General features: G+C 64.6%; 45 protein-coding genes. 26 read left to right on the top strand and 19 right to left on the bottom strand.

All coding sequences use genetic code 11. The features are described from left to right. Positions 1-59: 59 nt before the first annotated feature. Positions 60-1241 carry a 5-demethoxyubiquinol-8 5-hydroxylase UbiM gene (ubiM, locus tag AC1RQ9_RS13355; protein ID WP_485987372.1) on the bottom strand — a complete coding sequence of 394 codons (1182 nt, stop codon included), beginning with the start codon at positions 1239-1241 and terminating at the stop codon, positions 60-62. A gap of 33 nt (positions 1242-1274) precedes the next feature. Beyond that, entirely contained in the window at positions 1275-1862 is a 588-nt protein-coding gene (locus AC1RQ9_RS13350) for a nitroreductase family protein (RefSeq protein WP_485987371.1), read from the bottom strand. Positions 1863-2037: 175 nt separating this feature from the next. On the opposite strand from AC1RQ9_RS13350, the gene hisB reads away from it, so the two are divergent. The 7 genes from hisB to AC1RQ9_RS13315 are packed head-to-tail and all read left to right on the top strand — an operon-like array spanning position 2038 to position 6653. After that, positions 2038-2634 carry an imidazoleglycerol-phosphate dehydratase HisB gene (hisB, locus tag AC1RQ9_RS13345; RefSeq protein WP_193732674.1) on the top strand — a complete coding sequence of 199 codons (597 nt, stop codon included), beginning with the start codon at positions 2038-2040 and terminating at the stop codon, positions 2632-2634. Then, positions 2631-3011, top strand: a complete 381-nt coding sequence (locus AC1RQ9_RS13340; RefSeq protein WP_485987370.1) for a hypothetical protein — start codon at positions 2631-2633, stop codon at positions 3009-3011. Before hisB ends, AC1RQ9_RS13340 begins: the two co-directional genes overlap by 4 nt. Positions 3012-3019: 8 nt before the next feature. Beyond that, a complete protein-coding gene (hisH, locus tag AC1RQ9_RS13335; RefSeq protein ID WP_485987369.1) occupies positions 3020-3694 on the top strand; it encodes an imidazole glycerol phosphate synthase subunit HisH in 675 nt (224 codons plus the stop codon). Next, positions 3691-5043, top strand: coding sequence for a 1-(5-phosphoribosyl)-5-[(5-phosphoribosylamino)methylideneamino]imidazole-4-carboxamide isomerase (gene hisA, locus AC1RQ9_RS13330; RefSeq protein ID WP_485987368.1), 1353 nt, complete (start codon positions 3691-3693; stop codon positions 5041-5043). Before hisH ends, hisA begins: the two co-directional genes overlap by 4 nt. Then, complete coding sequence (gene hisF, locus AC1RQ9_RS13325) at positions 5043-5804, top strand: imidazole glycerol phosphate synthase subunit HisF (protein ID WP_485987367.1); 762 nt, start codon at positions 5043-5045, stop codon at positions 5802-5804. Before hisA ends, hisF begins: the two co-directional genes overlap by 1 nt. Before the next feature lie 32 nt (positions 5805-5836). Next, entirely contained in the window at positions 5837-6250 is a 414-nt protein-coding gene (locus AC1RQ9_RS13320; RefSeq protein ID WP_193732680.1) for a phosphoribosyl-ATP diphosphatase, read from the top strand. Between the two features lie 25 nt (positions 6251-6275). Next, positions 6276-6653 carry a histidine triad nucleotide-binding protein gene (locus tag AC1RQ9_RS13315; protein WP_193732681.1) on the top strand — a complete coding sequence of 126 codons (378 nt, stop codon included), beginning with the start codon at positions 6276-6278 and terminating at the stop codon, positions 6651-6653. 117 nt (positions 6654-6770) lie between these two features. On the opposite strand, the gene AC1RQ9_RS13310 is transcribed toward AC1RQ9_RS13315, so the two are convergent. Beyond that, a complete protein-coding gene (locus AC1RQ9_RS13310; protein WP_485987366.1) occupies positions 6771-8648 on the bottom strand; it encodes an ABC transporter ATP-binding protein in 1878 nt (625 codons plus the stop codon). A gap of 97 nt (positions 8649-8745) precedes the next feature. On the opposite strand from AC1RQ9_RS13310, the gene nth reads away from it, so the two are divergent. Then, complete coding sequence (gene nth, locus AC1RQ9_RS13305) at positions 8746-9441, top strand: endonuclease III (protein WP_485987365.1); 696 nt, start codon at positions 8746-8748, stop codon at positions 9439-9441. 46 nt (positions 9442-9487) lie between these two features. Here nth and AC1RQ9_RS13300 read toward each other — a convergent pair whose 3' ends face one another. Together AC1RQ9_RS13300 and AC1RQ9_RS13295 are read right to left on the bottom strand one after the other, a co-directional pair. After that, complete coding sequence (locus tag AC1RQ9_RS13300; protein ID WP_485987364.1) at positions 9488-9649, bottom strand: hypothetical protein; 162 nt, start codon at positions 9647-9649, stop codon at positions 9488-9490. 35 nt (positions 9650-9684) lie between these two features. Next, on the bottom strand, positions 9685-11880 hold the full coding sequence (locus AC1RQ9_RS13295) for a ComEC/Rec2 family competence protein (RefSeq protein WP_485987363.1): 2196 nt from the start codon (positions 11878-11880) through the stop codon (positions 9685-9687). Positions 11881-11995: 115 nt separating this feature from the next. Between AC1RQ9_RS13295 and gltX the strand changes: the two genes are divergently transcribed. The 10 genes from gltX to AC1RQ9_RS13245 all read left to right on the top strand — a co-directional run bounded on the left by gltX (position 11996) and on the right by AC1RQ9_RS13245 (position 25995). Continuing rightward, complete coding sequence (gene gltX, locus AC1RQ9_RS13290; protein WP_485987362.1) at positions 11996-13402, top strand: glutamate--tRNA ligase; 1407 nt, start codon at positions 11996-11998, stop codon at positions 13400-13402. Continuing rightward, complete coding sequence (locus tag AC1RQ9_RS13285) at positions 13395-14360, top strand: aspartate carbamoyltransferase catalytic subunit (RefSeq protein ID WP_193732686.1); 966 nt, start codon at positions 13395-13397, stop codon at positions 14358-14360. Before gltX ends, AC1RQ9_RS13285 begins: the two co-directional genes overlap by 8 nt. Then, complete coding sequence (locus AC1RQ9_RS13280) at positions 14357-15652, top strand: dihydroorotase (protein WP_485987361.1); 1296 nt, start codon at positions 14357-14359, stop codon at positions 15650-15652. Before AC1RQ9_RS13285 ends, AC1RQ9_RS13280 begins: the two co-directional genes overlap by 4 nt. Next, the gene (plsY, locus tag AC1RQ9_RS13275; protein ID WP_485987359.1) at positions 15649-16287 is read left to right on the top strand and encodes a glycerol-3-phosphate 1-O-acyltransferase PlsY; all 639 of its coding nucleotides are present in this window, start codon (positions 15649-15651) and stop codon (positions 16285-16287) included. The genes AC1RQ9_RS13280 and plsY overlap by 4 nt, the downstream gene beginning before the upstream one ends. Further along, the gene (dprA, locus tag AC1RQ9_RS13270) at positions 16284-17459 is read left to right on the top strand and encodes a DNA-processing protein DprA (protein WP_485987358.1); all 1176 of its coding nucleotides are present in this window, start codon (positions 16284-16286) and stop codon (positions 17457-17459) included. The genes plsY and dprA overlap by 4 nt, the downstream gene beginning before the upstream one ends. Before the next feature lie 45 nt (positions 17460-17504). Beyond that, positions 17505-20231 (top strand): type I DNA topoisomerase, encoded by a 2727-nt coding sequence (gene topA, locus AC1RQ9_RS13265; RefSeq protein WP_485987357.1) that lies wholly within the window; start codon positions 17505-17507, stop codon positions 20229-20231. Between the two features lie 32 nt (positions 20232-20263). Continuing rightward, on the top strand, positions 20264-22480 hold the full coding sequence (locus AC1RQ9_RS13260) for a ribonuclease R family protein (protein ID WP_485987356.1): 2217 nt from the start codon (positions 20264-20266) through the stop codon (positions 22478-22480). Continuing rightward, the gene (locus AC1RQ9_RS13255; protein WP_485987373.1) at positions 22477-24183 is read left to right on the top strand and encodes a S41 family peptidase; all 1707 of its coding nucleotides are present in this window, start codon (positions 22477-22479) and stop codon (positions 24181-24183) included. The genes AC1RQ9_RS13260 and AC1RQ9_RS13255 overlap by 4 nt, the downstream gene beginning before the upstream one ends. A gap of 78 nt (positions 24184-24261) precedes the next feature. After that, positions 24262-24600, top strand: coding sequence for a DUF1491 family protein (locus AC1RQ9_RS13250; RefSeq protein WP_193732693.1), 339 nt, complete (start codon positions 24262-24264; stop codon positions 24598-24600). A gap of 249 nt (positions 24601-24849) precedes the next feature. Beyond that, positions 24850-25995: an OmpA family protein gene (locus AC1RQ9_RS13245; RefSeq protein WP_485987354.1), complete on the top strand. Its 1146-nt coding sequence runs from the start codon at positions 24850-24852 to the stop codon at positions 25993-25995. Positions 25996-26100: 105 nt separating this feature from the next. On the opposite strand, the gene cysK is transcribed toward AC1RQ9_RS13245, so the two are convergent. Next, positions 26101-27090 carry a cysteine synthase A gene (gene cysK / locus AC1RQ9_RS13240; RefSeq protein WP_193732695.1) on the bottom strand — a complete coding sequence of 330 codons (990 nt, stop codon included), beginning with the start codon at positions 27088-27090 and terminating at the stop codon, positions 26101-26103. 154 nt (positions 27091-27244) lie between these two features. Here cysK and AC1RQ9_RS13235 point away from each other — a divergent pair, with 154 nt between their 5' ends. After that, a complete protein-coding gene (locus AC1RQ9_RS13235; RefSeq protein ID WP_026018474.1) occupies positions 27245-27691 on the top strand; it encodes an RrF2 family transcriptional regulator in 447 nt (148 codons plus the stop codon). 59 nt (positions 27692-27750) lie between these two features. Here the strand turns inward: AC1RQ9_RS13235 and AC1RQ9_RS13230 are convergent, their stop codons facing one another. Continuing rightward, positions 27751-28179: a hypothetical protein gene (locus AC1RQ9_RS13230; RefSeq protein WP_193732714.1), complete on the bottom strand. Its 429-nt coding sequence runs from the start codon at positions 28177-28179 to the stop codon at positions 27751-27753. A 400-nt stretch (positions 28180-28579) separates the two neighbouring features. Between AC1RQ9_RS13230 and AC1RQ9_RS13225 the strand changes: the two genes are divergently transcribed. Together AC1RQ9_RS13225 and parE are read left to right on the top strand one after the other, a co-directional pair. Then, entirely contained in the window at positions 28580-29113 is a 534-nt protein-coding gene (locus AC1RQ9_RS13225; protein WP_485987352.1) for a hypothetical protein, read from the top strand. Positions 29114-29262: 149 nt separating this feature from the next. After that, entirely contained in the window at positions 29263-31302 is a 2040-nt protein-coding gene (gene parE, locus AC1RQ9_RS13220) for a DNA topoisomerase IV subunit B (RefSeq protein WP_485987350.1), read from the top strand. Between the two features lie 157 nt (positions 31303-31459). Here the strand turns inward: parE and AC1RQ9_RS13215 are convergent, their stop codons facing one another. The 12 genes from AC1RQ9_RS13215 to AC1RQ9_RS13160 form a co-directional block, all read right to left on the bottom strand. Continuing rightward, positions 31460-33001, bottom strand: coding sequence for an NADH-quinone oxidoreductase subunit M (locus tag AC1RQ9_RS13215; protein ID WP_485987348.1), 1542 nt, complete (start codon positions 32999-33001; stop codon positions 31460-31462). 134 nt (positions 33002-33135) lie between these two features. Beyond that, a complete protein-coding gene (gene mutL / locus AC1RQ9_RS13210) occupies positions 33136-34998 on the bottom strand; it encodes a DNA mismatch repair endonuclease MutL (protein ID WP_485987346.1) in 1863 nt (620 codons plus the stop codon). Positions 34999-35071: 73 nt separating this feature from the next. Then, on the bottom strand, positions 35072-35560 hold the full coding sequence (locus AC1RQ9_RS13205) for a DUF3035 domain-containing protein (protein ID WP_193732699.1): 489 nt from the start codon (positions 35558-35560) through the stop codon (positions 35072-35074). 94 nt (positions 35561-35654) lie between these two features. Continuing rightward, positions 35655-36128 (bottom strand): signal peptidase II, encoded by a 474-nt coding sequence (lspA, locus tag AC1RQ9_RS13200; RefSeq protein ID WP_193732700.1) that lies wholly within the window; start codon positions 36126-36128, stop codon positions 35655-35657. 5 nt (positions 36129-36133) lie between these two features. Continuing rightward, positions 36134-39007, bottom strand: coding sequence for an isoleucine--tRNA ligase (gene ileS, locus AC1RQ9_RS13195; protein WP_485987343.1), 2874 nt, complete (start codon positions 39005-39007; stop codon positions 36134-36136). A 92-nt stretch (positions 39008-39099) separates the two neighbouring features. After that, entirely contained in the window at positions 39100-40059 is a 960-nt protein-coding gene (locus AC1RQ9_RS13190) for a bifunctional riboflavin kinase/FAD synthetase (protein WP_485987341.1), read from the bottom strand. Continuing rightward, positions 40056-40772: an acireductone synthase gene (gene mtnC / locus AC1RQ9_RS13185; RefSeq protein WP_485987339.1), complete on the bottom strand. Its 717-nt coding sequence runs from the start codon at positions 40770-40772 to the stop codon at positions 40056-40058. Before mtnC ends, AC1RQ9_RS13190 begins: the two co-directional genes overlap by 4 nt. A gap of 23 nt (positions 40773-40795) precedes the next feature. Next, a complete protein-coding gene (locus AC1RQ9_RS13180) occupies positions 40796-41338 on the bottom strand; it encodes a 1,2-dihydroxy-3-keto-5-methylthiopentene dioxygenase (RefSeq protein ID WP_485987337.1) in 543 nt (180 codons plus the stop codon). Further along, the gene (locus tag AC1RQ9_RS13175; protein ID WP_485987335.1) at positions 41335-41958 is read right to left on the bottom strand and encodes a methylthioribulose 1-phosphate dehydratase; all 624 of its coding nucleotides are present in this window, start codon (positions 41956-41958) and stop codon (positions 41335-41337) included. The genes AC1RQ9_RS13180 and AC1RQ9_RS13175 overlap by 4 nt, the downstream gene beginning before the upstream one ends. A 40-nt stretch (positions 41959-41998) precedes the next feature. After that, positions 41999-42244, bottom strand: coding sequence for a twin-arginine translocase TatA/TatE family subunit (locus AC1RQ9_RS13170; protein WP_227672595.1), 246 nt, complete (start codon positions 42242-42244; stop codon positions 41999-42001). A gap of 134 nt (positions 42245-42378) precedes the next feature. After that, entirely contained in the window at positions 42379-42843 is a 465-nt protein-coding gene (locus AC1RQ9_RS13165; protein ID WP_193732706.1) for a CHAP domain-containing protein, read from the bottom strand. Next, a complete protein-coding gene (locus tag AC1RQ9_RS13160) occupies positions 42840-43481 on the bottom strand; it encodes a regulatory protein RecX (protein ID WP_485987332.1) in 642 nt (213 codons plus the stop codon). Before AC1RQ9_RS13160 ends, AC1RQ9_RS13165 begins: the two co-directional genes overlap by 4 nt. A gap of 292 nt (positions 43482-43773) precedes the next feature. Here AC1RQ9_RS13160 and AC1RQ9_RS13155 point away from each other — a divergent pair, with 292 nt between their 5' ends. From AC1RQ9_RS13155 to AC1RQ9_RS13135, 5 genes are all read left to right on the top strand, one after another. After that, positions 43774-44979 (top strand): acetylornithine transaminase, encoded by a 1206-nt coding sequence (locus AC1RQ9_RS13155; RefSeq protein WP_485987331.1) that lies wholly within the window; start codon positions 43774-43776, stop codon positions 44977-44979. Further along, positions 44976-45962: an ornithine carbamoyltransferase gene (gene argF / locus AC1RQ9_RS13150; RefSeq protein ID WP_485987329.1), complete on the top strand. Its 987-nt coding sequence runs from the start codon at positions 44976-44978 to the stop codon at positions 45960-45962. The genes AC1RQ9_RS13155 and argF overlap by 4 nt, the downstream gene beginning before the upstream one ends. Next, entirely contained in the window at positions 45959-46279 is a 321-nt protein-coding gene (locus tag AC1RQ9_RS13145) for a hypothetical protein (protein ID WP_485987327.1), read from the top strand. Before argF ends, AC1RQ9_RS13145 begins: the two co-directional genes overlap by 4 nt. Before the next feature lie 30 nt (positions 46280-46309). After that, positions 46310-47290, top strand: a complete 981-nt coding sequence (gene hslO, locus AC1RQ9_RS13140; RefSeq protein WP_485987326.1) for an Hsp33 family molecular chaperone HslO — start codon at positions 46310-46312, stop codon at positions 47288-47290. Positions 47291-47391: 101 nt separating this feature from the next. After that, positions 47392-48321, top strand: coding sequence for a hypothetical protein (locus AC1RQ9_RS13135; RefSeq protein ID WP_485987325.1), 930 nt, complete (start codon positions 47392-47394; stop codon positions 48319-48321). The last annotated feature ends 48 nt before the right edge of the window (positions 48322-48369 follow it).

The following is a 48369-nucleotide window of genomic DNA, read 5'->3' as shown; positions in this document are numbered from 1 at the left end:
GTGCATGCGGCCTGAAAAAAAATCACCATGGCTTTTCAGGCCAATAGGCAAAAACCGCACTAGGCCGCGCGATTGCGGTCCATCAGCATGTTCGTGACGACTGATTTGAAAGGGGCAAGGGCATCGGCCACACGCAGTCCGGCCTGACGCAGGACACGGAAAGCAGGCTCATCACGGGTATAAATCGTGGCGATTCCATTGGTGGCGGCGAACAGGGGCGCGGTTGCAAGACGGTGTCGCCGTTCAAAACGCCGCAGGACGGACAGGCTGCCCGGCGATTCACCGCGCGCCAGCCCTGCCCCGATTTCCTGCGCCAGGGCCTCCTGCCCCTTCAGCCCAAGATTGAAGCCATGGGCGGTAATGGGATGCATGCCTACGGCGGCGTCACCAATCAGGGCGAAGCCGGGAGCCGCGAAGCGATGGGCATAAACCCCGCGCAGGGGATAGGCATGCCGCGTGCTGACCAGCCGCATGTTACCCAGCCGCCCCCCGACCCGCTGCATGATTTCGGTATTGAAGGCATCGCGTTCCAGGGTGCGCAGGCGTTCGATCTGTTCCGCCGGCAGGGTCAGGACAATGGAGGACGCGCCGCCATTGACGGGTAGCAGGGCAATTGTCTGCCCTTCATCAAACCACTGGGTCGCCACATGATGATGGGGCAGATCATGCGCCATGCGACAGACCAGCATGGTGCGTTTGAAATCATGCATGACCGCGCCGATACGCTGCAGGCGACGGATCTGGGAAAAACGCCCGTCTGCGCCCACTGCAAGCCGGGATGTGATCTCACCCCCTTCATGCACGACCGTCATCTCATCCCCTATCCGCCGGATATGCCGGATGGATGTGCCACCAAGCAGGCGGATGCCGGGACGCTGGCTTGCGGCAAGGTACAGCCCACGGCGGATGCAATGGTTGGATACAAGATACCCCAGCGCATCAACGCCGCGCCCCTGCGTATCGAATGTAAGGGGGTGGTTGCTGCGTCCGGTTTCCACCCGCGCTTCGCGCAGGGGGGAAATGGCGACCTGCGGAATATGCTCCCATGCATCCAGCTCCTTCAGCACGGAAACCGAATGATGGGTCAGGGCGATCTCACGCCCGTCAAACGCGGGTTCGGCCCAGCGCGACTGGGGCGCGCGTTCCAGCACCGCAACGGACAGGCCACGGGCCTCCAGCGACAGGGCGGCAGCCAGCCCCGCCGGGCCGCCACCCATTATGGTTACATCATGATATGTCATTGCCTGCTTCCTGTCCGTATGCCGTCTTACAGGTTACGCATCCGCGCCAAACTGCACGGGACTGCCTGTCCACTCGGCCACGTATCCGTCAACCGGCCGGCGCTTCGGCGCGACGGCACCCGGCTCTGGCGTGCCGACAAACAGGAAACCCGCCAGCTTATGGGGAGCAGGAAAGCCCAGCTCGGCCGCAAGTTCCGGATCATATGCCACATCACCACTGACCCATACCCCGCCAAACCCCGTGGCATGCAGGGCGTTGAGGATATTCATGGCCGCGGCCCCCACCGCCAGTTCCTGCTCGATCAGGGGGATCTTGTGTTCGGGGCGCAGGTGCATGCCCAGCACGATGACCAGCGGCATGGTGGAAAAACGGGACTGCCGCTTTTCAATCTTGGCCGGGTCAACCGCCGGGTCCAGCCGCTTCATGCTGGCCACTATGCGCTGCGCCACTTTGGGGCGGGCATCGCCGCGCACCAGCACGTAACGCCACGGCCGCAGCTTGCCATGGTCCGGCGCGTGCATGGCGGTGGACAGGATGTTGTGCAGCACATCCCCCGTGGGGGCGGGTTCCATCAGCGCATCGGTGGAAAAGCGCGACAGGAGAAGGTCAAGCGATGTCATATGGTCGTTCCCTGATAAACTGGGCGCCCGCTGACCGTCCGTGGCCTGTTGGCGGGAGTCATGACGCGACACCATGCAGCAAGTCGCCTGTCCTGCCAATATCCACCCCGCCATGCACTGCCACCACCACGGGATCGGTATGGATTCCGGCTTCGGGCTTCTATAGAAGGGGGGCATGAATACCCCGCGCACAGCCACGGTCCACCGCGCCACCAGCGAGACCGACATTACCGTCACCATCAACCTTGATGGCACGGGACAGACCCGTATCGAGACCGGCATCGGTTTCCTGGACCACATGCTGACCGCCCTTGGCCGTCACAGCATGTGCGATCTGGAGATTACCGCCAGGGGCGACCTGCATATCGACTACCACCACACGGTGGAAGATACCGGCATCGCACTGGGCAAGGCCTTTGCCAAGGCCATAGGCGACAAGCGTGGCATCCGCCGTTACGGCAGCGCCACCGTGCCGCTGGATGAGGCGCTGTGCGAAGCGGTGGTGGATATTTCCGGTCGTCCCTTTCTGGCGTGGTCCGTCACCTTCGGACGTGACAAGATCGGGGAAATGGATACCGAACTGTTCGAGGAATTCTTCCGCGCGTTTGCCATGAGCGCGCTGGTCACGCTACACATCATCCAGCGTACGGGGCATAACTGCCACCATATTGCCGAAGCGGCCTTCAAGGCGCTGGCCCGCGCACTGCGTACCGCAAGCGAGCCTGATCCCCGCGCGGGCGGCATCATTCCGTCCACCAAGGGCAGCCTGTGACATTCTACTCCGCCCTGCTGCCACCCGCCTGCACCACGGGGCCGGCCGCATGGCCGGTCATGGTGGCATGCCGCATGTCATGGCTGGTTCTGCTGTGCGGATGGGTCGGGCTGTTACTGCGCGGCTGCTGGGTCAGCGGGCTGGTCGCGGGGGGCGCGGCCATCCTGACCGGACGGCTGCTGCCGCTGCCCATTGCCCTGCCGGTGCTGGGCGGACTGCACCTTGTCCTTGCGCTGAACGCCCCGGAGCTACGGCAGTGGGAACTGCGCCTGCGCGGCTACCGGCCCGTGCGCGGCGTTTACGCCACCGATCCCAAGGCAGCCCTGCTGCGCTGGATGGATCATGACCGGTCCCGTCCCCTTTCCCCCGTATCATGAGGCATCCCATGCCCGCGCCATCTTCTACGCAATCCATCGTGGTGATCGACTATAACGGCGGCAACCTTGCCTCCGCCGCCCGTGCCCTGTCCCGCGCGGCACAGGACAGCGGCATTGATGCCACCGTTACCATCACCGCAGACCCGCAGGCAGTAATGCAGGCCGACAGGATCGTCCTGCCCGGGCAGGGCGCGTTCGCTGACTGCGCGGCGGGCCTGGCGGCACAGCCCGGACTGCATGACGCCATTGTGAATGCGACCGATAACGGCACGCCCTTCCTTGGCATATGTGTCGGCATGCAGCTTATGGCCGAACGCGGGCGCGAACATGGGGTGACACCGGGGTTCGGCTGGATTGCGGGTGAAATCGCCCTTATGGACGCACCCGGCCTGCGTCTGCCGCAGATGGGGTGGAACCAGCTGGAATTCACCCCCAATGCCCACCCGCTGACCGAAGGCCTGCCGGTGGAGGCCCATGGCTATTTCGTCCACTCCTTCGCCCTGCGCGGATATGACCCGGCCGACATGGTGGCGACCACCGATTACGGCGGCGCGGTGCCCGCCATCGTCGCGCGCGGCAACCGGGCGGGCACGCAGTTCCATGTGGAAAAAAGCCAGAAGGTCGGCCTGCGCATCCTGTCCAACTTCCTGCGCTGGATACCTGCGCCGGATCACACGCCATGACACGGCAGGCCCCGACGGCCGGCACCATCCATGCCGAACGCGTGCAGCAGATGCATGAAGACGACCTGCATGCCCTGTGCGACGCGACCAACGCCGCCATTCTGGACGGCGGCGGGTTTGGCTGGCTGGCCCCGCCGCCCCGTGAAACGCTGGAGCGGTATTTCCGTGGTGTCCTGCTGGTGCCCGAACGCCAGATGTTTGTCGCCCGGCTGGATGACATGATCGTGGGTTCGGCCCAGCTTGTGCGCCCGCCACGCAATAACGAAGCGCAGGCGATGAGTGCGACACTCATGCATTTCTATATCGCCCCCTACGCCCGCGGGCTGGGACTGGGCCGCCTGCTTCTGAACGAAGTGGAAAGCTGCGCGCGCAGCATGGGTTACCAGATCATCAACCTTGACGTGCGCGAAACCCAGACCGACGCGGTGCGCCTGTTCCGCAGCAGCGGATTCCACCACTGGGGCACCCATCCCAGCTACGCCCGCACGGATGGCCGCACCGTGCGCGGCCTGTTTTTCACCAAGCGCCTGCAGGATGACGAGCGGATAGTCCCCGCCCACCCGCAGGCGGCTTCAACCCCCATTCCTGCAGCAGGACATGCCCCCGTGACCGGACACAGCCTGACACTCTATCCCGCAATCGACCTCAAGGACGGCACATGCGTGCGCCTGCGCCGGGGGGAAATGGACAACGCCACCGTCTATTCCGATGATCCCGGCGCACAGGCGCGGGCATGGATCGATGCCGGGTGTTCATGGCTGCATGTCGTGGACCTGAACGGTGCCTTTGCCGGGCGTTCGGCCAATACCGAAGCGATCGAATCCATCATCGCCAATGCGTCGGTGCCGGTGCAGCTGGGTGGCGGGCTGCGTGACCTGGACAGCATCGGCAAATGGCTCAATGCCGGGATCAGCCGCGTCATCCTCGGGTCCATCGCAGTCAAAAACCCCGAACTGGTGCGCGAGGCCTGCCGCCTGTTCCCCGGCCGGATCGTGGCGGGCATTGACGCGCGCAGCGGACAGGTCGCGACCGAAGGCTGGGCCGAGACATCGGAAATGAAGGCCGTGGAACTGGGCCAGCGCATGCAGGATGTGGGCGTTGCCGCCGTCATTTTCACCGAAATCAGCCGTGATGGCATGCTGACCGGCATCGATATCGAACAGACCGCCGACATGGCCAATGCCCTGTCCATTCCCGTCATTGCCAGCGGGGGGGTGGGCAACCTTGACCACCTTGTGGCCCTGCGCGCCGCAACCGCGCAGGCGCCGGGTATCGAGGGCGTGATTGTGGGACGCGCGCTGTATGACGGGCGCATCGACCTGGGCGAAGCCCTGCGGGTCCTGGCCTGATGCTGAAGCTGCGCGTCATCCCCTGCCTGGACGTGAAGAACGGCCGGGTGGTCAAGGGCGTCAACTTCGTGTCCCTGCGCGACGCGGGCGACCCGGTGGAACAGGCGGCCGTGTATGACGCGGCGGGGGCGGATGAACTGACCTTCCTCGACATCACCGCCAGCAACGAAAACCGCGACACCATCCTTGATGTCGTCAGCCGCACGGCGGAACGTATCTTCCTGCCGCTGACGGTGGGGGGCGGCGTGCGCACCACGGATGACATGCGCCGCCTGCTGCTGGCGGGGGCAGATAAATGCGCCATGAATTCGGCCGCCGTCTCGCGCCCCGAACTGGTCAGCGAAGCCGCGCAGAAATTCGGCAGCCAGTGCGTGGTCGTCGCCATTGACGCGCGCAGTGACGGCCATGGATCATGGGAAGTCTATACCCATGGCGGCCGCACCCCCACCGGGCGCAACGTGATCGACTGGTGTCGCGAAGTGGCGGAACGGGGCGCAGGTGAAATCCTGCTGACCAGCATGGACCGCGATGGCACGGGCAAGGGATTCGACCTTGACCTGCTGCGCGCGGCCAACCAGGCAGTACGTATTCCCATCGTGGCCTCCGGCGGGGTGGGGGAACTGGCGCATTTTGTCGAAGGTGCGCGTGCGGGGGCCACCGGCCTGCTGGCCGCCAGCGTGTTTCATTTCGGCCAGTTCACCATCCCACAGGTCAAGCAGGCGCTGGCGGCAGCGGGCCTGCCGGTCCGCCTGAGCGACTGATTCCCCTTTCCCTGCCCATTCGGAGCATTGTGATGGCCAAGCCAGAAAAATCCCGCAAGAACGCCCCGGCAAAAGCCGCCGCCGCCAGCCTGAAGCTGGAAGCGGTAGGCCCTGCCACCCCCGAAGTGCTGGACCGCCTGTTTGACGTTGTGGAATCGCGGCGCGGCACGGACCCGTCGGTCAGCCATTCCGCCCGCCTGCTGGCGCGCGGCCGGCGCAAGATCGCGCAGAAATTTGGCGAGGAAGCCGTCGAATGCCTGATCGAGGCCGTAGCGGGCAACCGGGGCGAACTGGTCAGCGAAAGTGCAGACGTGCTGTACCACCTGATCGTGATGTGGGTGGATGCCGGGGTCAAACCGGCGGAAGTCTGGGCGGAACTGGCACGCCGCGAAGGCACCAGCGGCGTCGCGGAAAAGGCGTCGCGCCCACGCGACCCGCTGGCCTGATCCACCCGCAAACAGGAGAATACCCATGGCCGTCAACGGCACCGGACCCTATGACCCGCAGAACGTGTTCGCCCGTATCCTGCGTGGTGAACTGCCGTGTAAAAAAGTCTATGAGGACGAATACGCCCTCGCCTTCCATGACATCGCGCCCAAGGCACCGATCCATGTGCTGGTCATTCCCAAGGGACCGTTCGTCTCCTTTGCCGATTTCAGCAGCAACGGTACGGAGGCCGAAATCACCGGCTTCACCCGCGCGGTGGGCAAGGTCGCACGCGACCTGAAGCTGGAAGCCCCCGGCTACCGGCTGCTGTCCAATGTGGGCGTGGAAGCGGGACAGGAAGTGCCGCATTTCCATGTCCACCTGTTTGGCGGCAAGGCGCTGGGCGCCATGCTGCCGGGCTGAGTGGGGACAAGTTTCCGGGTGTCGCCTTTTTTTAAAAAGGCGACGTTCCCTGAAGCTTTCCGCAAAAAGCTTCACCAAAAACTTCCTTGATGATTACGGGATGTTTTCCGGTTGCACCTATAGGGACTGAAGTTCAAACAGCCCGCGATAGATACCGCCCTCACGCGCCATAAGGGTGTCGTGGGGACCGTCCTCGCACACCTGTCCGTGGCGGAAGACGATAATGCGGTCCAGCCCCATCACGGTGGACAGACGGTGGGCGATGACCAGCACCGTGCGCCCGGCCATCAACCGCTCCATCGCCTGCTGCACCAGCGTTTCGGAGTGCGAATCAAGGCTGGATGTCGCCTCGTCCATGATGACGATGCGGGCATGGCTCAGGAACGCGCGCGCAATGGCTATGCGCTGGCGCTCCCCACCCGACAGCTTGACCCCACGTTCGCCCACCATGGTGACATAACCGCGCGGCAGGCGGGCAATGAAGTCCGCCGCATTGGCCTGCCGGGCCGCATGTTCGATTTCCGCCAGCGTGGCATCAGGCCGGCCATAGGCGATGTTTTCCGCCAGCGAACGATGGAACAGCAATGGCTCCTGCGGCACGATGGCGATCTGCCCGCGCAGGCTGGACTGCGTGACGGCGGCGATATCCGTCCCGTCAATCGTAATCCGTCCCCCCTGTACATCATACAGCCGCTGCAACAGTCGCGTCAGCGTGGTCTTGCCCGAACCCGACGGGCCGACAAGGGCCACCTTGCTGCCCGGCGCGATATCAAGGTTCAGGTCATCAAACAGCAGCCTGCCGTGCTGGCGTTCATAGCCAAAGCCCACATGTTCGAACCGGATATGGCCCTGCGTCACCCGCAATGCCGTGGCGCCGGGGTGGTCGGCCACCGCGGGCTGCGTATGGAACAGGGTGACCAGTTCCTCCATTTCATTGACCGAACGCTGCACGACCGAAATCTGCTGGCCGATATCGCGCAGGTAGCCCTGGATCACGAACATCATCGTCAGCACATAGGCCACATCCCCCGGCCCCGCGCGGCCATGCATCCATAACAGCGCCACCCCCGCGATCAGCACCATGCGCATGAGCAGGGCGGCAAGATTCTGCAGGTTGGCGCTATTGGTCCCGCGCAGCCATGACCGCACCGTGCGCTGCCGCCAGCGGCCCGCAACCCATGCCAGCCGCGCGTCCTCCCGTGCTTCCGCCCCGCACGCCTTCACCACCGCATTGCACGTCACCGCATCGGACAGGGTCGCCCCCATGCGCGTATCCCACGCATTGGCCAGACGTGCGGACGGTGCGACATAACGCAGCGTCAGCATGACCGACAGCGCCACCAGCGCCGCCGACCCCACCGCCAGCACCAGTCCCATCAGCGGCCAGTGAAAGGCCAGCACGGCGGTTGTGGCGCACAGCACGATCCCCTCCGGCACCAGCATGAGCAGCAGCGTATCCCCCAGCGTATCGACCGCCCCCATGCCGCGCGTGATGCGCCGCACGGTTGACCCGGCGAAGTTGGAGGCATGCCATTCGCTGGAAAATCGCTGCACGCGGGCAAACACTTCCGTCACGATGCCGGTCATGACGCGCGATGTGAGATGGGTAATGCCGATATAGGCCGTACGCCGTGCAATGATGCCGCCCAGCCCCAGCACGGTGAGGCCGAGTACGTCCCATATGGCGTGATGGACCGCTGTCCGGGCCGCCGGATGGGACACGTCACTGACCAGCCAGCCCGCTACCAGCGGCATCATCACATCTGCCACGGTCGCTGCCGCAATCCCCACCAGCGTCCATGCCAGAAAGCCGGGATGCGCGCGCCACCTGCGCCAGACAAAGCCCAGCACGGCGGAAAACTCATGTTGTCCCGATGCCGGGCGGGGGAAAAAGGATGCCATTGCCAACACGTCATGATGCAGGGAACCATGCGGCCATGCGTTCAGGGCACATGCACCGCCGGGGCCGGAACGACTAGCCTTCGCAGCAGCCATGCGCAAGGACAATGGCTACTGCCTGTAGGCCAGGTGATTTACACTGCCCCCTGCAACGCCGCACAATGCCCGGCGATCCACCGCCTGCGAGTACCAGATGACAACAGCCAAGTCCCCGAAGAAACCCGCGTGCCGCGCCATGACACTGACGGAAGTGCGTGCCTTCATCACCCGGTTGGCCGCCGCCAACCCGAATGCCGAAAGCGAACTGGATTTCGTGGACGACTATACCCTGCTGGTTGCCGTGGTGCTGTCGGCGCAGGCGACCGATGCCTCGGTCAACAAAGCGACAAAGGCGCTGTTCCGTGACGCGCCTACGCCACGGGCCATGGTGGAACTGGGGGAAGAAAAGGTCGGCGCGCATATCCGCACCATCGGGCTGTGGCGGACCAAGGCGCGCAACGTCGTGGCCCTGTCGCAGCAGTTGCTTGAACGTTTTGACGGCAGGGTGCCCTATGACCGCGCGGCCCTTGAATCCCTGCCCGGCGTGGGCCGCAAGACGGCGAACGTGGTGATGAACGTGGCGTTTGGCGACAGCACCATGGCGGTCGATACCCACATATTCCGCATTGGCAACCGCACGGGTCTGGCGCCAGGGGCGACCCCGCGCGCGGTGGAGGACCAGCTTGTCCGCCGCATTCCCGCCGACATGCTGCGTCCCGCGCATCACTGGCTGATCCTGCACGGACGCTATGTCTGCAAGGCCCGCAAGCCCGAATGCTGGCACTGCCCCGCCTTTGACCCGTGCCAGTACCGCATGAAGGACGACCTGCGTGCGGTAGGCCCCGGATAGGGCGCCGCCGGTTTCCCCGCCGCCCGCACAAGCATGACGGCCTGTTTTAAAATGGCTGTTTGCAAAATAAAAATTCTTGGATGCTGCCTTTTTTCAAAACGGCGGCATTCTTCTGACGCTTTTTGAAAAAAGCTTCACCAAAAATTTCCTTATACAGGACCTGCCTTCCCCCAAGCGGCGGCGATGGCTCACGTGCAGCAGATGTCATGACCGGACAATGATGCGGTCACAACCACCCACGGCCTATTCCGCCCGGGCCATGGGCAAATCAGGCACACCCACCCCACCGGGCCGCATAACCCATGGCCGCGTCCCACGCGCCTGCCGGTCAGACAGCGCCCTGACACCACCCGCACGGTCGGGATACAGGGCGTACGCCCCATTTCGCCACATATCGAAACGCCCGATTACCCCCGCGCCGGGACACCCGCCCTGTGCCCACAGGTTCACCACCATACGGACATCGCGGCATAACCCGCGACCCGGCCCCCGCGCGGAAAGCAGTAGCAGGATATCCCCGTCCCGCTCCCGCACGCGGCACGCGCCAGCCCGACACGATAGCGGCCCCTGCCCCGCACCATCGGGCAACACGCCGGCTTCCAGCCCCGTCACACGCTGCCATTCGCGCAAAATGAACGGATCGGGGTGCGCACCGGGACCGGTCAGCAGCACATGCCCGCTCACAACGCCCGCCATGCGGGCATCCGGTGACACCATCACCACCGGTTGCGCCCCCCACCATGGTGACAGCAGCGCCAGCGCAACCGGCACGGATCCCAGCAACCGCCCCCGTCCACACCACAGGCACAGCCAGCACAACCCGGCAAAGAACAGCGCCAGCCCGCCATTGCCGATGGCAGGCACCCCGATATGCGCCACCGGCAGGCCGGCCACCTGCCGCGCCAGCCACGCCACCAGTCCGATCCCCCACCCCATGGGGACCAGCGCCAGCTTTTCCCACCCCAGCGGCATCAGCAAAAAGGACACCAGCCCCCACGGCATGATCCAGGCAGACATGAGCGGCACCGCCAGCAGGTTGGCCAGCACGAACCACGGCTGCACCGTGCCGAAATGCGCCATGCCGACGGGAATGCAGGCACTGCCCGCCAGCACGCTGGCCAGCAGCGGATGGGCAAGCCGCGCGCCCGTCCTGCGCCACCACGTCACGTCATGTTCCCATGCCGACAGGTGCAGGCGCAGCGCATCGAAACCGGCAATCAGCGCCATGACCGCCGCAGCCGACATCTGCAATGGCAGTTCGGCCACGTTTTCCGCATTCAGGCACAGCAGGATGGTCACGGCCACCGCCAGAGCCCGCATCGACATCACACGCCTGCCCACCATCAGCGCCACGACCGCAAGCCCCGCCATGAACAGGCTGCGCTGCGCCGGCAGGTGCGCACCGGTAATGATGACATATCCCCCACCGGCCAGCAGCGCGCAGACCGCCGCGATCTGCCGGCATGGCCAGAACAGCGCCGCGCGTTCGGACAGCGCCAGCCCCATGCGCACCCCCGCCATGACCAGTCCCATGACAATGGCAAGGTGCAACCCGGCAACAGCCAGCAGGTGGGCCAGCCCCGCATCGGCAAAGGCATCCCGCACGCCGGGTGCAATCGCCCCATCCGCCCCCACCAGCACGGTCGCGGCGATATCGCCACGGCTGCCCGGCAGGACCGTGCGAATCCGCGTGGCCATGGCCTGACGCAGGCTGGCAATACGCGTGGACAGGCCGGACAGGGCATGGCCATGCCGGCATGTCACCCCATCCAGCGCGCGCGCATTGCCCGCACGTCCGTCAAACCATGCGCGGCGCTGGGCGTCATAGCCCCCGGGCAGGGCGGGAAAAGCCGGGGGGGAGAGCATCACACGCGCCAGCAGTGTATCACCGGGCACGGGAACACATGCATCATCTGGCCGCAGCCGCAGCACCAGCACACGACGCAGCGGCGGCATGCCGGTATTGATGCCATCAAGGAAGCGGACATCCGCCAGTCGCACCCGCCATGCCTGCGTGCCATCACGCAGGGCCTGCGCGTCCGCATCCAGCACGCGCCCCGTCAGATGCACCGCCCGGCGGGGCAGGTCTGGAAAGGGCGGCATGTGATGCGCCTGCCCCCATGCCACCAGCGCCCCCGCAGTACACGCCCCCAGCACGCCACAGCCGATGCGCACCGGCAGCCCCGTGCCCCATAGCAGCCGCGCGGCAATACACCCCGCAACCACCATGACGCCCCCCCATGCCCAGATGGCCGATGGTTCCCATGACAGCGTGAAATACAGCGCCATGCCCGCCGCCAGCAGGACAGGCAGCCACAGCACGAAGCGGACATGCTGCCCCCACAGCCATGCACTGACCCCTGCACGTGTACGTGAAAGCCCGGCCCGGATGCAGTCGATATTGTGGCGTGGCAGGATAACCCCCGTAATGATCCGCACCCATGCTTGCGGCCATGCCCATGCGTGGCCGGAATACACACCCTAACGGTCCCGATGGCACACAGGCCAGACTGCCCCCTGTCAGCAGGGCGAAAACATGCTAAAGAACCGGCTCATGACTGTCCGTACGCGTTTCGCTCCCAGCCCCACCGGCCTGCTGCATATCGGCAACGCCCGTGCCGCCCTTTTCAATTTCCTCTATGCCCGCCACCACGGCGGTCAGTTCCTGCTCAGGATCGAGGATACCGACCGAGAACGCTCGACCCAGCAGGCGGTCGATGTGCTGTTCGACGGGCTGGCGTGGATGGATATCCACTCAGACGAAAAGCCGGTGTTCCAGTCCACCCGGCAGGCCCGTCATACCGAAGTGGCCCACGCGCTGCTGGAAAAGGGGCTGGCCTACCGCTGCTACTGCACGGCGGATGAACTGAAGGAAATGCGTGAAAAGGCGATGGCCGAAGGCCGTCCCCCCCGCTACAACGGCATGTGGCGCGACCGCGACCCGTCCGAAGCCCCCGCCAACACCCCCTATACCATCCGCATCAAGGCCCCGCGTGAGGGTGAGACCACCATCCATGACCTGGTGCAGGGCGACGTGCGCGTGGCCAATGCCGAACTTGATGACATGATCATCCTGCGCGCTGACGGCACCCCCGTCTACCAGCTTGCGGTGGTGGTGGATGACCATGACATGGACATCACCCACGTCATCCGCGGCGATGACCACCTGACCAACACCTTCCGCCAGGCCATGATCTATCGCGCCATGGGCTGGGACCTGCCGCATTTCGCGCATCTGCCGCTGATCCACGGGCCGGACGGGGCCAAGCTGTCCAAGCGGCACGGGGCGCAGTCGGTCGTGGAATTCCGGGAAATGGGCTACCTGCCCGAAGCCCTGAACAACTACCTGCTGCGCCTTGGCTGGGGCCACGGCGATGCCGAGATCCTGTCGCGGGAAGAACAGATCAAGCTGTTCGACCTTGATGGCGTGGGCCGTTCACCCTCGCGCATGGATTACGCCAAGCTGCTGTACATCAACGGCGTATGGCTGCGTCAGGCCGATGACACGCGCCTGACCAATGACGTGATGGAGCGTCTGGGCAAGATGGAGGGGGTCGATACCTCCGACGCCACGCGGGCGAAGGTGCTGGCGCTTATGCCGGGGCTGAAGGAACGGGCGAAGACGCTGGTGGAACTGGCGGACAACGCTGCCTTCCTTGGCCGTTCGCTACCGCTTGATTTCACCCCCAAGGCCGAAAAGCAGCTGACGCCTGAAAACCGCGTCATGCTGGGCAGGCTGGCCGAAGCCCTGAAGGCGACCGGGCCGTTTGACAGGGAAGCCATCGACGCAACCCTGCGCCAGTTTGCCGAAACGCATGAAATGAAGCTGGGCAAGGTGGCGCAACCCCTGCGCGCCGCCGTGACCGGCAGCACCATGTCACCCGGCATTGATGATACGCTGGCCGCCCTTGGCCGGGACGAGGTACTGGCGCGCATCAACGCGGTTGCCGCCCATGAGTGAGCGCGGCAGCCATGGCAGCAATGTCTTCCTGACCCACCCGGGCCGCCACCTGCTGGGCGTGCAGGGCATGCATCCCGTTCGGATCACGCCCATCCTTGATCTGGCGGAACATTACGCCCTGCTCAACCGGTCGCGCAAAACCCCGCGCGACCTGCTGCGCGGGCGCACGCTGATCAACCTGTTTTTCGAGGACAGCACCCGCACCCGCACCTCGTTCGAACTGGCGGGCAAGCGGCTGGGCGCGGATGTGGTGAACATGACGGTCGCCAGTTCCTCGGTCAACAAGGGGGAGACGCTGCTGGATACGGCCGCGACCCTGAACGCCATGCATACCGACCTGCTGGTCGTGCGTCATTCGCAGTCCGGCGCCCCCGCCCTGCTGGCGCAGAAGGTGCAGGCCAGCGTGGTCAATGCCGGTGACGGCACGCATGAACACCCGACACAGGCGCTGCTGGATGCGCTGACCATTCGCCGCCATTTCGGCGTGTTCGAAGGGCTGACCGTCGCCATCTGTGGCGATGTCAGCCATAGCCGTGTCGCACGGTCCAACATCCACCTGCTGACCGCCATGGGTTGCCAGGTGCGCGTTGTAGGACCGCCGACCCTGGTGCCCGGTGCAATCGGGGCGCTGGGGGTCAGCATCCACCACACGATGGAAGACGGACTGCGCGGGGTGGACGTGGTGATGATGCTGCGCGTGCAGCGCGAGCGCATGAAGGGCACGCAGGTGCCCAGCGCGCGTGAATATTTCCGTTTCTACGGGCTGGATAACAAGCGTCTGGCGCTGGCGAAGCCGCATGCGCTGGTCATGCATCCCGGCCCGATGAACCGGGGCGTGGAAATTGACAGCCGTGTTGCCGATTCCGACCAGAGCGTGATCCGCGAACAGGTGGAAATGGGGGTTGCCGTGCGCATGGCGGTTCTGGACATCCTCTCACGTGGGGGAGATGGCGCATGAAGCCGTTCCTGTTTGAAAACGTCCGCCTGATCGATCCCGCAAGCGCCCTTGACCGTCCCGGCCGCCTGCTGGTGCATGGCGGCGTGATTGCCGGCACCGACCTGCCGCAGGCCGAAGGCGCGCCGGAAGGGGCCGAGGTTGTTGATGGCGGTGGCCAGCTTGTGCTGTGCCCCGGTCTGGTGGACATGCGGGTGACGATTGGCGAACCCGGCTATGAATACCGTGAAACGGTGCTGTCCGCCGCAAAGGCCGCGGTGGCCGGTGGCATCACCACCATCGCCGTGCTGCCCAATACCAGCCCGACCATAGACAACCCCGCCCTTGCCCGCCTGCTGCGCGCGCGCGGCGTGGAAACGGGCATGATCGACATCCTGCCCTATGGCGCGCTGACGCGGGAATGCGCGGGCACGGAAATGGCGGAAATCGGCCTGCTGGCCGAAGCAGGCGCCATTGCCTTTACCGACGGTCCCCGCGCCATTGCCGACAGCCGGACCATGCGGCAGATGCTGACCTATGCCCGGGGATTCGACGCGCTGATCGTCCAGCACCCCGAAGACCCGTCACTGGCGCGCGGGGGTTGTGCGACCGATGGCGAACTGGCGACCCGCCTTGGCCTGCCAGGCATTCCTGCGGCGGCGGAGGCGATCCTGATCGCACGTGACCTCCGCCTTGCACGCATGACGGGCGGGCGGCTGCATTTTGGCCATGTCTCCACCGCCGAGGGGCTGGACCTGATCCGCGCGGCCAAGGCCGATGGCATCAGGGTGACATGCGATACCGCGCCACCGTATTTCGACCTGAATGAAACCGTGATCGGGGACTTCCGCACCTATGCCAAGCTGTCGCCGCCGCTACGTGCGGAAGCGGACCGGCAGGCGGTGTGCGCGGCGCTGGCCGATGGCACGATCGATGCCATCGCGTCCGACCACATGCCATGCGACGCGGATGACAAGCGCCAGCCCTTTGCCGTGGCCGCCGCCGGGGGAACGGGACTGTGCACGCTGCTGGCCGTAACCCTGGCGCAGGTACATGCAGGCAATATCGGCATGATGGACGCCCTGGGCCTGCTGACCCATCGGCCTGCTAGCGTGCTGCGCAGCGGGGCCGGGACACTGGCTGCGGGCCAGCCTGCCGACCTGTGCCTGTTCAACCCCGATACGGGCTGGATCGTGCGGGCAGGCGAACTGCCGGGCAAGGCCCAGAATACCCCCTTTGACGGCCGCGCGCTGGAAGGCCGCGTGCTGGGCACATGGAAGAACGGGCAACGCGTCTTCGGGGCCACCGCCGCATGATATACGGCATCCCCACCTATGACATGCCGCTTATGGCGGCAGTCGCATTCCTGTCCTACCTGATCGGCAGCATTCCCTTCGGGCTGGTGCTGACGGCGCTGTCGGGCAATGGGGACATCCGCAAGATCGGGTCGGGCAATATCGGGGCCACCAATGTGCTGCGCACCGGGCGCAAGGGGCTGGCGGCGGGCACGCTGGCGCTGGATGGCACGAAGGGGGCATTCGCGGTTTTCTGCGCCTTCGTGCTGTGTCCGTTCCATACGCTGGCCGCCGAATCCCTTGCCGCCATCTTTGCCGTGGCGGGACACTGCTTTCCCGTGTGGCTGAAATTCCGTGGTGGCAAGGGGGTCGCGACCGGTCTGGGCTGCATACTGGCGCTCATGCCCGGCGTGGGCTTATGCTGCTGCGCGCTGTGGCTGATCTTCGCCAGGGTCACGCGCATTTCATCAGCGGGCGCGATCATTGCCTTTGCGGCGCTGCCGCTGCTCATGATCCGGCCGGGACGGATCGACTTTTCTTCCCCCGCCTATGTCGCGGGCTGCCTGATCGCGGTGATGATCCTGATCCGCCATCATGCCAATATCACCCGCTTGCTGAAGGGCACGGAGCCAAGGATCGGCCAGAAAAACGCATGAGCGTGCCCGATGCCGAAACGGTGCTGGCCTGCCTGCGGCTGGCGCGGACGGACGGCATCGGCCCGGTCAGCTACCGCCGTCTGGTCCGCACGCATGGCAGCGTACATGCCGCACTCGACATGCTGGAACGCGGGGCTACCCGCATAAGCCGCAGCGTCGGCCCGGTCTGCCCGCGTGATGAAGCATTGCGCGAAATCGACCGCCTGCAGGCCATGGGCGCGCACCTGCTGGTGCAGGGGCAACCCGGCTATCCGCCCCTGCTGGCCGGCCTGCATGACGCGCCGCCGGTCTTGAGCGTGCTGGGTGACCCGGCGCTGCTGGCGAATCGCATGGTTGGTATCGTGGGGGGGCGTAATGCGTCATCGGGCGGGATCCGCATGGCAGAAAGCCTGGCCGCATTGCTGGCCGCCCACGGCGTGGACACCGTATCGGGGCTGGCGCGCGGGATCGATGCCGCCGCCCATCGCGGCGCCATGACGGCGGGCCGCACGGTGGCGGCCATTGCGGGGGGACTGGACTGCCCCTATCCGCCTGAACATGCCGCCCTGCAGGACCAGATCGCGCGCACTGGCGCGGTTGTAACCGAAGCGCCATTGGGCACGGTACCACAGGCACGGCATTTCCCGCGTCGCAACCGGCTGATTGCGGGTCTGGGGCTGGGTTGCGTCGTGATCGAGGCGGCACTGCGTTCAGGCAGCCTGATTACCGCCCGCATGGCGCTGGAATATGACCGCACCATATTTGCCGTGCCAGGATCGCCGCTGGATCCGCGCTGCCATGGCAGCAACGACCTGTTGCGCCAGGGCGCGGTGCTGACGGAAAACGAACGCGATATCCTGCGTGAACTCCCTGAATTCGTGGAAGAAACCACACTCTTCCCCCTGCAGGCGCCACCATCCGTTGCTGCGGCGCGTGATGTCGCCCCGCGTCATGAATCCCGGCCACGGGCCATGCCCGCGCCACCGCCTGCCACCCCCCCGGCGGGGGCGGGTGACCTTCATGAAATGATAGAGGGTTTTCTATCTTTCACGCCATCACCTGTTGACGATCTTGTACGGCGCTGCCAGTTCTCGACAGCAGCAGTCCTGACCGTCCTGTCGGAAATGGAGATTGCGGGCACGATCGAATTCCTTGCGGGGGATATGGTCGTGCGGCGTCCACCCCCCGCCTGACAGCCGGGATTATACAAGGTTTTAGAATCGTGATCCGGAGACAGAATGACTGACGTCGTGGTGGTCGAATCGCCAGCCAAGGCGAAAACGATCAATAAGTATCTGGGTGATAACTACACGGTTCTTGCCTCGTTCGGGCACGTGCGCGACCTGCCGCCCAAGGATGGCAGCGTCAGGCCCGACGAAGGCTTTGCCATGGTGTGGGAAACCGACGAGCGCGGCAGCCGCCAGATCGCGGCCATCGCCAAGGCGCTGCGTGGGGCCAAGCACCTCTACCTCGCCACTGACCCTGACCGTGAGGGGGAAGCCATTTCGTGGCACGTACGTGCGATCCTGGAGGAGAAGAACCTCCTCAAGGGGATCGACGTGCAGCGCGTCACCTTCAATGAAATCACCAAAAGCGCCATCAAGACCGCGATGGCGCACCCGCGCGGGCTCGATTTTCCGCTGATCGAGGCATACCTTGCCCGGCGCGCGCTGGACTACCTTGTGGGGTTCACGCTGTCGCCGGTGCTGTGGCGCAAGCTGCCCGGATCACGCAGCGCGGGCCGGGTGCAGTCGGTCGCCCTGCGCCTGATCTGTGAGCGCGAGGCGGAGATCGAGGTCTTCAAGCCGCGCGAATACTGGTCGGTCATCGCCCGCATGACCACGCCGGGCGGGGCTGCGTTTTCCGCGCGCCTGACCCATCTGGACGGGCACAAGCTGGACCAGTTCGACCTGAACAACGAAGCCCGCGCCATGGACGCCAGGGCGGCAGTGGAAGCAGGCGACTTCAGCGTTGATAAGGTTGAACGCCGCAAGGTCCGCCGCAACCCGCCGCCGCCCTTCACCACATCGACCATGCAGCAGGAAGCATCGCGCAAGCTGGGCATGGGCGCGCAGGTGGCCATGCGTACGGCCCAGCAGCTGTACGAAGGCATTGATATCGGTGGTGAGACGGTCGGCCTGATCACCTACATGCGAACCGACGGCGTGCAGATGGCGGGCGAGGCCATCAGCGCCATCCGCAGCCATATCGGCCACAGCTTTGGCGAGCAGTACGTGCCCGAAAAGGCCCGTATGTATTCCACCAAGGCCAAGAACGCGCAGGAAGCGCATGAAGCCATCCGCCCGACCGACGTGCGCCGCACGCCCGCGGACATGGCCCGCTACCTCTCACCCGAACAGAAGAAGCTGTATGACCTGGTGTGGAAGCGCTCGGTCGCCAGCCAGATGCAGTCGGCCGAACTCGATCAGGTGGCGGTCGATATCGTGGACCGCCAGCAGCGCGTGACCCTGCGCGCCACCGGGTCCATGATCGCATTCGACGGTTTCCTGCGCCTGTACAGCGAAGGTCGCGACGATTCTCCCGCAAAGGCGGATGATGATCAGGACCGCATGCTGCCCGCCATGAAGGAACGCGACGCCATCGGGCGGGGCGAGGTCGCGGCGGAACAGCACTTTACCCAGCCGCCGCCACGTTATTCGGAAGCATCGCTGGTGAAGAAGATGGAGGAAATCGGCATTGGCCGCCCCTCCACCTACGCTTCCATCCTGACCGTGCTGCGCGACCGCAACTATGTGCAGCTGGAAAACCGGCGATTCGTGCCCGAGGATCGCGGGCGGCTGGTTACGGCCTTCCTCACATCCTTCTTTGAACGCTATGTCGATACGCAGTTCACGGCGGGGCTGGAGGAACAGCTTGATGACATTTCCGGCGGGCGCGCCAACTGGCGCGATGTCATGTCCGCGTTCTGGTCCGATTTCTCCCACGCGGTGGACCAGACCAAGGACCTGAAGATATCCGACGTCATCACGGCGCTGGATGCGGACCTCGCCCCCTATTTCTTCCCGCAGCGCGAGGACGGTCAGGACCCACGCGTGTGCACCGCCTGCGGTACGGGGCGTCTGGGGCTGAAGCTGGGGCGTTATGGCGCGTTTATTGGCTGTTCCAACTATCCCACATGCCAGTACACCCGCAAACTGGTGGTTGACCCGTCAAAGGAAGGCGAGGACGCGGCATCACTGAAGGACGGCATGCGCGTGCTGGGCAATGCCCCCACGGGGGAGGAAGTGACCGTACGCCGTGGTCCGTGGGGGCTGTATGTGCAGCAGGGCGAACCCGACCCCGAGGACAAGAAGGCCAAGCCGAAGCGCGCCACCATCCCGCGCGGGCTGGATGGCGACAAGATTACGCTGGAACAGGCCGTGGGCCTGCTGTCCCTGCCGCGCATCGTGGGCATCCACCCCGAACTGGGTGAGCCGATCGAGGCCGGTCTGGGCCGCTTCGGGCCGTATGTGAAAATGGGTGCGGTGTATGGGTCGCTGGACAAGGATGATGATGTCCTGACCGTGGGCCTGAACCGCGCGGTGGACGCGCTGGCGAAGAAACTGGCCTCCATCCGCACCATTGGTCCCCACCCCAAGGATGGCGAGCCGGTCATGGTACGCAAGGGCCGCTTTGGTCCCTATGTGCAGCATGGTTCGATCGTGGCGACCGTGCCGCGTGGTCAGGACATGAATGATGTCACGATGGACGAAGCGCTGACGCTGCTGACCGAAAAGGGCAAGCCGCTGAAGGCCAAGGGCAAGAAGGCGACCACCACCCGCAAGCCCGCCGCCCGCAAGACAAAGGCCAAGGCGGCGGAAGGCGAGGACGGCAAGGAAGCCGCGCCAAAGAAAAAGGCAGCACCCAAAAAGACGGCAGCCAAGCCGGCCACCAAGACGACCACGCGCAAGACCACGACCCGCAAGAAGGCCACCCCGGCCAAGACCGAAAGCGAGAGCGACTGATCATGAAACGGCAGCGTCCAGCAACTTCCGAGATGCCGGACCCCCTGCCCACGGGCACGCCACAGGTCCGTGCGGGCGGACTGCCGGATCGTGAACAGCTTCGCGCGTTTATCGAAAACGCAACAGGGCGGATCGGCAAGCGCGAGATCAGCCGGGAATTCGGGCTGGGCCCCGAACACAAACAGGCCCTGCGCCAGATGCTGCGCGACATGGCGCTGGATGGCACGCTGGCGCCCGCGGGCGCGCGGCGCTTCCGCGTTTCGGACCGGCTGCCTGAATCCATAGTCGTGCAGGTGACCGGCACGGATTCGGATGGCGACCCCATCGCGCGGCCCGTGCAGTGGGATGGGGAAGGCAGCGCGCCGGTCGTCTTCATGCATCCCGAACTACGTGGCCGGGCCGCCCTGGCACCGGGTGAACGCGTGGTCGCCCGCCTGCGCCGTATCGGACCGGGCAAGTATGAAGGCCGCACGCTGCGCCGCCTGACCGATGCGCCGATGCAGGTCGTGGGCCTGTTCCGCACCCTGGATACGACCGATCCCATGGCGTCCGCACCTGCCCGCTATCGCCCGGCGGGCATCCTGACCCCGGCCGACCGGCGTGCGAAGGCGCAATGGGTCATTCCCATGGGTGAGGACGCGGATACGCCTGATAACGAAATCGTCATCGCCACCCCCCTGCCCCAGTCCGGACCGGGGCTGCATCCCGCGCGGATCATCGAACGCCTTGGCCCGCAGGGGGACGCCCGGACCATAAGCATGATCGCGGTGGCCATGCTGGGAATTCCGCATGTCTTCCCCGCCGAGGCACTGGCGCAGGCCAAGGCCGCCCGCGGCGTGGCGGCCCAGGGCCGCACCGACCTGCGTGACATGCCGCTGGTCACCATAGACGGCGCGGATGCACGGGATTTTGATGACGCGGTCTATGCCGAACCTGATGGCGAGGGTTTCCGCATTACCGTCGCCATAGCGGATGTCGCATGGTACGTGCGCCCGAACAGCGCACTGGACCGGGAAGCACGGCTGCGGGGCAATTCGGTCTACTTTCCCGACCGGGTCATTCCCATGCTGCCCGAGGACCTGTCCAACGGATGGTGTTCGCTGCGACCAGGAGAAGACCGGGGCTGCATTTTCGTCACCATGGATGTGGCCGCCAGCGGCGCCATCAGCAACGCCCGATTCGGGCGCGGCATCATGCGCAGCGCCGCCCGCCTGACCTATGAACAGGTGCAGGCCGCGCGTGACGGTGTGCCCGATGCCATCATCGCTGCCCTGCCCGAAGGGTTGCTGGACAGCCTGTTCGGGGCATGGCGGTGCCTGTCCGCGGCACGGGCGCAACGTGGCACGCTGGACCTTGAACTGCCCGAACGGCTGGTGCGTCTGGATGACCATGGACAGATCGCAGCCATCCAGCCGCGCATCCGCCTCGACAGCCACCGTCTGGTTGAGGAATTCATGATCGCGGCCAATGTCGCCGCCGCCCGCTGTCTGGAGGGACGGCATCTGCCCTGCCTGTACCGGATCCACGCGCCCCCCACGCCCGAACGGCTGGAAAGCCTGCGCCGCACGCTGGACACGATGGGGCTGAAACTGCCGCCGGTGGGCAGCCTGCGCGCCGCTGACCTTGACCACGTACTGCGGCAGGTGCGCGATACGGATCAGGCCGGACTGGTGAACGAACTGATCCTGCGCGCGCAGAACCAGGCGGAATACAGCCCCGAACCGGTCGGGCATTTTGGCCTGTCCCTTGCGGCCTATGCCCATTTCACCAGTCCGATCCGCCGTTATGCCGACCTGCTGACCCACCGCGCCCTGCTGGTGGCCATCGGGCTGGAACCCGGCCCCGCCCCCAGCCATGACGAGCTGGAGGAAGCCGGGCTTGCCATAACCCGCACCGAACGCCGCGCGGCACAGGCCGAACGCGAAACGCTGGAACGCTACGCCGCCACATGGTTGTACGCCCGCGTGGGCACGGTCATGGACGCGCATATATCCAGCCTGTCGCGATTCGGCATTTTCACCGTACTGGATGCAACCGGCACCTCCGCACTGCTGCCCATGTCTGCCCTGCCGGAAGATCAGTGGCATCATGACGAAAAAACGCAGACATTGAGCGGACGCGATACGACCACGGTATTCCGCCCCGGTCAGGCCCTGCGCGTACGGATAGAAGAAGCATGCGCCATCCGGGGGACAGTCCTGCTGGCACTGCCCGACACCCCGCCCATCCACCGCAGGCGGCGGACATGAAACGCTGCCGGTTTCCGGTCATCATCCTGCGCCCGCAGTCCAGGGGGCGGGAGAGCATGGGCACGTGGCGCCGCCGCATCTTCACGCTGGGGCATATCCCGCGCGATACCATCGTCCTGCTGCTGGTCATTGTCCGGCTGACCACGGCCGCCTGTGCCGATGACATGCCCACGACCCCGCGCACCCCCACGCCCCAGCCACCCATGCATGAAGACAGCGTGGATACGATCGACGGCGCCAGCATGGACCTTGGGGTCATCTCCTCGGTCATCCAGGCGAGTCTGTCCTTCCTGCAGCCCCGCACGCTGGACAGCCATGAAATTCGTGATTTCGCACTGTGGGGCCTGAACGGGCTGAGCGCGCTGGACCCGTCGCTGAGCATCGAGGAACAGCACGGTTTCCTGCAACTGGCCGCAACGCAGAAAACCGTCCTCGCCCTGCCCGTCCCCACGGCGGACGACGTACCGGGATGGAGTGCTGCCATCACCCGCATACTGGATGTGGCATGGCACAATTCCCCCGCCATGCGCAGCACGGGGCAGGATGGCGTGCTGCAGGGATTTTTTGATGAACTGTTCAACCACCTTGACCCGTATTCACGCTACGTCCCGCCCGGGGCGGCCGTATCGGACCGCAGCACCCGCACCGGGGGTGAGGGTACGGCGGGCCTGACGCTGGGGCTGGACCATCACACCATCATCATCACCGCCGTCAACGCGAATGGACCCGCATGGCCCACTACCCTTGCGGCGGGGCAGATCGTGCGCGCGATCAATGGACGACCAACCGAGTCCCGCAGCCTTGATACCGTGACCTCATGGCTCAACGGTCCCAATGGCAGCCTTGTGCGCATCATGGTGGAGTCGAAGGGACGGCGGAGCACGGTCACGCTGCACCGGGCGTCCACCCCGCCCGAAACCGTATTTGCCTATACCAGCGGCAAGCATGTCGTCCTGCATATCACCGCCTTTTCCGCCAACACGGCGGAGGAGATGAGCCAGTATCTGGACGAAGCCATGAACGTGCCCGGCATTTCAGGCCTGATCATCGACCTGCGCGGCAACCGGGGCGGCGTGCTGCAGCAGGCGGTCACGACATCTGCCCTGATGCTGGACCATGGTGTAGCGGCCATAACACAAGGGCGTGACCCGCAGGCCAACCACGTCTGGGCGGTGCAGGGGGGCGACATGACCAATGGCCTGCCCATCATCATCCTGGTCGATGGCCGGACCGCCAGCGCCGCCGAGATACTGGCCGCGGCCCTGGCTGACCAGAAGCGCGGCGTGGTCATAGGCAGCGCCACGCTGGGCAAGGGGCTGGTGCAGACCATTGGCCAGATGCCCAACGGGGCGGAACTGTTCGTGACATGGAGTCGCGTACTCGCACCGCTGGGCTGGCCGCTGCAGGGGCTGGGCGTCATGCCTCAGGTCTGCACCAGTCTTGGGGAAAGCGAACTGGAACGTCAGTTGCAGGATCTGGCCGAAGGCGCGGCCGACAGCCGGGAATGGATCGCGGCCGCCCGCCAGATCCGCTATCCCGTGGACCTGGCGCGCATCCTGACCATCCGCAAGGCCTGCCCCGCCGCGATCGGCACCGACGGTGACCTTGACGCCGCCCATTCCCTGCTGGACAACCCGGTCGAATACCATGCCGCCCTGGCCACCATACCCGAAGAAGGGGCGACACCCGCTGGTGGCGGCTAAGCCACAGCCATGCGGGAAACCGTGCTATTCCTGCATACCTCCCGCTGTTTTTCTGCATTACCGGAGAAGTCCGTTCCAATGGAAGAAGCACGTCTGAAAACCGGCATCTGGGTCAAGGCAATGCTGCGCCAGGCTGGACAAAAGGGAAATCCGGGCATGGTGCTGCACCATGGTGATGATGATGCGGGGGGCGTTCTGGTCGTGCTGCTGGGCCGGGGTGGACAGATGTCCGTGCTGGCCCGGACCCTTACCCCCGATGGACGGCAGGCATGGTTCCGCGCTACAGGGGATGCGGCTGTAGATCAGGCCAGTGTGGATGCCTATGTTACAAGGCAGATGGAACGGGACCCGGATTTATGGGTTCTTGAATTCGAGACACCGGATCTGACGCCACCGTTTGAAGCAAAGTTGATATGAAAGACGTGTTTCCACAGGTTTGAAAAAATAATGAAACCGGACCAGACAGGGGTGTGGCATCTTGCACACAGTCAGGTGCGCCAGTTGGCGCGATGGCCCAAAGCAGCCGATTAAGGTGGCGGCAATGGATTGTCAGGGCTGGTTTCTTTCAGCAAAAGAATGCTGATGCTGATCATTCCAGGGAATTGGGCACGTACACCCGACCGGGCCGACATGCCGGAACAGGCCCGTCGAAGGGAGAAGAAGAGTATGAATCTGCGGGACGGATTGCTTGCAGGGTCTTTATTGGCTGCCTCGGTTACCCTGGGATCCGTACTGGTCTCCGCCCCGGTATTCGCCCAGCCTGTTCAGGGCCTGTATATTTCAGGCGCTGGCGGTGCGAGCTTCAACCAGGGACAGGTCATACGTCATTCCTCCGCGCGGGACGAGTTCAAGACAGGCGGCACGGGCATCGGCAGCCTTGGCTGGGGTCTGGGCAACGGATTCCGTGTCGAACTGGAAGGGTTCTACCGCAGCAACGACATGAAGACGGTGGGCGGCAACGCCGCCTATAATGCCCGTGCGGATGGCCGGCAGCAGACATCAGGGCTTATGGCCAATGCCCTGTTCGACCTTGATATCGGCAAAAGCTGGCTGTTCCCGTATTTCGGCGCGGGTATCGGTTACGGCTGGCAGAACATGAACAGCACCATTACCGGCAACGTAGGCGGGCAGAACTACAGCCAGCACGTTGGGGGCACATACGGCAACTTCGCCTATCAGGGCATTTTCGGCCTGTCCTTCCCCATGCCGTTTGCCGTGGGCCTGTCGGCTACAGCGGAATACCGGTTCTGGACCATGCTTGGCCCGCAGTCGCATCATTCCATTGTCAGCGGCAGTGCCGCGGCCCTGTCGGCCATGAACAGCGATTACGGCTTCCGCAACGGCAACCGTGACAGCCGGACCGACTTCAACCATTCACTGATGCTGGGTCTGCGGTACGAGTTCAATCCCGCGCCGCCGCCGCCACCCGCGCCCACCACCGTCGCCGCACCGGCGCCAGCGGAAAACCGGACCTATCTGGTGTTTTTTGACTGGGATCGCAGCGACCTGACCGACCGTGCCCGTTCCATCGTGGCGGTCGCCGCACAGGCATCGACAAATACCCAGACCACCCGGATCGAGGTCAACGGTTACACCGACAATTCGGCAAGCCATCCCGGCCCGCAGGGTGAAAAATATAACCAGGTGCTGTCGCTCAAGCGGGCGCAGGTCATCAAGGCCGAGCTGGTACGTGACGGTGTGCCGGGACCGGCCATCGACATCCATGGCTATGGCGACAGCAACCCGCTGGTCCAGACCGCAGCCAACACGCGCGAAGCACAGAATCGCCGCGTCGAGATCATCCTGCACTGATCCCGGCCATATTCCGGCCGATTATGGAAAAGAAAAAAGCGGCACCCGTCAGGGTAGCCGCTTTTTCCATATGCGCAGGCCGTCAGGCCACGCGAATGGGCTGGATCAGACCAGCCCGGTAAAAAGTGACGTGGACAGGTAGCGTTCGGCAAAGGACGGTGCGATGGTCACGATGGTCTTGCCCGCGTTTTCCGGTCGTCCGGCCAATTGTACGGCCGCATGCAGCGCAGCGCCTGAGGAAATGCCCACCGGCACCCCATCCAGCCGCGCGCACCGGCGGGCCGCCGCGATGGCCTCCCGCTCCGATACGGGAATCACACCATCAAGGGCCGCGAGGTCCAGTGTCCGGGGACAGAATCCCGGCCCGATACCCTGAATGCCATGCGGCCCCGGTTCGTCACCGTTCAGGATGGCGCTTTCCATCGGTTCGACACCAAAGACCTGCAGGCTTTTCTTGCGTGGCTTCAGGCCATGGGCGATGCCACTGGCCGTGCCGCCCGTACCCAGCCCGGCCACAACGATATCGACCTCGCCCGCGGTATCGGTCCAGATTTCCTCTGCCGTGGTCGCGGCGTGGACAGCGGGGTTGGCGGGATTGTCAAACTGACGCGGCATCCATGCATTTGGTGTCTTTTCAAGGATTTCCTCGGCACGCGCGATGGCTCCCGCCATGCCCAGGCGCGACGGTGTCAGTTCCAGCTGCGCATTCAGCAGACGCAGCATCTTGCGCCGTTCGATCGATGCGCCTTCGGGCATGGTCACAATCAGACGATATCCCCGGGCGGCGGCGACGAACGCCAGTGAAATGCCCGTATTGCCCGAAGTCGGTTCCACCAGCGTGGTCTTGCCCGGATGGATCTCACCCCGGCTTTCCGCATCCTCGACCATGGCCGCGCCAATGCGGTCCTTGACCGAACCGAGTGGATTGAAAAATTCCAGCTTCATCAGAACCCGGCTCTGTAATCCATCCTCACGGGTCAGATGCGGCAGCGCCACCAGTGGCGTTCCCCCCACGGTATCGACAATGGAATCATAGACCCTGCCACGAGGTGCTGCAAAACCATACGTGCGATCTGGCGGGGTGGTCTTTTTCATTCGTTATCACTCCTTGTTGCGGAAATGGCCTATTCACGCATACAGTCTGTACATAATCCACCATCCTCCTTAACAGAAGCGTGGATCAATCGGGGGATTGCTGGTAAATGAAGCGGGCTGGTTTCCAAATCCATTCAAAGCGAGGCTGAACGATATGCTGCTCCGGCGGGACAGGACCATGATCGCAATCCTGATCATGCTTGATGTGGCCTTTCACGCAGGGCGCAACGGTACCATCAGTGCGGCCGATATTGCGGAACGCGCGGGTCTGGCCCGGCGGGGGATCGAGCCGCTGCTGCAGACCCTGTCACGGTCCGGCCTGCTGGAAAGCGTGCGCGGACCGCGCGGCGGCTACCGGCTGGGGCGCCCCCGGCGTGATATCCTGCTGTCGGATATCCTGTCCGTCATCACGGCGGAAGACAATACGGATGATGGCCCGATCGGCGGACTGTTCCAGAAGGTGGTCGAACCCTGCTGGCAGGAATTCGACACCATGCTGGATGAGGAATGTCGCAAGATCAGTCTGGATGACCTGGTGCGCCGGGCCGAACATGCCGGCATGCGCCGCCCGCTGCCCGAACCCATCACCTTTTCCATCTGATACGGACCGGGATACGCAATGATGCGTGTCCCGACCCGGTTCAGGGCCGGGATTCGGCCTTATCTTACGGCAGGGGCCGTGACGTTGGCCGTCACGTCCATGTATTCACGCGGCTGCTTTTCACCCGTGATCAGCACGACGCGGAACTTGTCCTCGCCGGAATAGGCGGTGTTGGGCGTGTACGTCACGTAAGTGTGATCGTTGTAGTTGTAGATGAACGCCTTGCCATGCTCAGGTGCCGGAGACACACCAAACGAGGCATAGGGGTGGCCGGCGGAGGCACGCGTCTCGATCGCGCAGTACCCGTCATCGCTACGCACCTGCATGCTGGCGGACTTTGTGTCCTTGCCCGCAGCGGCGGGGCCGGTCACCTGACACTGGCCCGATGCCTTCATGTAATTGTAGGGATTGGGGGTTCCGCCGATACCACCAAGGTTCACGGCCGGTTTGTTGTCACATCCGGCGAGCAGAATGCCCGTCGTCATCATGATTGCAGACAGTCGCAGTCGCACTCGTCAGCTCCGCTGTATTTGATACATACCCGTTATCAGGACAGTTTCGCCCGCGCCGTCCCGTAACGGTCTGGATCGGCACAACGGCTAACCGCTTTGGCATATGCTCTAGAGCAACGCACCCCGGCGGGAAAGACCCGTTGGTCCTTTTACGCAAGCGGACAAGCCCTGCCCGTGTGGCATACCCGCCCCCGGGGGCGCTGTCATCCCACGCGGGCACCATAACGCATCTTTTTGAACATGGGGTGATATCCCTCCCTTTTGGCGACTGCCGGTTTGCGCTATAGACCTGATCCGGATTTCATTCCTGCCGGAATATGCGGGGTCCGTGCATTCCCCGTTGGCAACTGCCCCAATATCTGGAGAACCCGTCCTGATGTCCATGTCGATCTGGCGCGCTGGCGCTGCTGCCCTTGCCCTTATGGGGCTGGTTAATGGTGGGCAGGCACTGGCTGCCGGCCCCTGCTCACCCTCCCCCGCGCATGAGGCGTTTGATGTGCAGGGCCTGAAAAGCGAGCTTATGGTGACGGCCCTGTCATGCGGCGCGCAGGACAAATACAACAGCTTTGTCATGAAATTCCGCACCAAGCTGGCCGCCGAGGAGCATGTGCTCAACAGCTATTTCAACAGCACCTACGGCCGCAATTCACAGCGCCAGCATGATGACTACATCACGCAGCTTGCGAATGTGCAGTCCGAACGTGGTCTGAAATCCGGCACCGCCTTCTGCCAGCAGCGCATGTCCATGTTCGAGGAAGTGCAGGTACTCGACAGTACTGCCGACCTGTCCAACTATGCCCAGGCGAAGGACATCCTCCAGCCCTCGTCCTACCTGACCTGCACGGCGCCCAACCGCCCGGCCGCCAGCACACGCAGCCGCACCCCGGCCCGCCGCACGGTCCGCAGCTAGGCTGTCGCCCCGTTACGGGCACATGAAGAAAAATATGGCCGGACCCGTGTCCGGCCTTTTTCATGCCCGCAAGAGCAGGCATAGTCGATGCCGCGTGCAGGGCCTTACGGCTTGACAGGACGCGATCTGACAGAACAAAAGAACGCTTCATGAACGACGATCTTTTTTCCGCACCTGCAGGCCCCGCAAAGCCCACCCGACGCAAGGTTTCCGCTGCCCCCATGCCTGATAACGCCAAAAACGGCCCCGATACCTATGACGCCAGCGCCATTGAAGTGCTGGAAGGGCTGGAGCCAGTGCGCCGCCGCCCGGGCATGTATATCGGCGGCACGGACGAGACGGCGTACCATCACCTCGCCTCCGAAATCCTCGATAATGCGATGGATGAGGCCGTGGCCGGCCACGCCACCACCATTGACGTGACACTGGAAGCCGGGGACTGCCTGACCATACGCGACAACGGACGCGGCATTCCGGTGGACCCGCACCCGCGTTTTCCCGACCGTTCGGCGCTGGAAGTCATCCTGACCACGCTGCACGCGGGCGGCAAGTTTTCGGGCAAGGCCTATGCCACGTCGGGCGGCCTGCATGGCGTGGGGTCGTCAGTGGTCAACGCGCTGGCGTCGCGCATGGAAGTCGAGATCGCCCGTGACCGCGAACTGTGGCGGCAGGTCTATGAACGCGGCCACCCGCTGAGCGGCGTTGAAAAGATCGGCCCGATCAACAACCGGCGCGGCACGCAGATCCGCTTTACCCCCGACCCGCAGATTTTCGGGCGGCTGCATTTCTCGCCCGTTCGCCTGTACCGGCTGTGCCGGTCAAAGGCGTTCCTGTTCCGGGGCGTGACCATCCGCTGGTCATGCGATCCGTCCCTGATAAAGAATGACGAAGTCCCGGCGGAAGTTGTCCTGCACTTCCCCGGCGGCCTGGCCGACAGCCTGCGTGACGAACTGGGTGACAAGGCGGCCTTGCTGACCGACCTGTGGTCGGGGGATGCAGACCTGCCGACCGGCCCCGACGGGGCGGATACGGGCCGCATGGAATGGGCCATCGCCTTTTTGGAACAGGGCACGGCGGCCCTTGCGTCCTACTGCAACACCATTCCCACGCCCAATGGCGGCACGCACGAGACGGGTTTCCGCAACGCGCTGCTCAAGGGCCTGCGCAACTGGGGTGAACAGCGCGCCAACAAGCGCGCGGCCAGCATCAATGCCGATGATATCCTTGGCTGCATTGCCGCCAAGCTGTCGGTCTTCATCCGTGACCCGCAGTTTCAGGGCCAGACCAAGGAAAAGCTGACCAGCAGCGAGGCCAGCAAGCTGGTTGAAACCGCGCTGCGTGACCGGTTCGACCACTGGCTGGCGGGTAACCCGCAACAGGCGGACAACCTGCTGGCCTTTGTGGTCGAACGCGCCGAGGAACGCCTGCGCCGCAAGGAGCAGAAGGAAACCCCGCGTAAAAGTGCAACCCGCCGCCTGCGCCTGCCGGGCAAGCTGACGGACTGCACACGTGAAAACGCGGCCGAAACCGAGATCTTCCTGGTGGAAGGCGACTCGGCCGGTGGCTCCGCCAAGCAGGCCCGCAACCGTGAGACGCAGGCCGTGCTGCCGTTGCGTGGCAAGATCCTGAACGTTGCCAGCGCCTCGACCGAAAAGCTGCGGGGCAACCAGGAACTGCGTGACCTGGTGGAAGCGCTGGGCTGCGGCATGGGGGAACGCTTTGACGCGACCAAGCTGCGTTATGGCCGCATCATCATCATGACGGATGCGGATGTGGACGGGGCGCATATCGCCTCGCTGCTCATGACGTTCTTCTATCGCGAACTGCCCGGCCTGATCCGGGACGGACACCTGTATCTGGCCCAGCCGCCGCTGTATCGCCTGACACAGGGTGGCAAGAGCGTGTACGCCATGGATGACGCCGACCGTGAGCGGAAGATGAAGAAGGACTTCAAGCCCAACAGCAAGATCGAGGTCTCACGCTTCAAGGGCCTTGGTGAAATGCCGCCGGGCGACCTGAAACAGACCACCATGGACCCCAGACACCGCACCCTGCTGAAGGTCATCACCCCGCCCGAGGACAGGGCGCTGACGCTGGAGCGCGTGGAACACCTGATGGGCCGGAAAGCTGAACTGCGCTTCCGCTTCATTCAGGAACATGCCCGTCAGGTCGATAACCTCGACGTCTGAGACAGCCGAAACAGTAAAGGCCCGGTCACCCCTGCAACAGGATGACCGGGCCTTTTTTACAGGAAGTTTTTGGTGGAGCTTTTTCAAAAAGCTTCAGGAAACGCTGCCTTTTTGAAAAAAGGCAGCAACCAGAAACTTCTATTATTCCCAGTCAGTTTCAACCTGCGCCCTTAAGCGGAACGATCTGCTGCGGATCAATCGTGGCGACAGTCGTTATTGGATGCAGCAGGCTGGTCACGGCCGGGTCAAACACCCGTAGGAACGATCCCGGATGCACCCCCATCCAGATGGTCACGACAGCCAGCGGCACCAGCACGGCCAGTTCCTGTCCCGTCAGGTCACGCAGCAGGGCGACAACGCCCCCCCGGTCCGCCCCGAACAGCACCCGGCGATACAGCACCAGCATATAGACCGCGCCCAGGATCATGCTGGTCCCACCCAGGAATGCCAGCCAGAACGATACATGCAGCGCACCGACCATGACCAGGAATTCCCCCACGAACGCGCCCGTGCCCGGTAGGCCGATATTGGCCATGACAAACAGCATGGCCAGCGTGGCCAGGACCGGCATTTTATGCGCCACCCCGGAAAACGCGCTGATTTCACGCGTTTCAGCCCGCCACGACACGGCGGAAACACAGAAGAACAGCGCCGCAATGACGATGCCATGCGACAGCATCTGGAAAATTGCGCCATCAATTCCCTCAGGCGTCATGGTGAACAGCCCGATGGCGATAACCCCCATATGCGAAAACGAGGAATAGGCAATCACCCGCTTCATGTCCGTCTGCGCCAGCGCGATCATCGCGGCATAGATCACCGCAATCACCCCCAGCGTCAGCACTACCGGCGCGAACATCCGTGCGGCATCGGGAAACATCATCACGCCAAAGCGCAGCAGACCATAAGCTCCCGCCTTGGACAGCACGCCCGACAGCATGACGGATGCAGGGGTCGGGGCCTCGGTATAGGCATCGGGCAGCCATGCATGTAGCGGGAACAGCGGCAGTTTGACGCCAAAGGCGATGATGAAGCCCGCCAGCAGCCAGCACTGCATGGCATGACCGAATCCATGATGCTGCAGCGCCACGATATCGGTCGTGCCCGCCGCATTCCACATGGCCAGCAACGCCAGCAGCATGAACAGCGACCCGCCGAAGGTGAACAGGAAAAACTGCAGCGACGCCCACACCCGCTTCGGGCCACCCCACACCCCGATCATAAGGCTGGCGGGCAACAGCGTCGCTTCATAAAACAGATAGAACAGCACCAGATCCAACGCCGAAAACAGCCCGATCAGCGTTGTTTCCAGCACCAGCATGGCGATCATGTAATCCCGCACCCGTCCCGTCACCTGCCGCCAGCCACCGATAATGGAAAGCGGGGTCAGGAACGCGGACAGCAGCACGAACATGAGACTGATGCCATCAAGCCCGGCATGGTAGGAAATGCCGGCGCTGCTGGCCCAGCCTACCTGCTGTTCAAACTGGATGCCGGGCCGGGCGGGGTCGAATTCGGCCCACATGATCACGGCCAGCGCAAAGACGATGCCGCTGGTCCACAGCGCCACCCATCGGGCAGCGGTCTCGACCGTCTGGGTCGTGCCGCGCGTCAGCAATATGGCCAAAGCCCCGGCAAGGGGCAGATACGTTACAAGGGACAGCAGGATCGGATGCACATTCGGTCTCACATCATCCATGGATAATGGCTGACCCTAGGGGCGTTGCGCCCCGGGAATCCAGTAAGCGCCCGCTCACATTATGCAGAGGCCATGCCCCGTTTTCCATTCAGCCATGCCGTAACGGACATGCGCACGCACTGACCCACAGGGGGTCACCTGCGGCCGAACAAGCGCTCCAGATCAGCTTTTTCCAGCTTCAGCCAGGTCGGCCGCCCATGGGAACAGGTGCCTGAACGGGGGGTGCGTTCCATGTCCCGCAGCAGGGCGTTCATTTCCTCGTGTGTCAGCTTCCGGCCTGCCCTTACGCTGCCATGACAGGCCATACGCGCGATGATCGCGTCCATGCGCGCATCCAGCGCATCGGCCTGCGCGGGGTTGGCCAGATCGTCGGCTTCCAGTTCTTCCGCCAGATCGCGCAGCATGCCCACCGGGTCTTCCTTGCCCAGAAGGGCGGGCATGGTCCGGACCAGGACGGCCGTGCCGCCAAAGGGTTCGATCTCGATTCCCAGCCGGCCCAGTGCCGCACTGAATGACAGCAGGACCCCCACCTGCCGCGCGGGCAGGTCCACCACCTCAGGCAGCAGCAGGCGCTGGGCGCGGATTTCACCACCCAGATACTGCTGGCGCAGGATTTCGTGGGTCAGGCGTTCATGGGCCGCATGCTGGTCCACCAGCACCAGCGCGCCATCCGCCGTCTGCGATACGATATAGGTACCCAGAACCTGCGCCACCGCCGCACCCAGCGGGTGGTCGATGGCAGGCATCATGTCTGCCGCAGGCTGTCCCGGCCCCTCTGGCACGACCTTGCGTGCGGCAGGCGGGGCAGATAGCGGCAATGTCGATTCGGCAAACCCCATCGGCAGACCCGGATCAGGCGCTGCAGGTGCATCGATGGGGGCAGCCAGACGGGTGGAGGCGCCTGCGGCATTGGCGCTGCGTTCAGGCGGATACCAGATCCGCGCGGGCGATGGCCCGCGTGACTGCAACAGGTCGGGCCTGACCCCCGCCACCCCGGCCCCGGTGCCCAGCGCGCGGCCCAGCGAACCGATCACCAGCGCCCGCACCGCAGCCGAGTCGGCATAACGCAACTCCGTCTTGGCCGGATGCACGTTCACATCCACCTGTTCAGGCGGGATTTCCAGCGACAGCGCCACGACGGCATGCCGCCCGTGTTCCATGACATTGCGATAGGCCACCCGCACCGCCGTGCGCAGGACCGGGTCCACCACAGGACGGCCATTGACCATCAGCATCTGCCCGTTGGCCGTGGCGCGATGCACGGATGGCGCGCAGATGAAACCGCTCAGTTTCAGGTCACCGCGCTGCCCTTCCACCGGCAGCAGGCCATCGGCATGCCCCGACTCCAGAATGGCGGCTACGCGTGCGGCCATGTCCTGCACCGGCAGGTCAAGGATCACGCGCTGGTCGAATTCCAGCCGGAAGGCGACATGCGGGGCGGACAGGGCCAGACGGCGCACCACGTTTTCGGCATGGCTGGCCTCGACGCGTGGGCTTTTGAGGAATTTGCGCCGCGCGGGTGTGGCAAAGAACATGTCTTCCACCAGCACGCGCGTGCCGGGCGGCCCGGCGCAGGGCTCGACTTCCCCCACCACGCCGCCTTCCACACGGATCGCCCATGCCGAATCGCTGTCGTGCAGGCGGGACATGACCGTAAGCCGCGCGGCGGCCCCGATCGAGGGCAGGGCTTCCCCCCGGAAACCAAGCGTGGAAATACGCACCAGCGTCTCATCTCGCAGCTTGGACGTGCAATGCCGCTCCACCGCAAGCCGCAGATCGCCAGACGACATGCCACAGCCATCATCCACGACCTCGATCCGGTCGATGCCGCCACGGTCCAGACGGATCTGGATCCGGCACGCGCCGGAATCGATGGCGTTTTCCACCAGTTCCTTCAGGGCCGCAGCCGGACGTTCAATCACCTCGCCTGCGGCGATGCGGTTGACGACCTGCTCCGACAGGCGACGGATGACCGGCTGGCCATTACCAGAAGACATGATTCATACCACGGACCGGATTGCACGCATCTGGCCACATGCCGCGCACCCGGTGGGTGCGCGCCCAGGCCATTTATTTCTTGGGACCGCTGACGGTTGGGGTCGCACCCTGCGTCAGGTTGCGCCCAAGGGCCGAATCCTCACGCAGGCGGGCATTCTCCGCCTTGCCATTCACAAGGTTACCGGCCCCCCCGCCATGCCAGAACATCAGCTTGTCAACAAAACTGGTGTCGGCACGACCCATCTCACCCTTGTCCTCCGCATTGGAAGCAACCTGGGCTTCACCCACCAGCGCGGTCTGGCCTGCGCTGTCAGTGCCATCAGCGCCCTGCAGCGCCACATTGGGGGACAGCGTTTCCAGCGCCTGCATGCGCGGGTTGGTATCCTGCGCACGCTGGATGGCGTTGCTGTTGGGCGCGCCCAGTTCATCGGACGGTGGCATGGACAGCGGCGCACGGGTGGTGACCGTGTATTCGTCCGGCAGGCTCCGCTCCAGCCCGAAGGCGCGCGAAACATCGGCACCGGTGCAGCCTGACAACAGGAAGGCGCCCGAGACAAGCATTGCACAGGAAAGGGGTCTGAAAGCAGAAATCGCCATATCTCGCCTATTACCGTTAGTGGAACGGTTCGGCAAGCATGTGCAGGCCGCGCCTCCCCTAGTTTGCATCGCGATTACGCATATTGTCGATAATCAGGATCGCAACACCGCAATCAATCATGGCATCGGCGATGTTGAACACCGGCCATGACCAGCCAAAAGCATGGGCGTCAATGAAATCAACCACCGCGCCAAAGCGCAACCGGTCAATGACATTGCCGATCGCCCCCCCCATGATCATGCCCAGCGCAACCGCCACCCACCGGCGCGGCGTGCGTGCAAGCCATACCGCCAGCCCCGCCACGATCGCCAGCGCCGCAACAGAAAAGATGATGCGCCCGGCCGCACCGGCACCGCCCAGCATGCCGAACGTGATGGCATGGTTCCACACCATCGTCAGGTTCAGCACCGGCAGCAGCGGCACGCTTTCACGCGCGGGCAGGTCATAGATATCGAGTATCCAGAACTTGCTGGCCTGGTCGGCCACCAGCGCGCCCAGCAGGCACGCGCCGCCCAGAACACGGTTGTTCATGAAGGTTACGCCCCGTCCCGCACCACATCGACACAGCGCAGGCACAGTTCGGGGTGGGCCTTGTCCTGTCCCACTTCCTCCAGCACCTTCCAGCAGCGCGCACATTTATGCCCCGCCGCGACACTGATGGTGGGAATGCCATGCGGCACGCCCTCCTGTGCCCCGTCCTCGTCCAGATAGATCGAACCGGCCCCCGCGATCACGTTCACATCCGCCTGCGAGACGATGGTCAGTTCCGCCCAGTCCACGCCGTCGAACCGTGCGGCTTCTGCTTCCGACAGCGGCAGGTCGAGTGCCGCCTGAAGCGATGACTTGACCATGCCGTCACGACGCGCGGTCTCGATTTCGGTCGTAATGACCCGACGCACCGCGCGCAGCATGGCCCAGCGGTCCCCCAGTTCCGGATCATGCCACTGCGTCGGCAGTTCGGGGAACGGCTGCAGGTGGATGCTTTCGGTATTGCCGGGACGGGCCAGCCATGCCTCCTCCGCCGTGAAGACCAGCACGGGGGCAAGCCACGCGCACAGGCAGCGGTGCAACTGGTCCAGCACCGTGCGCGCCGCGCGGCGCTTCAGGCTGGATGCGCCATCACAGTAGATGGTGTCCTTGCGCACGTCGAAATAGAAGGCCGACAGGTCGGCGGCACAGAAGCCATGCAGCGCGGGATAGACACCCACCCATTCATGCGTTTCCACCGCACGCGCCACAAGGCTGCCCAGTTCGGACATACGGTGCAGGACCCAGCGTTCAAGTTCGGGCAGTTCCCCGAAGGGCACGCGCTCGGCTTCGGTAAAGCCGTCCAGCGCACCCAGCAGCCAGCGCAGCGTATTGCGCAGGCGGCGATAGAGTTCGCCCTGCTGCTTGAGGATTTCCTTACCGATGCGCAGGTCATCATTCGTATCGGAGTTCATGACCCACAGACGCAGGATATCGGCCCCAAGGCTGTCATTCACGTCCTGTGGCGCGATGACGTTTCCCAGGGACTTGGACATCTTGCGGCCCTGCTCATCCAGCACGAAACCGTTGGTGACCAGCGCCTTGTACGGCGCAATGCCGCGCGTGCCGACACTTTCGAGCAGCGAGGACTGGAACCAGCCACGATGCTGGTCGGACCCTTCCAGATACAGGTCGGCGGGGAACGGCATGTCGCCATGCCCCAGCACGAAGGCATGGGTCGAACCGCTTTCGAACCACACATCGACAATATCGAACACCTGTTCGTAATCGTCGGGGTTGCGGCCCTCACCCAGGAAGCGCGCGGCGGGGGAACTGTACCACGCATCGGCCCCTTCCGCGCGGAAGGCGGTGACGATGCGCTCCATCACCGCGGCATCGCGCAGGACCTCGCCCGTGCGTTTTTCCACGAATACGGCAATCGGCACACCCCACGCACGCTGGCGGCTTATGCACCAGTCGGGACGGCCCGCCACCATGGATGTCAGGCGGTTGCGCGACTGCGCGGGCACGAACGTCACCTTTTCCAGCGCCGTCAGTGCGCGTTCACGCAGGTGGCCTTCGCCATCCATGCTGATGAACCACTGCGGGGTGGCGCGATAGATGATCGGCGCGCGCGAACGCCATGAATGGGGATAGGAATGAACCAGCACGGCCCGCGCCACCAGACCACACGGTGCCGTGCCCGCCGCCACGGCGCGCTGCATGGCTTCCAGCAGGGCCTGGCAAACCGGTTCGGCCGCCTTGAACACATGGCCACCGGCAAACAGCGGCACCCAGTCGGCATACCGGCCATCCCCCAGCACCATTTCGGTGATTTCCAGCCCATAGGCGCGGCCAAGGTTGAAGTCGTCCTCGCCATGGGCGGGGGCGGTATGGACCAGGCCCGTGCCCGCTTCGGTCGTGACATGCGCGCCGGGCAGCAGCGGCACGTCGAAATCATAACCCTGCCCCCGCAGCGGATGGGCGCAGATGGCGCCTTCCAGCGCGCTGCCCGGCAGGGTGTAGAGCACATGATGGGCGGTAACGTCCGCTGCCTCGCAGAAAGGCGCGATCAGGTCCTCGGCCACCAGCACGCGGGCTTCAGGTTCCAGCGTCGCATTGTCGCCCACGCCATCAACGCGCACCACGGCATAGGTGATGTCGGGGCCATAGGCGATAGCGCGGTTGGCAGGAATGGTCCACGGCGTGGTGGTCCAGATCACGGCCGCCACGTCCTTCAGCGCCTTCGCCGGCGTAGGGTCGGTCACGAAGGGGAAGGCCACGTGGATGGCGGTGGATTCGTGGTCGCGGTATTCGATCTCGGCTTCGGCCAGCGCGGTTTTTTCAACCGGGCTCCACATGACCGGGCGCAGGCCACGATACAGCAGGCCGTTGAGTAGGAATTTGCCAATTTCCCCCGCGATGGCCGCCTCGGACGAAAAATCCATGGTGGCGTAGCGGTTGGCCCATTCCGCCTGCACGCCCAGACGGCGGAACTCACTGGCCTGCGTATCCAGCCATTTCTGGGCATAAGCACGGCATTCGGCACGGAACTGCAGGACCGGCACGCTGTCCTTGTCCTGCCCGCGCTTGCGGTATTCTTCCTCGATCTTCCATTCGATCGGCAGGCCGTGACAGTCCCAGCCCGGCACGTAATGGATACCGTAGCCCGACATGCGGTGGGCGCGGTTGATGACGTCCTTTAGGATCTTGTTCAGCGCGTGGCCGATATGCAGGTGCCCGTTGGCGTAGGGCGGGCCATCATGCAGCATGAACACGTCACGGCCGCGCGCCTGTTCAAACAGGCGGTCATCGAGCTTCTCGCTCTCCCATCCCGCCAGAATCTCCGGCTCCCGCCTGGGCAGGTTGCCCCGCATGGGAAAGGAAGAGGTCGGCAGGAAGACCGTCTCCCGGTAGAGATCCTGTGGTTTTGACTCGGACATGGCCTGTTCTGTTCTTCTGGCAAGGGGAAGTGCATGCGCAACCGGGCGGCCCGCATGCTGGGCAACGTTATGGGGACCGCGACGGCGCGGGGTCAAGTTCTGGCGGATACGGGCGCGAATTCGTGGGTGGACAGGTACGCCATCGCCTGCGTGCAATCGCGCGCAATCTGTTCTTTCAGCGCATCCAGACCGTCAAACCGGCGTTCGGCCCGCAGCAGGGTATGCAGCGCCACCGACAGGGTCTGGCCATACAGGTCACCTGAAAAGCCCAGCAGGTGGACCTCCAGCCGACTTTCCTGCCCGTCATTGATGGTTGGCCTGCGGCCGATATTGGCAACGCCGGGATAGACGCTGCCATCGGCCATGCGCACGCTTACGGCATAGACCCCGCGCGCCGGTTCCAGATGGCGGCCCAGCGCGATGTTGGCGGTGGGAAAGCCCAGCAGGCGGCCACGCTTGTCCCCATGCTGGACCACGCCACGAATCGACCACGGGCGGCCCAGTTCCTCCGCCGCGCGTTCGGGGTAGCCGTCCTGCAGCAGCCGGCGGATGCGGCTGGACGAATACGGACCCAGCGCATCGGACAGCGGCGGCACGACGCTCAGCCCGATCCCCAGTTCGGCAGTGCGCTCGGTCAGGAAGGCGACATTGCCGCGCCTGCGGTGGCCAAAGGCGAAATCCATGCCGCAGGCGACATGATGCAGCCCCAGCCCTTCATGCAGGACGCAGGTGACAAAATCCTCGGCACTCATGGCGCTGAATTCACGGTCGAACGCGATCTGGAACACATGCTGGACACCAAGGGCGGACAGCGCGGCAAAACGTTCCTGCGACAGTGTCAGGCGAAAGGGCGGATCCTGCGGGCGGAACAGTTCACGCGGGTGGGGTTCGAACGTCACGACGGCCAGCCTGCGGTCAGGACGGGCCGTATGCAGGGCCTGTATCAGATGGGCATGGCCCAGATGCACGCCATCGAAATTGCCCAGCGCCGCCACGGCGCCGCGCGCGGTATCGGGAATATCGCGCCAGTCAGTATGCAGGTGCGCCTTCATGCCTGCACCGCGCGGGGCAGGCCAAAGCGTTCGGCCGCTTCATCCAGCGTCGCGGCCACGGGATGCGTGGTGCCGGGCTGCGTACCATCCTGCGGGCGCACGATCTGGCAGGTACGCAGGCCCGCCTGCGCCGCCGCATCCAGTTCGGCCACCACATCGGACAGGAACAGCACATCGCCCGCCTGCCACTGCGCGTCCTGCAGGATTTTGGTATAGCTTCGCGCATCGCGCTTGCCGCCCATCTGCAGGTCGTAAAAGCCGACGAACACGCTGCTCAGGTCGCCATCGGTCGTATGGCCATAAATCAGCTTCTGGGCCGCGACCGAGCCGGATGAATAGACCGCCAGCGCCAGCCCGGCCGCCGCCCAGCAGCGCAGCGCCGGTGTGACATCAGGATACAGCGTGGCCTTGAGCACGCCATCGGCATAGCCCTGCGCCCAGACCATGCCCTGCAGCGCCTTCAGGGGGGCGACCTTGGCATCGGCATCCATCCAGGATTCAAGCTGGCGCAGGGGCGGCACGCCGGGGGTAAGACGGGCGATTTCTTCCACCTGCGCACGCACGGCCGGGTCATCCGCCCGTTTGCGCAGCAGTTCGGGCAGCGCCTTGCGGGCATAGGGGAACAATGTGTCATGGACGAAGGAAACCGGTATGGTCGTTCCCTCAATATCCAGCAGCACCGCACGTACTGGCGGCTGCGTGGCCTGGGTCACGTTCTCATCTCCCTCAGTGCGGGTCAGGCTTCAACGGGGAAGCGGGCCGCGATGTCACTGCCTGTATATTGCGCGATCCACCCATCGGGGTTGGTGAAAACGCGCAGGGTTACGAAATCCGGTGCCTCCCCGCCATCAAACCAGTGGGGAATGCCAGCAGGCACCGAAATCAGGTCCCCCGCCGTGCAGCGCACGTCATATACGCGCCCGCCCACATGTAGGATGAAATCCCCCTGCCCGTGAACGAAAAAGCGGACCTCGTCCTCGCTATGGACATGTTCGGACAGGTATTTGCCGCGCGCCTGCGCCCAGCCCTGTGTCTCGGGGCCAACACGCAGCACATCGGCCGAACCCGCACCCGTCTCGCCCATCAGCTGGTCCAGATAGGGACGGTAGGCATCCAGCACCTCGGCTTCGGGTGCCGTGCGCGGGGGGACGACGGGGCTGTCCCAGCGTTCGAAGCGCACGTTGATCGCCGAAAGTTCGGATGCGATCCGCTTCGGGTCGGTCAGGTGGATGATGGGCGTGCCGGGATTGTTATCGGCATAGACATTCAGGCTGCTCATCGGAACTTCCTTTCTTCCAGTTCGCAGGCCAGCAGGAATTCCAGCCCTTCCAGCCGGGCTAGCGCGGTATCCATGTCCGCCCCCCACACATACACCCCGTGGCCACGGATGATGTAGCCCGCGCACATGCCATCCAGATGGGGTGCGACGATACCGGACAGGCGGGCAATGTCCTGGTCATTATCGAATATGGGCACGTGTAACTGTGCCGCATGGGTTTTCTGGCCCGCGAAAACCTTCTGGACTTCGTAATTTTCCAGCACCAGCGCGTCCCCCCCCAGCCGCGACAGCACGGTGGAGGCGACGGAATGGCCATGCAGCACCGCGCCCGCCTTCGGGTCATGGGCATAGATCTGGCAGTGCAGCAGGGTTTCGGCGCTGGGCCGGTCGCCTGTGGCAAGCGGCCTGCCCGCCGCATCGACGCATATGACCCCGTCCGCCCCCAGCTGCCCTTTGTGGCCGCCCGACCGCGTGATGGCCAGATTGCCGTCGGGCAGGCGGATGCTGATATTGCCCGCCGTGGCGGGTACCCAGCCGAAACGGTCCATGCGCCGCCCCGCCGCCATGATCTGTTCCACCGCACGGCAGTACGCCCCGGCCGGAAACACTGCTTTATCCATTACGCCGCCCATCCACGCGCCACCGGCGCGCGGCCCATCATCATTTCACGTTGTTGGTCGAATGCTGCGGCGCTTCGGTAAAGGAGGCGTCCTTTTCCTTGCCCGGCCCCTGGATATGGCCGGTGGGCACCGGCTCCTCCGGGGTGTCATCCGCCATGTTCTTCTTGAACGACTTGATCCCGCGCGCCATGTCACCCATGAGCGAACTGATCTTGCCACCGCCGCCAAACAGTACCAGCACCACCACCAGCACGATCAGCCAATGTCCCCAGCTCAAGCTACCCATCGCATCCCTCGATCCGCGTCCATGACGCAAAATACCGTATTTCCCATCCGCCATCCCATATGGCGGCGGCCTGCCCTTCCCCGCCTATGTGAGGGGAGAGGCGGTGATATGCAAGCACCCCCACCGGTTCCCGGTCAGCCTGCCGGCAGGATAAACCCGTAAGCAGGATAGACGGTTTTGCCCATGTCGTGAATGGGGGACCACCAGACCTTTACCCGCGACCAGTCATTGCGGGCCGACACATCGATCACCGGTTCGCCCCGGCCGACGCGCCCGGGCACCCAGTTGGCCTGGTCCACCAGCACCTCACGCGGGCTGCGCACCGAACGCACGACCGATACATGCCCGTCAGGCAGGCGGCCCGTGGCGCGGAACACCAGCACGGCCCCCGCCCGTGGCGCATGGGTGCGTGGATAATGGCCCTGCGCCTGTCCCCACCATGACGCGGCCGCCCCACTCAGCTGCACATGCGTGACCTGCCTTGCATAGGGCGCGCACTGCACCGCCCCGTGCCAGCCATGCCCGCTGCCGCCGCCCGCGCATGCCGCAAGCGACAGCAGGCTGCCCATGGCAGCAATCCGTGCCAGCACCTGCTTCATGCCATCCTCATGCGCATGATCCTGTCCTCCGCCTCCCCCAGTTCCATGTCCAGCGCCCTGCGCGCCGTATCATGGGTGAAACCTGCCCGCGCCATGGCATCCATGGCGCGGCGGTAGCGTTTATCCGCCTCGGCTTCGTCCGCATCGGGGCGCACGAAGGGGCCGGCGCGACGCTTGCGGGCAAAGACAAGGGCTGCGGCCAGTTCGGTTTCCCGCCCTTCACCGTCCCGCGGGCCAAGGGCTTCATCCACCGCGTGGCTCACCGTAGCCTCATCCACGCCACGCACGCCCAGATGGGCCGCGACCATGCGGCGCGAGCGGCCCGCGCGGGTAAGGGAGCGGGCGCGGAATTCGGAAAAACGGGCGTCATCGACAGCACCCAGCCCCTCCATATCCGTCACGATACCGGCAATGGCGCCGCGTGCGGGCTGCACGGCGCGGGTCGCGTCCCCTTCATCCATGCCGCTGCTGACCGCGCGGCGCACCCAGCGGTCGATATGACGCGCAAGCACCCGTTCCACACCCACGCGGGTCGCGGAAAAGCGTGCAAGATAGGCAAGTGCCACCTCACGCAGCCGGGCTGCATCCGGCACGGGGGCAAGCGGTCGGGGGGCGGAACGGGAAGGACGGGCGACCATGTCCCCTACTGTGCCACAGCCATGCGCCCACGCCCATCATTATGCGCGAATGTATGGCTGCCATGGCCATGACGGGGGCGGAAATGGCGCGAAGGTTGCATTTCACACAGGCGGGTCATATTCTTTCTTTTTCCGGCCCGACAGACGGATGCAGGACGGCGCGTTGGATCGCCACCCCCGTTGGTGGCCGGAGAAATCGGAAAACGGAATATGCCCACCCCCATGGCGGTGGGCCGTTTTCGTTTCTGAACCCCGATCCTTTTTCTTTGACCTGAAATCACAAGGCTGTTCCATGATTTCCGCCCTGATGCCGAATTACAATCGCGCCGACCTCGCTTTCGAGCGCGGCGAAGGTGCCTGGCTGTACACGGTGGACGGGCGACGATTCCTCGATTTCGGGTCCGGTATCGCCACCTCCTCGGTCGGGCACAACAACCCGCACCTTGTCGGCGCCATCACACAGCAGGCGCAGCGCGTGATGCACGTGTCCAACCTGTACCGCGTGCCGCAGGCCGAGCTTCTGGCACAGCGGCTGGTGGCCAACACCTTTGCCGACAGCGCCTTCTTCTGCAATTCCGGCGCGGAAGCCAACGAAGGCATGATCAAGATGATCCGCCGCGCTCAGGCGAAGTCCGGCCACCCCGAACGCACGCGCATCATCTGCTTCAACGGCGCGTTCCACGGGCGCACGCTGGCGACGCTGTCGGCCACGGGCAATCCCAAATACCTCGACGGGTTCGGTCCGCGGGTGGAGGGATTCGACCATGTGCCGCTCAACAACATGAATGCCGTGCGCGACGCCATCGGGGCGGAAACGGCCGGCATCATGATCGAGCCGGTACAGGGCGAAAGCGGCATCCATGTCGCCACCCCGCGCTTCATGCGCGAACTGCGCGCGGTATGTGACGAGTACGGCCTGTTCCTCGGCGTGGATGAAGTCCAGTGCGGCATGGGGCGCACGGGCCGCCTGTTCGCCTATGAATGGTCCGATATCACGCCTGACATCCTGTCCACCGCCAAGGGCATTGCCGGCGGCTTTCCCATGGGCGCGGTGCTGACCACCGAAACCATCGCGAAGCACATGACGCCGGGCAGCCACGGCACGACCTTTGGCGGCAGCCCGCTGGCATGCTCGGCGGCAAATGCGGTGCTGGACATCCTGCTTGCCTCCGGTTTCCTTGAAGGGGTACGCGCACGGGCGGCACAGCTGGATGCGGGCATTGACCAGCTATGCGCAACCTATCCGGATGTCTTTGCCAGCCGTCGCGGGCTTGGGCTGCTGATCGGCCTGAAGTGCAGCGCCGATGTGGCGCTGGTGCAGAATGCCGCCATTCTTGAAGGCATGCTGAGTGTCACGGCGGGCGATAACGTGCTGCGCATGCTGCCCCCCCTGACCGTGACCGAAGCCGACTGTGCCGATGCCCTGTCCATGCTGGACCGTGTGGCCGTGCGGGTACGCGCCCATGTCGCCGCCGCCAAGCCGGAGAACGTGGCATGAACGCGCTGCAGGCCCCCACCCACGTGACCCCGCGCCATTTCCTTGACCTGCGTGACCTTGACCCCGCGACGCTGCGGGCGATCCTGGATGTCGCGGCCGGGATCAAGCGCATGCAGCACCATCGCGCCCGCCCGCTGCACCCGGCCCTGCCGGTGCACGGACGCGCGCTTGGTCTCATGCTGTCCAAGCCATCCACGCGTACCCGCGTCTCGTTTGAAGTGGGGATGCAGCAGCTGGGCGGGAACGTGATCCTGCTCTCACCCGCCGACATGCAGTTGGGCCGGGGGGAAAGCATTGCCGACACCGCCCGCGTGCTGTCGCGTTTTGTTGATGCCATCGTGCTGCGCACCGGCAGGACGGAAAACCTGCGCCAGCTTGCACGGTGGAGCAGCGTTCCCGTCATCAACGGCCTGACGCCGGATTCGCATCCGGTGCAGATCATGGCCGACATCATGACGTTCGAGGAGCATCGCGGTCCGATTAAGGGACGCACGCTGGCATGGGTGGGCGATGGCAACAATGTCGCCACCTCCTTCATCGAGGCGGCGGCCCTGTTCGGCTTCCGCCTGCGTCTGGCCACCCCCGCGACGCACGCGCCATCGGTCGCTGCCGTGGCGTGGGCGCGCGAACAGGGGGCGGACATCACTGTCACGACCGACCCCGTGGCAGCGGTCAGGGGGGCGGATGCGGTCATTACCGATACGTGGGTCAGCATGTCCGACAAGGAATCGGCACAGCGCATCAGCGCGTTCGAGCCATACCGTGTCGATGCGGCCCTGATGGCACATGCGGCACCCGATGCCCTTTTCCTGCACTGCCTGCCTGCCCATATCGGGGAAGAGGTGACGGAAGACGTGTTTGAAGGCCCGCATTCCGTCGTGTTCGACGAGGCCGAAAATCGCCTGCATGCGCAGAAGGGCATCCTGGTCTGGGCGCTGTGTGGCGAGGACTGGCAGCAATATGGAAAGGAACCCACGGCATGACCGGACCGGCCGAACAGCCCGCCCTGCCCACTGGCACCGAAGACACGCCGGAAGTCCCCGGCTGGGCGGAAAAAAGCGTGCGTGACATCTTTGCCGCCCTGCCCACCCGTGACACCCGCATTGACGCGGTGCGTGACGCCTATCTGGACTGCATTGCCGGCGCGGGCCGCACGGAAGACCTGGATATGGAACATGACCGCTGCCGCCAGCGTGCCATGACCACGCTGGAGGCGGATGGGCTGCTGCCATCAGGCCAGCTGAAAGACCTCGACCAGCGCCTCGCCGCGCTGGAGGCGGACATTACCGCCAATCTCTGATCACCCACGCCCCCGGCAACGGGGGCCGTGATGCTGCGGGTTTCTGCCATGACTGCCAATAATCCCTCCCCCGCCTTTCTGGACGCCAGCCGTCCCGATACGCCCGATCTGGTCGTGACGCAGGGTGTCGTGCCGTTCTATCTGGACCACCGGCCGGTGCGCGGCCGGCTTGTCCGCCCCGGCGTGCTGACCGACACATTGCTGACCCGCCATGACAATCCCGACGCCGTGCTGCGACTGGCGGGGGAAGCGCTGGCGCTGGTGGCGGCCCTTGCGTCGTCCCTGAAGTTCAAGGGATCGTTTTCCCTGCAGGCCAAGGGCGATGGTCCGGTCAGCCTGCTGCTGGCGGACTGCACCGATTCCGGCGCGCTGCGCTTCCATGCCCGGTCGGATGACGAACAGGTGACCGACCTGCTGAAAACCACCCCGAACCCGACCGCCAGCCAGCTGCTGGGCAAGGGTTACATTGCCTTCAGCGTCGATCAGGGGCCTGACACCGACATCCATCAGGGCATTGTCGAGATGAATGGCGAAAGCCTGTCGGAAATGGCCGCGCATTACTTCGCCACCAGCGAACAGCATGCCTGCTGGGTCAGGCTGTTCTGTGAAAAGACACCTGCGGGCTGGCGTTCTGGCGCGCTGGTGATGGAAAAGATCGCCATGGATGGCGGTGTAGACAACGACATCACGACCGAAGAAGGCGATGATGCGTGGGAAACCGCCGTCACCCTGGCCACGACGCTGACGGCGCGCGAGGTGCTGGATGACAACCTTTCGTCGGGGGACCTGCTGTACCGCCTGTTCCATGCCGAAGGACTGATTGCGGGCCAGCCGCGTGCGCTGGCGTTTGGCTGCCGCTGTTCGCGCGCGCGCCTGTCGGGCATTCTGGAGACCTTCCCGCTGGATGACCTGGACCATATGGCGCAGGATGGCACGATCACCATGAACTGTTCGTTCTGCAACCACAGCTTCCACTTCCAGCGTGATGAGATCGGCGGCAAGGCGGCCTGATGCTGTCCTGCCCCTGTTCCACCGGCGCGTACCATGGCACGCTTGCAGGCCTGACCTGACCTACCGCGCCGTGCGCGCCTGCTGTTACCGGGATACAATCCATGCGACCGAACCGTTCGCCGCTTTTTGCCCCTGCCCTGCGCCGCAGCCTGCGCACGGCACTTGTGGCCAGCCTGCCGTTCCTGACGCTGCCGCTGTGCGATCCCGCCTACAGCCGCAGCCATCATCACGATGACACCCCTGCCACGTTCGAGGGACCGCAATATGGCGACGCCCAGCCGCTGAACCTGAATGTGGCATCCATCTCGATCGTGGACCGGGGGCAGCCGGGACTGGTGCCGGGCGACCTGTCGGGTCGCGCACCCAACCCGCCCGACCAGCTCCTCAAGCAGATGGCGCATGACCGACTGATTGCCGCTGGCAGCGGGGGCGAGGGTGTGTTCACCATCGACCGGGCCTCCATCCTGCATGAGCCGGGTGGCATACTGGACGGGCAGCTGAACGTGCATCTGGATGTGACCTCGGCCGATGGCCGCCGCACGGGCTATGCCGTGGCCCAGGTCACCCGGTCCTATGACCCGAAGCGCAAGCACGGCAACAGCGACACACCGGAAAACCTGAATACCCTCGCCAACATGATGCTGGTGGACATGAGCAAGGAACTGGAAAACCAGATCCGCAACAATCTGGGCAACTGGCTGGTCACCGGACAGGGACAGGTACCCAGCGGCATCGTTGCACAGCCGCTGGACGGGAGCGAGGAACCGCAGCCTGCCCCGACCACACAGGCCACGCCCGCCCCGGATACCAGCACCATGACCATTGGCGGCGGCCCGACCGATGTCCCGGCCGCGGCGCCTGCCACGCCCACCCCGGCACAAGCGGCCCCCAAGCCCGCGAATACGGGACCAGATGCCATCTTCCCCTCCGGCTATCCATCCGATGACGGGGACAGCGCGACACCGGCGGCCACGCCGCAACTGCGTTCCCCCCCGCCGGGAAACCTGACGCTGCCAGGCAGCGCCAACTGATCTTTCCGGCCCCTGTTTTGGGGGGCGTATTTGAAAATAAAAGTTTTT

It is taken from the genome of Komagataeibacter ossonobensis (genome assembly GCF_057359305.1).
This window is presented reverse-complemented; position numbering and strand designations above follow the sequence as displayed.

What these genes read in the sequence shown, in the direction of transcription:
- ubiM (WP_485987372.1), bottom strand. Translation starts at nt 1,241, where the DNA reads ATGACATATCATGATGTAACCATAATGGGTGGCGGCCCGGCGGGGCTG.
- AC1RQ9_RS13350 (WP_485987371.1), bottom strand. Translation starts at nt 1,862, where the DNA reads ATGACATCGCTTGACCTTCTCCTGTCGCGCTTTTCCACCGATGCGCTG.
- hisB (WP_193732674.1), top strand. Translation starts at nt 2,038, where the DNA reads ATGAATACCCCGCGCACAGCCACGGTCCACCGCGCCACCAGCGAGACC.
- hisH (WP_485987369.1), top strand. Translation starts at nt 3,020, where the DNA reads ATGCCCGCGCCATCTTCTACGCAATCCATCGTGGTGATCGACTATAAC.
- hisA (WP_485987368.1), top strand. Translation starts at nt 3,691, where the DNA reads ATGACACGGCAGGCCCCGACGGCCGGCACCATCCATGCCGAACGCGTG.
- hisF (WP_485987367.1), top strand. Translation starts at nt 5,043, where the DNA reads ATGCTGAAGCTGCGCGTCATCCCCTGCCTGGACGTGAAGAACGGCCGG.
- AC1RQ9_RS13320 (WP_193732680.1), top strand. Translation starts at nt 5,837, where the DNA reads ATGGCCAAGCCAGAAAAATCCCGCAAGAACGCCCCGGCAAAAGCCGCC.
- AC1RQ9_RS13315 (WP_193732681.1), top strand. Translation starts at nt 6,276, where the DNA reads ATGGCCGTCAACGGCACCGGACCCTATGACCCGCAGAACGTGTTCGCC.
- AC1RQ9_RS13310 (WP_485987366.1), bottom strand. Translation starts at nt 8,648, where the DNA reads ATGGCTGCTGCGAAGGCTAGTCGTTCCGGCCCCGGCGGTGCATGTGCC.
- nth (WP_485987365.1), top strand. Translation starts at nt 8,746, where the DNA reads ATGACAACAGCCAAGTCCCCGAAGAAACCCGCGTGCCGCGCCATGACA.
- AC1RQ9_RS13300 (WP_485987364.1), bottom strand. Translation starts at nt 9,649, where the DNA reads ATGACATCTGCTGCACGTGAGCCATCGCCGCCGCTTGGGGGAAGGCAG.
- gltX (WP_485987362.1), top strand. Translation starts at nt 11,996, where the DNA reads ATGACTGTCCGTACGCGTTTCGCTCCCAGCCCCACCGGCCTGCTGCAT.
- AC1RQ9_RS13285 (WP_193732686.1), top strand. Translation starts at nt 13,395, where the DNA reads ATGAGTGAGCGCGGCAGCCATGGCAGCAATGTCTTCCTGACCCACCCG.
- AC1RQ9_RS13280 (WP_485987361.1), top strand. Translation starts at nt 14,357, where the DNA reads ATGAAGCCGTTCCTGTTTGAAAACGTCCGCCTGATCGATCCCGCAAGC.
- plsY (WP_485987359.1), top strand. Translation starts at nt 15,649, where the DNA reads ATGATATACGGCATCCCCACCTATGACATGCCGCTTATGGCGGCAGTC.
- dprA (WP_485987358.1), top strand. Translation starts at nt 16,284, where the DNA reads ATGAGCGTGCCCGATGCCGAAACGGTGCTGGCCTGCCTGCGGCTGGCG.
- topA (WP_485987357.1), top strand. Translation starts at nt 17,505, where the DNA reads ATGACTGACGTCGTGGTGGTCGAATCGCCAGCCAAGGCGAAAACGATC.
- AC1RQ9_RS13260 (WP_485987356.1), top strand. Translation starts at nt 20,264, where the DNA reads ATGCCGGACCCCCTGCCCACGGGCACGCCACAGGTCCGTGCGGGCGGA.
- AC1RQ9_RS13255 (WP_485987373.1), top strand. Translation starts at nt 22,477, where the DNA reads ATGAAACGCTGCCGGTTTCCGGTCATCATCCTGCGCCCGCAGTCCAGG.
- AC1RQ9_RS13250 (WP_193732693.1), top strand. Translation starts at nt 24,262, where the DNA reads ATGGAAGAAGCACGTCTGAAAACCGGCATCTGGGTCAAGGCAATGCTG.
- AC1RQ9_RS13245 (WP_485987354.1), top strand. Translation starts at nt 24,850, where the DNA reads ATGAATCTGCGGGACGGATTGCTTGCAGGGTCTTTATTGGCTGCCTCG.
- cysK (WP_193732695.1), bottom strand. Translation starts at nt 27,090, where the DNA reads ATGAAAAAGACCACCCCGCCAGATCGCACGTATGGTTTTGCAGCACCT.
- AC1RQ9_RS13235 (WP_026018474.1), top strand. Translation starts at nt 27,245, where the DNA reads ATGCTGCTCCGGCGGGACAGGACCATGATCGCAATCCTGATCATGCTT.
- AC1RQ9_RS13230 (WP_193732714.1), bottom strand. Translation starts at nt 28,179, where the DNA reads ATGATGACGACGGGCATTCTGCTCGCCGGATGTGACAACAAACCGGCC.
- AC1RQ9_RS13225 (WP_485987352.1), top strand. Translation starts at nt 28,580, where the DNA reads ATGTCCATGTCGATCTGGCGCGCTGGCGCTGCTGCCCTTGCCCTTATG.
- parE (WP_485987350.1), top strand. Translation starts at nt 29,263, where the DNA reads ATGAACGACGATCTTTTTTCCGCACCTGCAGGCCCCGCAAAGCCCACC.
- AC1RQ9_RS13215 (WP_485987348.1), bottom strand. Translation starts at nt 33,001, where the DNA reads ATGGATGATGTGAGACCGAATGTGCATCCGATCCTGCTGTCCCTTGTA.
- mutL (WP_485987346.1), bottom strand. Translation starts at nt 34,998, where the DNA reads ATGTCTTCTGGTAATGGCCAGCCGGTCATCCGTCGCCTGTCGGAGCAG.
- AC1RQ9_RS13205 (WP_193732699.1), bottom strand. Translation starts at nt 35,560, where the DNA reads ATGCTTGTCTCGGGCGCCTTCCTGTTGTCAGGCTGCACCGGTGCCGAT.
- lspA (WP_193732700.1), bottom strand. Translation starts at nt 36,128, where the DNA reads ATGAACAACCGTGTTCTGGGCGGCGCGTGCCTGCTGGGCGCGCTGGTG.
- ileS (WP_485987343.1), bottom strand. Translation starts at nt 39,007, where the DNA reads ATGTCCGAGTCAAAACCACAGGATCTCTACCGGGAGACGGTCTTCCTG.
- AC1RQ9_RS13190 (WP_485987341.1), bottom strand. Translation starts at nt 40,059, where the DNA reads ATGAAGGCGCACCTGCATACTGACTGGCGCGATATTCCCGATACCGCG.
- AC1RQ9_RS13180 (WP_485987337.1), bottom strand. Translation starts at nt 41,338, where the DNA reads ATGAGCAGCCTGAATGTCTATGCCGATAACAATCCCGGCACGCCCATC.
- AC1RQ9_RS13175 (WP_485987335.1), bottom strand. Translation starts at nt 41,958, where the DNA reads ATGGATAAAGCAGTGTTTCCGGCCGGGGCGTACTGCCGTGCGGTGGAA.
- AC1RQ9_RS13170 (WP_227672595.1), bottom strand. Translation starts at nt 42,244, where the DNA reads ATGGGTAGCTTGAGCTGGGGACATTGGCTGATCGTGCTGGTGGTGGTG.
- AC1RQ9_RS13165 (WP_193732706.1), bottom strand. Translation starts at nt 42,843, where the DNA reads ATGAAGCAGGTGCTGGCACGGATTGCTGCCATGGGCAGCCTGCTGTCG.
- AC1RQ9_RS13160 (WP_485987332.1), bottom strand. Translation starts at nt 43,481, where the DNA reads ATGGTCGCCCGTCCTTCCCGTTCCGCCCCCCGACCGCTTGCCCCCGTG.
- AC1RQ9_RS13155 (WP_485987331.1), top strand. Translation starts at nt 43,774, where the DNA reads ATGATTTCCGCCCTGATGCCGAATTACAATCGCGCCGACCTCGCTTTC.
- argF (WP_485987329.1), top strand. Translation starts at nt 44,976, where the DNA reads ATGAACGCGCTGCAGGCCCCCACCCACGTGACCCCGCGCCATTTCCTT.
- AC1RQ9_RS13145 (WP_485987327.1), top strand. Translation starts at nt 45,959, where the DNA reads ATGACCGGACCGGCCGAACAGCCCGCCCTGCCCACTGGCACCGAAGAC.
- hslO (WP_485987326.1), top strand. Translation starts at nt 46,310, where the DNA reads ATGCTGCGGGTTTCTGCCATGACTGCCAATAATCCCTCCCCCGCCTTT.
- AC1RQ9_RS13135 (WP_485987325.1), top strand. Translation starts at nt 47,392, where the DNA reads ATGCGACCGAACCGTTCGCCGCTTTTTGCCCCTGCCCTGCGCCGCAGC.